Below are 55701 nucleotides of genomic sequence, written 5' to 3'. Positions count from 1 at the left end.
GCGTTCGTCCTGAGCCAGGATCAAACTCTCAATAAAAGTTTGTATTTAAAGCCTTTCGGCCTTTAAATGCTGTCTCATGAAAACTTAAGTTTTATACTCTACCGAGTGCACTTTATCCTCTGCCGAGCTGATGTTTTATAGAGTGCATCTCTCTGTTTCTATTTTGCCGAAATCCCGAAGGATTTCAAGGCTATTTACAGGTTTTATGGTACTATTCTCTTTTCTATGACCGCCGCTTTCTCACTCGAAAGCTTTTCTATTATATCGTCGTTTCTTCTGATTGTCAAGCTGTTTTTTTATTTATTTTGGAGGTGCCACCCAGAATCGAACTGGGGATAGAGGTGTTGCAGACCTTTGCCTTACCGCTTGGCTATGGCACCCTATTAAAATAAAAAATGGAGCGGAAGACGAGATTTGAACTCGCGACCCTCGCCTTGGCAAGGCGATGCTCTACCACTGAGCCACTTCCGCATTAGTGGTGCCCAGAGGCGGAATCGAACCACCGACACGAGGATTTTCAGTCCTCTGCTCTACCGACTGAGCTATCTGGGCAAATAATAAAATAGTTCTGTTTGTCTTCAATCGTATCGGCAATACATTTGTCTGCCTAACTAAGTGATTCACACCAAATCAAAGATTTGGGTTCTCTACTTATACCGACTGAGCTATCTGGGCAAACATTAACTTTAAACGTTTAAAGTTCGTTACATAACTTTACTACTCCTTGGTCTGCAATCCAATGACAGGATTACCCTGATCAACCTTGGGGTAGCAATGTTGATTGTCGCATTTAATGCTATTTTATGTTTATACCTGCCATTGTAAAAATGGCGACCTGGAAGAGACTCGAACTCTCGACCTCCAGCGTGACAGGCTGGCATTCTAACCAACTGAACTACCAGGCCATCCTGTATAAACTTGTGAAAAATGGTGGTCGCTACAGGGCTCGAACCTGTGACCCCCTGCTTGTAAGGCAGGTGCTCTCCCAGCTGAGCTAAGCGACCATCAATTGGGACAAGTGTTATTATACGGCTGATAATTCAGTTTGTCAATGCTTTTTCTTCGTTTTTTTATTTTTTTTCTGCAACTATTTGAATGCGGTCGCCTTCATTGCTTCCTGCCAGGAAGGTTCCGAAATTGTAATACTTCATATTCTGGAATCCGATATTTTTCAAACAGAGGTGGATATCTTCGATGGTATAAAAATACTGCACTTGAGTTTCTTCGTGGCGATTATAGGTTCCATCTTCATTTTTATCAAAAAATGTTATATTAAAATGCATTTCGTTGTTTTCAAAGTGTGGTTCGTTTTCCCATACACAGTAGATATCATCAAGATCATAGACATAGGTGTTATCCATAATAACTTTTTTGTATTTTGAAACAGTATTCATATCAAATACCAGTAATCCACCACTTTCCAAACAATCATAGCTGCAAAGCAGAAAGCTCTGCACTGCCTCCAGGCTAGGTAAATAATTGACGCTGTCACAACATGAGATAACGGCATCAAATGTCTGATTGATTTGGAAATTACTCATATCGCCCAAATAGAATTGGATATTTTTTATGCCCATCCGATCTGCCTTTTCGTCGGCAATTGTCAGCATTCCTTCAGACAGGTCAACCGCTGTCATATCGAATCCTTTCGCTGCCAAATTACAGGTGATGTTTCCTGTTCCACAGCCAAATTCCAACACTGATTTGATTTCCCGTTTCCCGTTGAGAAATATTCTGCTGACATAGTCAGCCCAGTTTTTATAATCTATTTCGCTCATCAGTTCGTCATAAACTTGTGCAAATTCCTGATACATATTAAATTCCTCCTGTTAAAATTGTTTTGGATAGTTTATAAATTCAAGTGACATGCCAACGCCTTTCAGCAGCACTTTTTCATCGAAGTTAAACTCTGTCTTGTGCAAGTCATGATCAAAGCCTTTTTTGGTGTTTCTGGTTCCCAAACCGATAAACAATCCCGGAATTTCCTTTTGAAAAAAGGCAAAATCTTCTGACAGCATGATTTTCTGAAGTTTTTCACGTTCTTCTGATTCGCAAAGTTCTAAAAATATCTTGTACAGATCCGGATCATTGATTACCGGTGGATACATGTCGACAAATTCAAGATCAATGCTGCACCCATAGGTCATTTCAATGCCTTTCACAATTTCTGCAAGGCGCCGATGAATCATGCGATGATTTTCCATACTGAATGAACGAATTGTCCCGCCAAGTTTAACTTCTTCGGCGACCACGTTCACTCTTGTACCGCCATTCAATAAACCAATCGAGATCACTGCACTTTCCATCGGATCGGAATTTCGGCTGATGATGCTCTGGATGCAGGTGACCAGAGAAGCACTGGCTACAATCGCATCCACAGCAAGCTGTGGCTCGGCAGCATGCCCACTGACTCCATGCACGGTAATAAAGAATTCACTGTTTTTTGCCATCATTGGACCATCTGTTGTGCTGAGAATCCCCTCTTCAACAAAAGGAAAAAGATGATAGCCAAAAATCGCTTTCACATCATATTTTTCCAGTATTCCTGTCGCTATCATTGGTTTTGCACCACCGGGACCTTCTTCGGCGGGTTGAAAAATCAATAAGACGCTTCTTTTTCGCTCTTCGGGATGATCATACAAGTATTTTGCCAGCAGCAGATTCATGGTCATGTGTCCATCATGTCCGCAGGCATGCATCATCCCCACGTGCCTGGATACGTAATCATGCTCGGCTTCTTCCGTGATGCACAGCGCGTCCATATCGGCCCGAAATGCGATCGTATTATTTTCATCTGTTCCTTTTATATATAGAACAATGCCGGATTGACACACCGTTTCCGGTTCATAACCCATTGTCTTTAAATAATTGATGATATAGGCCTGCGTTTTTTCTAATTTAAATCCTTCTTCCGGAATCTGATGAAGCGCTCTGCGTAAACGGATGGCTTCTTTTCTGTAAATTTCCAATCGTTCCTGATCCTGCATTTTTTCCCTTTCTATTACTTTAATCTTCCCGGCGATTACGAAAGTAAAAAACATCGAACAATCGCCGCATTTATTGCAGCTGCGTAAACGTGTAGGTTTTTCCGTAGTTTGTTTCGTCAAATTTAAAAATGTCCTTGAGCCCTTTTGTCGCAATGACCCGATTATCTTTCGTGACGAAAATAGCTTCGACCCCATCCAGCTTTTCAACCAGAGCCAGGCCCTTGTCTAAACCAAGCAAGAATAGCGTCGTGGTCAGGCCATCCCCGTCAATTGATGCATCGGTCACAACCGTAACCTGCGTCAGGCCTGATTCTGAAGGATAGCCGGTAAAAGGATCAAGAATATGATGATAGCGTTTCCCGGCAGAATCGGTGAAATAGCGTTCGTAATCGCCAGAAGTTACCACCGAACCGTCTTTGATCGATACAACGCCAATGTATCCATTACCAGGATTGTTGGGATCTTCCACGCCAACGCCAAAATCAGTGCCGTTTGCTTTTCCACCCATGACCAGGATATTTCCGCCTAAATTGACGATGGCATGTTTTACGCCTTCTTCCTTGATCACCGCCATGACGGCATCCGCAATGCAACCTTTGGAAACGGAACCAAGATTGATCACCATCCCGGGATCAGTTAAATAAACAGTCTGTTCCGACGGATTCAGCACAATTTTTGTATAGTCTATTTTTTTCTGAGCCTCGGCAATCCGTTCCGGTGAGGGGGGATCTTTTATTTCCGGTTCATGGATCGCCCATAAATCGATCAGCGGGCCTGCCGTTGCATCAAAATAGCCTCCCGAAATTTCTGAATAGTAGATGCCCTTTTCGATAATCCGATAGGTGGCCTCCGAAACTTTTACGGGCTGAATCCCGGCATTTGCATTAATCAGAAGTACATCGCTTCCCGCATCAGTCGAGGATAATTCCAGATTAAGCGCTTCAATTTTTTCAAAAGGTTTGTCAAGCAGGGCTTCATCAGATTCTCCATATAATGTGATGCTTACGAAGGTATCAAGCAAAAAATCACTGCGCGTCACTGTATCCGACTTACCGCAAGCGGATAAAAGCGTCACCATCAAGCACGTCACCATCGTCAAACCAATTACTTTTAAGCTATTCTTCGATCTATTTATTCTGCTCATACATTCCTCCAATTCACACAAGTAAATGTATTATACCAAAGTCTTTGAAAAAAAGCATAAAAAAATGGTAAAGCCTTTACCATTCACCCTTTTTCATATAAAATAAGCATTGCAGATATTTTATAAATTTCATTTTCATTTTTATTTGTATCGCATTTAATAAAATACGAGGTAACCATGAAGAAAAAAGAAATTATCGTCATCGCCATTTTGCTCATCATCAGTCTGGGGGGGATTGCCCTTTTTTATATTATCAATGCAACCGATCAGGCGCTCTCTGTCCGTGTCACCAGCAATGGTGAGGTTGTTGCCGTTCTTCCCCTTTCCGAAGACCACACTGAAACCTTTAAAGCTGCCGATGGCGGTTATAATACCCTTGTCATTTCTGACGGTAAGGCAAAAATTACCGATGCTGATTGCCGCGATAAGATTTGCGTCAAAACCTACCCGATTTCAAGTCCCGGGGAAACCATTGTCTGCCTTCCCCATAAACTGGTAGTTGAAGTCATTACCGGTGAATCCTGATGAATTCGAAAGCTTACCGTTTGGTTATTCTGAGTCTGTTTGTTTCGATGGCTTTAATCTTAAGCTACGTGGAAAGCCTGATCCCGGTGCCGCTTCCAATCCCCGGCGCTAAAATCGGATTGCCAAATATTATCACTTTAGTGTCTCTGCTCACGCTGGGTTGGCCGCTGACTTTGTTGGTTGTCATCGCACGGGTTCTGCTAGCCGGATTTATGTTCGGCGGCGGCTTTTCCATTATTTACAGCCTTGCCGGCGGTCTCTTGAGTCTGTTCATCATGACGTTGATCCTGCACTTCAGCCGCAATGATTTTTCACTGATCATTATCAGTATTTTTGGTGCCATTGCCCATAATCTGGGGCAGGTTATTGTTGCCTCAATTGTGGTTCAGACCAGCAGCCTGATGCTGTATTTTCTTTTCTTAATGCTGCTGGCAATTCCCACCGGTTTTTTTGTCGGCATCACCGCCCGGGAACTGATGCGGCTTTTGAAAAAAACGACCATCTTCAACCGTCTCAATAACTAGTCTTCGGCAAATGAATGACAAAGGCCGTTCCTTCGCCGACCTTACTGTTGACCACAATTTTTCCCCGATTATTATAAATAATATGTTTTACGATTGCGAGGCCCAAACCGGTGCCTCCTTTTTCTTTTGAGCGACTTTTATCGACACGATAGAAGCGTTCAAAAATTCGGTCAATATCTTTTTCCGGGATGCCATATCCCTGATCTTTTACCTCAATTCTGACTTCATCAGCATCGTGCGTCATAACCACTTCAACTTTTTTTCCGGTTTCTGAATACTTTATGGCGTTGTCGATCAGATTAATCATCATCTGGCGGAATTCATCAGCCACGAAATTCAGCGTGATTGATTCTTCACCGGACGCTAGCATCACAATCTCTTTTTTCTCGGCGCTAAGCTTGAGAATATCGAATATTTGGGTTATTTCCCGGTTAAGCTGCAAGTGTTCAAATTTTCTTTCGAATCCACCCTTGTTTTCAAGCTGCGACAAAACTAGAATATCGCTGACGAGTCGGCTCAGGCGGTCGCTTTCTTCCGAAATAATTGAATAAAAGCGTTCCAGTGTCTGCGGATCATCGATTTTATTGACCTGAATCGTTTCAATGAACCCTTTAATAGTCGTTATCGGGGTTTTAAGTTCATGGGACACATTTGCAACAAAATCACGGCGCATATTTTCCAGATTCTTCAGCAATGTAATGTCTTCCAATACGATAATATGGCCGTTTGAGATACTGTTGTTTTCAGCTTCAACGATCCGGTTGATGTAGACTCGCATGATCTGATCCTGATGAATCCGGGATTCAAAGCTCGTTCGTTCAGATTCTTCGTTTTTCAGATATTCCATCAGTTCCGGAATAAACGCTTCACGATAAACCGCCAGAATATTTTTCCCGATTACTTTTTCTTCGGCCGTGAGATCCAGCGTTTTTCGAGCCGCATCGTTAAGATGAATGATTTGATTCTCTTGATCAATCGCAATCACCCCGTGGTTCATGCTTGATAGAATCGATGTCAGTTCGGCGTTTTTTCGATTCATTTCGGTAAAAGAGTGATTCAACTGCAGCGACATCTGATTCAGCGATTCCACCAATTCACCGATTTTATCCTTCCGAATCATCGACAGCTGCTGGCCATATTTTCCTGACGCAATCGCTCTGGCAAAAGCCGAGGCATCATCCAATGGTTTTAATTCACGATTCAGCATCAAGGTGATCAGTAAAATGGTTGCTAAAATCGTTGTGAAAATAACCAGCAGAATATTTTCCACCATTTTCAAAATAACATTGTCAATGGAGCTCACCGGCAATGCCGTCCGCAATACCGCCTTGATTGAATCATCGGTATCATAATAAGGCGTTGCGACGTAGAGCATTTTATTATTGAGGGTATTCGAATAGCGTATCTCGGTCGTTGTATTGCCTGCCAGAGCGCCCACAATTTCCGGACGACTCTTGTGATTCGGTTCTTCTTCCAGGCCGGCTGTGGATTCGTAGATGACATCACCTTCAACATTGGTAATGGTGATGCGGATATCCATGCTATCCGCGAAGTGATCCAGGTCTTCGGCGCTTCCAGTTGCCAGAAAATCCGGCAGAATATAATTTGCAATATAATCACTGCTTTCCTTAATACTGGCTTGCGTATCCGAATAATAGCTCTGACTGTAACTGATGATGACGAATAAACCGCTGCTTATCATACCGGCGACAATAACAATGATCAGTGAAATGGATAAACGTTTTTTCATTTTTTCCCTCTATTCTTCTACGAATCGATATCCGACCCCCCGAACCGTTTCAATGTATTTTCGGCCTTCGTCAGATTGATCTTCGATCTTTTTTCTCAAATAGCGGATGTGCACATCCACTGTTCTTGTTTCGCCGTAGTAATCGAATCCCCAGATCTGATCCAGTAATTGATCCCGCGTCAGCACTTCTCCACGGTGTTTGACCAGATACACCAATAATTCATATTCTTTTAATGTCAGACCGAGTTTATCGCCATCTTTATAGACCATAAAAGCTTTCGGCTCAATCAACAGATCGCCAACTTTGATGGTATCCTCTTCCTTTGAAAGCAAGACTTCGGTACGTCTCAGAACCGCCTTGACACGGGCGCACAATTCTTTTATTCCAAAGGGTTTGGTGATATAATCATCGGCGCCAATTTCCAGACCCAGAACTTTGTCAAACTCTTCACTTCGGGCCGTGAGCATAATGATGGGGATATAGGATACCGTCGAGTTTGCGCGAATTTCCCGGCAGATACTGATTCCATCTTTTCCCGGCAGCATCAGATCCAGAATGATCAGATCCGGCTGATATTTAAGCACTTTCTCGATGGCTATCGCGCCGTCCTGAACACCGTCCACTTCAAACCCGTGGGTTTCCAGATTGAACTTTATTAATTCAAATATATTCAACTCATCTTCGATTACAAGAATTTTCTTCATTAGTGACTCCTTTTGTTCTTATCATTGGCAACTGTAAAAGTACCGTAAGCTTTTCGATCAGTTTTCCGGCTGCCGGTTTCTTTTTCTTTAAGAAGAATTATATCATATTGAAAATTTTCAGGTGTAAATTTTGGGTTAAATCGCAACGAAAAAGTTGAAAACGTTATAAGAAAAATAATGATTGTATTATCTATCCGGCCTAACTATAATAAAAGTATCACAAATAATCCTTTATCTCTAAATGAATTACTCCCCTTTTTCATTTAGAAAAATGAGCTGTTTCGGTTGAAGCGGTTCTTTTTTTTGCGCAAAAAAAAGACTGGCATGAACGCCAGCCTGAAACTGTATAAAATTGCTAAAGTAGTACCGACAATTGTTACATCGTGTTGTGTGCATCAAGGCGAACAGGCGGTAGCCTGTACGAATTGCAAGCATACAACTGATTAACAATTGGTCGGTACGGTATTTTCCGACAAGCCGAAGTAGACGGATACACCAGTCTTTTTTTATTTCTGTCGCTCCAGATTCTTCATTGCCGTTCCCATCATCAGCTTGATTCGATTGAGCTGATTCACTTCGCTTGCTCCCGGATCATAATCGATGGGGGCAATATTTGCGCGGGGATATTTTTGGCGGATGGGTTTTACCATGCCCTTGCCCATGACATGATTGGGCAGACAAGCGAACGGTTGAACGCAAACGATGTTTTCCACACCATCCTCGATCAGTTCCATCATCTCGGCCGTCAAAAACCAACCTTCACCACCCTGGTTTCCCAGCGAAATCAACTCCTTCGCTTTGCTGGCCTTCTTTTCAATCGTTGAAGGCGCGTGAAAGTGGTTGCTCTCCCGTAATGCTTGTTTCATATTTTTTCGGGAAGCTTCCAGTAATTTTATGGCAAACTTGGCGGCTACCATCGATTTTTTCTTTCCGGAAAGTTCTTCATATTTAAACACCTGATTGTAGCAGCAGTATAAGAAGAAATCCATCATGTCCGGCATCACCACTTCTGCGCCCTCATCTTCCAGTACTTTTTGAAGATTGTTGTTCGCCGTGGGGTGGTACTTAACCAGAATCTCTCCGACAATCGCAACCTTGGGAATATTCTTGTCAATTCGCGGCAAGGCATCAAATTCTTTTACAATCGCCTGAACATTTCCCTTGAATTCACGAAGACTGCCGTTCCTGACATTTTCCTTGATTTTTTTCCGCCAGGATTGATAAATCGCTTCCGTTGATCCCGGATGCAGTTCGTAAGGACGGGTCGCACTGGTGACCCGCTGCATCAGGTCGCCGTAGACAATCCCAATCAGCAGTCGGGAAAGAAGCGGCAGACGCAGCTTGAATCCCGGGTTTTTTTCAAGTCCGATGGCGCTGATTGAAATAACCGGAATTTGCGACATTCCCGCTGATTCCAACGCTTTTCTGATAAAGGCAACATAATTGGAAGCCCGGCAGGGTCCGCCGGTCTGAGTCATTAACACTGAGACATTGTCGAGATCATATTTCCCGGATTTTAGCGCCGCCATAATCTGACCCGTTGTGATGATGGTGGGATAGCAGGCATCGTTGTTGACGTAGGTTAAGCCTTCATCAATGGCCGCATTGTCGACGCTGGGCATCACCTCAACGTTATACCCCTGACTTCTCATGGCATCTTCGATAAAGTCGAAATGGATCGGCGACATCTGGGGTGCCAGCAGCGTGTGGTTTTTCTTCATTGCTTTCGTAAAGACGACCCGCTGTTTAAGTGGTTTTACCGGCACGATTATATCGTTTTTATCCCGTTCAATCATCGCCGCTTTTAACGACCGCATTCGAATTCGAATGGCACCGAGATTATTCACCTCATCAATTTTGATTAAGGTATAAATATTGCCGCAACTTTCAAGGATTTCCTGGGTTTGTTCCGAGGTGACCGCGTCTAGTCCACAACCGAAGGAAGTCAACTGCACCAGCTCCAGGAAATCATATTGATTGACCACCTCTGCCGCTTTGTAGAGACGGCTGTGATATTTCCACTGATCCAGAACGCGGAAGGGTTCTTCCTCATTTTCATTATGCAGGTGTGCGATTGAATCTTCGGTCAGTACTGCCATATCCAGACCGGTGATGATATTATCCAGTCCGTGATTCACTTCCGGATCAATATGATAGGGTCGCCCTGCCAGCACGATCCCTTTTTGCCCGGTTTCTTTAAGATAGGCAATGGTTTCTTCGCCCTTTTTTTCAATGTCCTTTCGGAAGGCTTCCCGTTCTTCGATCGCCGCAGTCATTGCCGTCGCAATTTCTGCAGCACTGATGCCGAAGTCCTTGAAGATTTCGCCAAGTCGCTCTTCCAGACGCTGGTCATTGTCGAAGGGCACAAAGGGATTCAGGAACGTGATGCCTTCTTTGCGGATATCATCCTGATTATGTTTGATCGTTTCCGGATATGACATGACGATCGGGCAATTGTACCAGTTGTCGACATCCTTGAACTCCTTTTCTTCATAGGGAATGCAGGGATAGAAGATCAGCTTGATGCCCTGATCAATCAAACTCTGGATATGACCATGTACCAGCTTAGCCGGATAACAAACCGATTCGGAGGGAATGCTTTCCATTCCTTTTTCATAGATCTTTCGGTTAGACTCCGGCGACAGAACCACGCGATACCCCAAACTGGTGAAAAACGTATGCCAGAACGGATAGTTTTCATAGAGATTCAATGCTCGCGGAATCCCGATGACGCCTCGGGGTGCTTTTTCAGACGACAGGGTCTCATAATTGAAAATACGTTTGTATTTGTACTGATAAAGATTGGGCAGGTCTTTGTTCTTTTTGGAAATACCTTCTCCGACTTCACAGCGATTTCCGGTTATGTGGCGGCTGCCATCATTGAACCGGTTGATGGTCAAAAGACAATTGTTGCTGCAGCCACCGCAACGGCGGTGGCTGACTTCAACATCAAAATCATCCAAAGCTTCCAGGCTTAAAAGATTGCTGCGTTCTCCGGTAGTATAGTTTTCCCTGGCAATCAGGGCTGATCCAAAAGCCCCCATCAAACCGGCAATATCCGGACGGGTGACTTCTTTTTCGGTTATTTTTTCAAAGGTGCGAAGTACGGCCTGGTTGTTGAAGGTTCCTCCCTGAACAATGATGTGTTCACCCAGCTCTTTGGGATTATGAATCTTGATGACTTTCTGCAAAGCGTTGCGAATGACGGAGTAGGATAACCCCGCTGAGATATCCCCAACTTCCGCGCCTTCTTTTTGAGCCTGTTTAACCTTGGAGTTCATAAAAACGGTGCAGCGGGTACCGAGATCAACCGGATTCCTGGCCTTTAACGCCGCTTCAACAAAAGCATCCATTTCCAGCCCCAGAGATTTTGCGAAGGTTTCCAGAAACGAACCGCATCCCGATGAACAGGCTTCATTGAGAATAATGCTGTCAATGGTCCCATTTTTTATCTTCATGCATTTCATATCCTGACCGCCGATATCGAGGATGAAATCAACTTCCGGTCGAAAATACCGCGCGCCTTTATAGTGAGCAATGGTTTCGATTTCGCCGATATCGATTTTTAGCGCCTGCTTGATCAAGCTTTCGCCATAACCGGTTACGGTGGATTTGCCAATGTAAGCACCCGCCGGAAGGGCATTGTATATCTTCTTGATGATTTTTATGGACTGAGCCAAGGGGCTGCCCTCGTTGCCGCCATAGTAGTTGTACAACAGTTCTCCATCCCTATTGATCAAGACTGCTTTTGTCGTGGTAGAGCCCACATCGATGCCTAAAAAACAGCATCCGGTATGGTTTTGCAGTTCGGCTCTTGTTACGGTATTTTTATTGTGGCGCTCTCGGAACCGGTCCAGTTCTACCTGACTCACAAAGAGTGGTTCCAACCGACCCACTTCATTTTCTGAGACGGCATCCAGATTTTTCACTGCGGCAACCAGATCCTTGAAGTCGATGGTTTGTTCTTTTTCCGCCGAATAGGCGGCTCCGATGGCGACAAACAAATTGGATTTCTGCGGAAAAATGATCTGATCATCAGTGAGTTTCAACGTTTCGATAAAACGCTGTCGCAGTTCAGACAGGAAAAACAGCGGTCCACCCAAAAAGGCGACATTCCCCCGAATCGGATGTCCGCATGCCAGACCGCTGATCGTCTGGTTGACGACTGCCTGCAGAATCGACGCCGCAATATCCGATTTTTCGGCCCCTTCATTGATCAGCGGCTGCACATCTGTTTTGGAAAAAACACCGCATCGTGATGCGATCGGATAGATCATCGAATGCTCTTTTGATAACTCATTGAGTCCGTCGGCGTCAGTCTTGAGCAGCGCCGCCATCTGATCGATGAATGCTCCGGTTCCACCGGCGCAGGTCCCGTTCATTCGCTGTTCAACAGTCCCCTTGAAAAATGTTATTTTAGCATCTTCGCCGCCGAGTTCAATCGCAACTTCAGTCCGCGGAATACAGCGTTCAACTGCCAGGGTACTCGCGACCACCTCCTGCACAAAGGGTATTCCCAGCCACTGGGAAATCATTAAACCGCCGGATCCGGTAACACATACTTTGGTCTGCAAATCGCCTACTTTTTCATAGGTTTCCTTTAACAAATCAACGATTGTTATTTTAATATTCGATAAATGTCTGCGATATTCTTCGTAGACAATTTCATTTTTTTCATCAATGATGACCACCTTGATGGTGGTCGAACCAATGTCAATGCCCATTTTATAATTGTTTTTCATTAAATCTTATGACCTCTTCTTCTAATATGTCAGCAGTACTGCATTTTATTGATACGATTGATACAGCGGTTTTACGCGACCATAGAGTTTCTTATATATTTTATTATAAATTCCTGAATACTTTCTCACATTCGCCGGGTCCGGGGTAAACACCTGTGACTGATGCACCATCTGTTCGCCGGCTTTTTCAATGCTTTCAAAATGTTCCAAGCCCACAAACGTCGCCATCGCTGCACCTAATCCCGTTGTTTCAAAGGTCTGCACCCGATAGACCGGTCGGTTGAAGATATCCGCCATAATCTGGGTAACACCATCACTTCTGGATCCGCCGCCCGAAAGACCGATGGTTTGCACCGGGATTTTCGTTTTTGATTCAATCAGTTCCAGTCCTTCCCGCAGGCCAAATCCCAATCCTTCAACAATCGCCCGATAGATGTGCTTCTTGGTGTGGCCTTCCGTGAAGCCGATGAAGGAACCTCGCGCTTCTGGTTTGAAGGCCTCCATTCCCCAGTACGGCTGATGGACGAGGCCATCCGCACCTGGCGTTGTCTCCTTGAGATACTCCTCCAGAAGGGTATGAAGCGCATCGGGATTTACCGGTTCCAGAAATTCTTTAACAAACCAGTTCACCATCCAAAAGCCATGATAAATGGTCACCTCGGGATTGTATGCATCGTTTTGAACCGCTGCAAAGGAGGGATAAAAAGGATACAGTTCAACATATTTCGTAGTGGAAATTTCCACCGTCGACTGGGTACCCAAAGAAATGCTGGCCGTTTCCGGTGTTAACGCTCCCACTCCGACCGTTTCACAGCCCTTATCGGTGCCCGATGACACCACGGGAAGGCCTAGGGGCAAACCGGTTAATTGCGATGCCTCCGGCGTCAGTTTGCCGATAATTTCAAACGAATCGACCAAATCATAACATTTTTCCGGTTCGACCTGGATGATCTGATACTTGACATCATTTTTTTTGCACCATTGTTTCCTTTTGGTATCAAAGGGCAGATGCCCGGCAATGGCCGAACGACTGTCCCTGATCTGCCCGGTCAGCTTCGTGACAAGATAGGTGGATAAAAGAACCACCTTATCAGCTTTTTCCCAGAGCTCCGGTTCATGCACTTTGATCCAATTGGCATGGGTTAAGCGACTGAATGATTTTGCAGCATCACTGAATCCAATCATTTTAAACAGCAGGGCATAGGGGATTCCAAATGGCAGTGCCTCATCCAGTTCTCTTCGATCCAGCCAGCTGATGAAATCACGCAGCGGTTCCCCTTTTTTATCAACCACGGTGATGACATCACGCTGACATGATACCGTCATGCCCTGAATTGCATTAAAAAGAACCGGGTCTTTTTGATTGAGCTCCCTGACTACGTCCACCAAACCATTCCAGAACATTTCCGGTGGTGCTTCCTTCCATTGAAACGATTTTGAATAGTAGCCGTCAAAAATTTGCTCGCTCTTTCCCAGTTCATTTCCAAAGTCATCAAAAAGGATCCCTCTGATCCCTCTTGTGCCGCAGTCAATTGCTAATACAATATTCTTGTTCCCAAATTTATCCAAGTTCGATTCTCCAAACATCCCGCTATTTTCATTCTATTATAACAAATAGTTGTTAACATTCAAAAGAAAACGCATTATTTTAAAGAATAAACTCTTTAAATTGCGTTTTTTCTGTTTAAGATGCAAAAAAGACCATCGCAAAGTTTACGATAGTCCTTAATTGACAATGGTGATTTACTAAGTCTATAAGCCGAGTTCTGTTTAAATAGTCATCTATCTCGATTTATTGTTGCCAATAAATTCCAGCGACCTACCATAGGACAACGACGAGCAGCCGTCTTTTAAAGTCCGTTCTTGGTCTTGCTCCAGGTGGGGTTTACATAGCCGATGTGTCACCACACCGCTGGTGAGCTCTTACCTCACCCTTTCATCCTTACCATTGCTGGCGGTATACTTTCTGTTGCACTGGCCTTAGAGTTGCCTCCACCGGGTGTTACCCGGCACCATGCTCTGGGGAGCTCGGACTTTCCTCAACCGGCGTTAACCGGGTGCGACTATCTGACTTACTAAATCAATATAGTATACATTTTTTGCGGCTGAATTTCAATAACTATTTCTAGTAATTTGAAATATAGTCTTGTGACGATGCCGCAGTCAATATTTCCGGGCAATTTTCCGGCAAACCCGCTTGGATAATCTGCTTGAAGCAATCCACCACGCATTTCTCCGTACCAAAATGTCCGGCATCGATTACCCAGAAATTGTTTTCCTGAGCCCGCTGACCATCATGATATTTTAAGTCTCCGGTGATCAGCACGTCGGCTTTTTTTGCTTTGGCCAACCCAATCAGATCGGCGCCGGCGCCTGAGCAAACGGCAACCCGTTGAATCGTTGCCGGCATCTTTCCCGCCGCTCGCAGGGCCTTCAGATTCAAAGTCTTTTTCACATAATCGATGAAGTCGACGGACCGCATCGGTTTCTTAAGCCAGCCGATTTTGCCTAATCCGCGTTGATTAATGAACGCGCCGTTTTCGAGCGGAATGATATCGTAAGCCATTTCTTCATAGGGATGACTATTTTTCAATTGAATGAGCAGCTGTTTCAACGAATTCCTGGGAACAATGGCTTCGATGCGGTCTTCATCAACACTGGTAATCGCATCAATTTCTCCAATATAAGGATTTGCACCCGGCCGGGGACGAAACGTGCCGATGCCGGATGAGCGATAGCTGCAATAGTCGTAGTCGCCAATTGAACCGGCACCATGCTTGCCAAAAGCATCGATGATTTTATCCGTTGCTTCCTGGGGTGTATAAACCACCAGTTTAACAAAGTTTTCCGGGTTTGACGGCTCCAGTGTCTGTCGGTCTGCCAGACCAAGCAGCTGTGCCAAAAAGTCGTTTAGGCCGTTTTCCGCTTTATCCAGATTTGTATGGGCAACGTAAAGGGCAATGTCATTTTTTATCAGCATTGTAATCAATTGGCCTTTTTCATTGTCCGCAGCAAGCGTCTTCAAACCATGAAAGATAAAGGGGTGATGGGCAATAATCAGATCCGCCTTTTTCTCTACCGCTTCCTTGACCACATCGGCGGTTACATCGAGAGTCAGCACGATCCGCTCGATCAGCTGTCTGCTCGACCCTACCTGCAGTCCGACATTGTCCCAATTTTCCGCGATGTTTTTAGGCGCGACTTTCTCGATCAAACCGGTTATTTCACTGAGTTTTACAGACATTTTTTTACCTCATTCAGTTTTTTTATATACGCTTCGCTCGCCAGAAACTGCTGTCTTGCAAAGGACGTATCTTTTCCCCGGGTATTTTCCCGAATCTTTTCTTCCAGACTTATCTTTCGGTCAATCAGAGCTTTCAATAACGGATGTTTGTTGGCCATAAAATGATGGCCCAAATCGTATTCCAGTGGATTAGTGAACACCATTTCTCCCGGCTCAACGACCATCACTTCGTAAATGCGTTCGTCTTCCTGGGCTAATTCTTCTCGGGTGATCTGATACCCGTTTTCCTCCAGGTATCGTCGCAGTATCTTTTGATTATTCATCGGCTGCAGAATCAGTTTTTTTGTATTTTGGGCAACCGCACTGTCCGCTTTCAGGCAATCCCGAATCAGAAGCCCGCCCATTCCCGCAATAACAATGACTTCAACTTCCCCTGGTTCAAGCACAGAAAGACCCGATCCAAGTCGGGTCTCAATGGATTTTTCAAGTCCATGCGTGCTGATTATTTTCTTTGTTTTTTCTAGCGGCATTTTATTGACATCAACAGCGATTGCGGTTGATACCTGATTTCCCGCAACCAGTGTAACCGGCAGATAGCCATGATCGGTACCGATATCGGCCATGCTTTTTGCCCCGATCACACAGTCTGCAATGACTTTCAAACGTGGACTCAATTGAATATTCATTTTACGTTAAATAGTCCTTGAGCTTCTTGCTGCGGCTGGGATGTCTGAGTTTGCGCAAAGCTTTCGCTTCAATCTGGCGGATCCGCTCTCTGGTTACATTGAATTCTTTACCAACTTCTTCCAAAGTCCGGGCGCGGCCGTCATCCAAACCAAATCGCAGCCGTAAAACTTTCTCTTCACGTTCTGTCAAGGTGTTCAGCACTTCAATCAACTGCTCTTTCAGCAACGCGTAAGATGCCGCTTCCGCCGGCGCCGGCGCATCTTCATCCTGAATGAAATCACCAAGATGGCTGTCTTCCTCTTCCCCAATCGGTGTTTCCAGGGAAACCGGATCCTGAGCAATCTTCTGGATTTCACGGACTTTTTCTTCCGAGAATCCCATTTCCTTGCCGATTTCAGCCGGGGTTGGTTCCCTGCCATACTCCTGCAGCAACTGTCGCGAAACCCGGATCAGTTTATTTATGGTTTCAACCATATGAACCGGAATCCGAATGGTTCTCGCCTGATCGGCGATAGCGCGGGTGATCGCCTGACGTATCCACCAGGTTGCATAGGTGCTGAATTTAAACCCTTTGGTGTAGTCAAATTTTTCTACCGCTTTGATCAGTCCCAGATTTCCTTCTTGAATCAGATCCAAGAAGGACATGCCCCGGCCGACATAGCGTTTTGCAATACTGACAACCAGACGCAGGTTGGCCTCAGCCAATTCTTTTTTGGCACTGTCATCACCGGCTTCCATCCGTTTGGCCAGCGCCATTTCTTCATCACCAGTCAATAATGGCACCTTGCCGATTTCTTTCAGGTAAAGCCGTACCGGGTCATTCACACTGACTGAATCAGCTAATTCAAGCTCTTTCTGATTTTCTTCTTCAAGCTCGGCAGCATCCAGGGCTTCCAGTTCAAGATCTGAAAAAGCAATTTCTATTCCTTCCTTTTGAAGGAATAGATAGATCGAATCAATTTCTTCCGGATCCAGTTCTATTTTTTCTAAAATTTCTTCAAAATCGTGGTTATTCAGGCTTCCTTTTGTTTTACCACGTTTTAAAAGAAGTTGAACTTCCGGCATTTGATCGACAGCAATCTTTTCGGCTGTATTTTCGTCATCATCAATATCAATGACGACTTCTAATTTTTCTTGTTTCATTTTAGTGCCTCCCGTTATCCTTCATCATTTTCTTCATTTCAATTAATTGATTGGTGAGCTTTGCCACCTCATCGTCATTACCATTCGTTGTTTCTCTTTTTATCTGCTCCGAAAGTTGGCCAAGTTGCGCCTTGTTATAAAAACGTTTCATGATTTCCAGTGCATCCTGGTAATCGATCCGGGAAACTTCCTTCTCATTCATCATCAGCTCAACGATTATCTGAGTCTCCCCAGGATCGTGAAAATGAGATAATAATCGATTTATTTCAATTTTTCCGTCTTCTTGTATTCTTTCCGATGCACTTGTCAGCAATCTCTGATAAAAATCATCGGTCAAGTACTCGCCTGGAAATGCTGCGATCGAATCGGGTGCTTTCAAACAATACTGGATCGCCAGTTGCTGAGCTTTTTCATAAGCTTTTGGTATCTTTGTATCCGCTGGCTCTTTCCTGTTCAAATTTATCCCGGTTGACTGATTGGCGTTTGTTTTTGAGCGAATCACTTCGCGACGGATGACTTCCTGATTGATGCCGGTCTCTTTGGCAACCATTTTACTGTAATAATCAATCTCGACGGATCCTGAAAGACCTTTTAAAACTTTGATGGCCTCATTTCCATAGTTCAGCCGTCCATCGGTTTGCGTAAGATCATTTTTCTTTTTCAGTAATCTCAACTGATATTCAATAATCGTTAAAGCGTTGGATACCAAATCATTGAAACCATCAAAGCCATATTTTTGGACGTATGAGTCCGGATCATCCTTTTCCGGCAAGATTACTATTTTAACATTTAAATTGGTGTTTTTCAAGATGTTCATCGCTTTTTCTGTCGCCGCTGCTCCGGCACTGTCGCCATCAAAGGTCAGAACCACTTCATTGGCATATCGTTCAAGAATTTTCCCATGAAATGCGGTAAATGCAGTTCCCAATGCCGCAACGGTATTTTTTATGCCCTTTTCATATAAAGAAATAACATCCATATACCCTTCGACAATCAGGATTCGTCCTTCATCGATAAATTTCTTGCAATGGTTTAGATTGTACAATTCATAACTTTTTGAAAAAATCAGTGTTTCCGGCGAATTTAAATATTTAGGTCCTTTGGCATCCCCAGCCATGATCCGACCGCCGAAACCAACGATCTGACCGCGCGGATTAACGATGGGAAACATGATCCGGTTTCGAAAACGGTCATAGTGATGGTTGTTCTCAGAGACCAGTACCAATCCCGATGCTATTATTTCTTCAATACTGTAACCTTTTGTTTTCAAAAAGCCAAACAGACGATCCCAATCTGCTGTTGCGTAACCCAAACCAAACGTTTTAATTGTTTCCTGACTAATACCGCGTTTTAAAAGATACTCGATACCTGATTGATTTGTTTTCAGGCATCGGTAATAGTAATTCGCAGCATCCCGATGCAAATCGTAGAGCCGCTTTTTCTTCTCATAGGCCTGCTGGTCTTCCTGTTCATTATGCTTTTCAGGCAGAACCAGGTTGACTCTCGCCGCTAAAAATTTCAGTGCATCCACAAAAGGCAGTTTTTCTATTTCCATAATGAAAGTAATGACATTTCCACCGACACCACACCCGAAACAATGATATAATTGCTTCTCGCTGGACACCGTAAAGGATGCTGTTTTTTCATTATGAAACGGACATTTTCCTTTGTAGGAATTTCCTGTTCGTTTTAAAGTCATGTAACCTGAAACGACATCGACGATGTCATTTGCTTCTACAACTGATTGAATTACTTCCTCTGAATAATATGCTGTCATCAATATTTCCCTTATTTTTTCTAATGCAGTTATCATGAAGACAACTCCGTATTTAATCTTATTCTTAACAAATCAGTAATTTCCTTTATTTTTATCCCCGATTTTGAAATTTAAACAAAATTAAAGAATCATTAAGTTTCTGGGGCATTCTACCGGCGGGTATCGCTAATTTGAAACGTTCAAATTTTTCTTTGTTTTTAAATTGTTTATGCGATAACTTTTTAGGGTATACTCAAATTAAATCAAAATATTAAGAAAGAGGTGTTTTTATGGACAAGAAAAGAGTTATTGAAATGATTCAGGAAAAAGTGAAAGCTGCCAGTTTTGATGATCACGGAGTCGCTGTCATTCCCATGAGTGAGATTAATGATGGTGATCTCATTGTTGATGTATTAAAAGATCTTAAGGGCGACAGCCCCCTGGAATTCGATTTCGACCTTGATAAAATGTCACTTAAAGTTTATAGTCCAACCGAAGATCTTGAAGGATTCAGAGAACGTCATCCATCTCCGCAGAAATGCAAGTAGTAATTCGGCACCTTAAAAAATCCTGGCTAATGTTTTGACATTAGCCAGGATTTTTTTATTAGAATTTCTTATTTGTCGTTTTCGCTTTGACCAAGTGCTGCCTGTGCGGCTGCCAATCGGGCAATCGGCACCCGGAATGGTGAGCAGGAAACATAACTTAATCCCACTTTATGGAAGAAGTAAATGGATTTCGGATCGCCACCGTGTTCTCCGCAGACACCAACTTTTAGATTTGGTTTTGTTTTACGGCCTAAAGTCACACCCATCTCTACCAGTTTTCCTACGCCTTCTACGTCAATACTCTGGAACGGATCGTTTGGCAAAATATTTTTATCTTTATAATCGGTTATGAATTTACCGGCATCATCACGCGAGAAGCCGTAAGTCATCTGAGTCAGGTCATTGGTTCCAAATGAGAAGAATTCGGCAGTTTCGGCAATCTTATCGGCGATCAGGGTTGCCCGGGGAATTTCCATCATCGTTCCAATCAGATATTTGATATCTGATTTTTTTTCTGCTTTGACGGTTTCCACCGTGTTTCGGACTACTTTATCCAGATAAGTCAACTCTTCATTAATTCCAACCAGTGGAATCATGATTTCAGGAACAATGTCAAAACCGGTTGCTTCCTTCACTTCAATAGCCGCTTCCATAATGGCTCTTGTCTGCATTTCAGCAATTTCAGGATAGGTGATTGCCAAACGACAGCCACGATGGCCAAGCATTGGATTGAACTCTTCCAATCCGTGAATCACTGTCATCATATCTTCTTTGGTGAGACCCAGGTCTTTTGCCAATGCGATAATGTCTTTTTCATCAGTCGGCAGGAATTCATGCAAAGGCGGATCCAACAGACGAACCGTAACCGGTCGGCCTTCCATTGCTTTATAAATACCGATGAAATCTTCTTTTTGCATCGGCAGGATTTCGGCTAGTGCTTTTTCCCGCAATTCTTTCGTATCGGAAAGAATCATGCGTCGCACGCTGGGAATACGGGCTTCGTCAAAGAACATGTGCTCAGTTCGGCACAGCCCGATTCCTTCTGCCCCAAAGCGGATTGCCACCGAAGCATCTCTTGGTGTATCAGCATTTGTTCGAACGCCCATTGTTCTGAATGCATCAGCCCATTCCATAATTTTTCCGAAGTTGCCAGATAGCTCCGGTGTTACTGTTTTGATGCTTCCCTTATATACTTTTCCGGTACTGCCGTTTAGTGAAATATAGTCACCTTCTTTAAACACCTGTCCGGCAACAACAAATTGTTTGGTCGCTTCATCCACTTTGAATGCTTCACATCCGGCAACACAGCATTTTCCCATACCACGGGCTACAACAGCTGCATGTGAGGTCATTCCGCCACGAGCCGTTAAAATTCCGTTGGCAGCATTCATCCCTTCGATATCTTCAGGAGACGTTTCTTTTCTAACCAAAAGGGTCTCTTCACCATTCGCTGCCGCCGCACAAACAGCTTCAGCGGTAAAATAAATCTTACCCATGGCCGCACCTGGTGAAGCAGGAAGACCGGTTCCCAGCAGTTCTGCAGTTTTTAACGCCGCTTCTTCAAAAGTTGGATGCAGCAGCTGATCCAATGATAATGGATCTAAACGCAAAATTGCTTCCTCTTTTGTAATCAGACCTTCTTCAACCATTTCAACTGCCGCCCGAAGAGCAGCCGCCGCTGTTCTTTTTCCGGTACGGGTCTGCAGCATATAGAGCTTGTTTCTTTCAATGGTAAATTCGATATCCTGCATATCTTTGTAATGATTTTCCAGCAGTTCCGCAGTTTCATGGAATTGTTTATAAACTGGAGGCATCAAATCCTTGAGGTCATCGATATTTTTCGGTGTCCGGATACCGGCAACAACATCTTCACCCTGAGCATTAATTAAAAACTCACCAAACAATTTTTTCTGTCCGGTGGCAGGATTTCTGGTGAACGCAACACCGGTTCCACAGTCGTCTCCCATATTTCCATAAACCATCGACTGAACATTGACAGCGGTTCCAATATCATGAGGGATGTCATTCATATTTCGATAGCTGATCGCACGGTTATTGTTCCAAGATCTGAACACTGCTTCAATTGCCATCATTAATTGTTCTTTGGGATCCAGTGGGAAATCCTTCCCGGTTTCTTCTTTGACAATTTTCTTGTATGCTACAACGACAGCCTTCAAGTCATCAGCCGTCAGTTCAGTATCATCTTTATAGCCATTTTTTTCTTTGGCATGTTCCAAAACGCTATCGAATTTATTTTTGCTGATTTCCTGAACAACATCACCAAACATTTGTATGAAACGACGATAGCTGTCGAAAGCAAATCGTTCGTTATTTGTGGACTCGGCAATTCCTGCAACGGTTTCATCATTAAGTCCAAGGTTTAAAATGGTGTCCATCATGCCTGGCATGGAAAATTTTGCTCCAGAACGTACGGATACTAATAATGGATTTGCTTTGTTACCAAATTTTTTCTCGCATTTTGCTTCCAGAATGACAAGATTTTTATTGATTTGATCGACGATTTCGTCTGAAAGTTTTTTATCCTGATTGTAATACTCGGTGCATGCTTCAGTTGTTACTGTAAAACCCTGCGGAACAGGCAACCCAATGTTTGTCATCTCCGCTAATCCGGCACCTTTCCCCCCTAGTAACTCTTTCATGTTTGCGTTACCTTCTTCAAACAAATAAACCCATTTTTTAGACATTTTGTCTACCTCCTCATTATATTTGCAAGTATAATAGCAGCAATTTCTTCAATTGCCTTCGATGTTACGTCTATGACCATACATCCCAATTTATCAAAAAGCTGTTGTGCTTTTTCTAACTCCATCATGACTCTTTCGTAACTTCCATAATTAGAAGTTCCTGTCAGACCCATTGCTTTCAAACGTTCAGTTCGAATGTCCACAAGGTGATCTGGATCCAGAATAAGTCCAAATATTTTTTTGTTCGAAATTTCAAATAATTCCTGAGGCGGTTCCACCTCCGGCATTAAGGGTATATTGGCCACCTTAAAATTGTTGTTTGCCAAATAAATGCTAATCGGCGTTTTTGATGTGCGCGAAACACCGATTAGAATGATATCCGCTTCATCAAGGTGAGTGGTATTTTTACCGTCGTCATATTTCACAGCAAACTCGATGGCGGCGACCTTTTTAAAATAATGATCATCCAATTCAGATGTTGGTTTAAAGCTTTTTGTCGGTTCTTCACCAGTGATTCCTCTTAATGTTTCCACCAGGGATCCCATGACATCATAAATCGGAATGTTCCAACGTTTTGCTTCTGTTTCCATGTAGCTCTTCAGTTCCGAAGAATCAAAGGTGTACACCACCAGTCCGTCTTCTTTTTTTGCCAGCTCCAATAAATAATCAATTCCCTGCCGGTCATTGATGAAAGGATGAAACCGTACCTCGCGAATTGAACTCTCAAAGCAGCTCTTGCCGGCCTTGACCAAAAGCTCGCCAATTTCGCTCAGTGTATCAGAAACCACGAAAATTACAATGTCTTTCATTAAGCTACCTCATCACTCCGTATTTTCGCCCATATTCACCACATAACGGGTGATGTTGGTGCGTGATACTTTCCCAACAAGTACTAATCGCTGATTGCCTTTTTCGTCAATTTCCTTATTGACGATCGGCAATGATTCCACCTCATAAAACATGGTTTTGTAAGCGGCATCATAAACCGATTCAGTGGGTTCCAGATAAATGATATTCGGCATCCGCGTCATAATCAGCGGAATCGGCAGGGACTCGACCTCTTCTCTTCCGATCATCGCTTTTATAAAATCCTTACGCGATACAATCCCTGACAGGTATTTACCATCCACAACATACAAGGTTCCGGCATTTTTGGTAAACATTGTGATGATCCCATCATAAATTGAAGTTGTCTCCTCGACAACCGTCGGCTCTGTCTGGATTTCCATCACACTGATTGTCTTGATATAACTACCAAGTATATGCAAAAGCGAACGACCAGTATAATAATAACCAACCTTTCTTTTTGCTTCGAGAATTCCAAGCATGGTCAGAATTTTCAGATCAGGTCGAATCGTTGCTCGATTGATCTTTAAAATTTCGGCTATTTCAGTACTCTTTATGGGTTGTTTTTGCTTTACTATTTCGATAATTTCCTTTTCTCTAGTTGATAACTCCATGGTCAACCCTTTCCTTACTCTTAACTCTAAATTCTACTATTAAGTATAACACATATATTATGAATGTAAACATATAATCTAATATTTTAATCTCTATTGATAATCTTTTATTACCAAACGTCGATGTAACCATTTTCATATCGTTATTGATTCAGCCAAGCCATCATATATTTTATCACCAATCCGGGTTACATTCTTCAATTCCTCCGGATTGGTAAAACTGCCATTTTTTTCCCGGTAATCGATGATTGCCTGGGCAATCACTTCTCCAACTCCAGGCAGACTTTTGAGTTCCTCAAGGCTTGCCGTATTAATATTTATTTTATTCGTTGCTCCCGTCTGAGCCGTTTCGACAACTTCGCCGGTGACGGGAACGTGAATTTTTTCTTCATCTTTCACTTTTCTGGCCAGATTCAGACTGCTGATGTCAGCGCCATCGGTCAAACCGCCAACCGCCGCTATCGCTTCAGCTAAACGGGCATCCTGATTCAAGGTTACGACCCCGGGATTTAAAACGGCACCGGTAATATGCACCATGACTTTTTCGTCTTTCGCATCGCTGTCGGTTTCACTGCTGTTTTCGCTTGTATTCTCGGCATCCGTTACGCTCATTTGCGTCCCGCTGGAAGTTTTCAAATGATACCACCCCCAAAAAATGCCCAAAAAAACAAGCACAATGAGGATGTACAGGATTTTGTTGCGATCGAGCTTATCCATTTTACACCCCTAAAGCTTGTGCTTCCCAGCGGCCTTTTTTTAACATCCAGTATTCCTTGTATCCACAGCTTAATAGAAACATTTCCGCTTCATTGTATTCATTTACGATCCCTTCAACTGAATGGCTATCACCGCCAACCGTGATCTGGATTTTTCTTTTTTCCATCTCCGGAATCATCCAGTCTGAAGGATAGCGGCCAACACCTGGTACGCGCATATTTGCGCCGGTGTTAATCTCCATTCGAGTCCTTGTTTCGGCAATCGTATCCAGGCATTTTTTCACTGTCTCCTGGTACCAGAAATCATTTTCATCGAAGAAGAAATTCTCCTGATTGTACTTTTTAATCAGGTCAATATGACCTAGAACATCAGGTTGATGCCTTAATACCATCTCACCGATGCCCTTATAGTAGGCCTCGATAAACTGCTGCGGCTGGTTATCATAGTAGTTTTTGATACCCCTGGCAAAATCTTCGCGGGTATCATCGATGTATGAAACTTCATTACCGTAAGTGGATCCGATGGTGTGAATGGACATAATCGTGTAGTCCAATTTTGGCAAGATTTCTTTTGCAAGTTCTGAAATATCCTGGCGGTCGATAAAATAATCAATTTCCATCCCGCAGTATATTTCAATTGATGATGCATATTTTTCTTTAAGATCGCTGATTTCTTCAAAATAATGACTGAGCTTTGCTTCATCCATCGTCCAATCATTTTTGAATGGTAACGGCATATGGCTTGCAAATCCGATACTTTTCAGTCCTGCTGCGATTCCGGCTTTTGTCATTTCTTCTAAAGTATTCTGTCCATCACAATATTCAGAATGGATATGAAAATTAGCCTGTATCATTTTGATCCCTCCAAAAATTAGCATGAACTGATTGTACCATGCCATGTATTTTAAAGCAAATAAAAAAAATTGCCTAAAAGACAATTTTTAATATTTTTCTAAAGTATTTTGTTGAGGAAGCTTTTTGTTCGTTCTTCTTGCGGATGTAAGATGACTTCTTCCGGCGTTCCCTGCTCGCAGATGACGCCTTGATCCATAAAAATCACCCGATCGGCGACTTCTCTGGCAAATCCTATTTCATGGGTTACAATAATCATGGTCATCCCTTTTTCAGCAAGATGCCGCATGGTCGCCAATACTTCACCAACCAGTTCCGGATCCAGCGCCGAAGTCGGCTCATCGAACATCATTATTTTGGGATTCATCGCCAGCGCTCTGGCAATAGCCACACGCTGTTGCTGCCCACCGGAAAGCCTTGATGGGTATTCATCTTTTTTCTCTGACAACCCCACCTCTTTCAATAAATCCAAAGCAACCTTTTCAATTTCTTCTTTTTTGGCTTTTTTGACAATGATCGGTGCAATTGTTACATTATCAATAACCGAAAGATGTGGAAAAAGATTGAAATTCTGAAAAACCATGCCCAGTTCAGTACAAAGGATCTGTACCTTAGCCGGGTCAATCTTCATCAGATCTTTATTATTTTCACGTTTATCTGTCAATTCACCTTCGATGTATATTTCTCCATCCGTGATACGCTCCAGATGGTTGAGGCAACGCAGCATTGTGCTTTTCCCAGAACCGCTGGCGCCAATGATGCAGACCACCTCACCGGACTGAATTTCTAAATTAACTCCTTTAAGAACTTCCAAATTCCCAAAAGATTTGTGAACATTCACTAATTTTACCATACTCATATCAATTTCCCTATCTTTCGTAAACTCCAAGTTTCACTTCCATTTTATCAAAAACTACCTGGATAATCGTAGTTAAAAACAGATAGATCGCTGCAGCATATACATAATAGATCCAGTTTCCGTCAGCGCTGGCCATGGTTTTTACGGTTCTCAATAAATCAAAAAGCGCAATTGTCGATACCAGTGAGGTATCTTTCAGCAGCAATATAAATTCGTTGCCAACTGGTGCAACAAGTCGTTTATACGTTTGCGGAATAACAATTTTCGTCATCGCCTGTCGATAGCTCATGCCTAATGCCTTTGCTGCCTCCATCTGTCCGCCATCGATCGATTCAATCGCGGCCCGAATAATCTCTGCAAGATAGGCAGTCGAATTTAATGAAAAAGCAACAAAAGCACAAATCATCGGATTGATTTCAAAGGTCATCCCCGTCGCATCGAGATAGATAATCGGGATGGCATAATAAATAATAAATAATTGAAGCAATAGCGGTGTTCCTCTGAAGAACCATATATAGAACCATGATAATCCGTTGGCCAGCTTGTTTTTCGAGATTCTTCCAAGTGCAACCAGAACGCCAAAAATCGCCCCAAAAATAATCGCTACGATTGCAATTTCAATGGTAACGACCGTCCCATTAAAAATTGCCCATAATTGGGTTTCATTTAACAAATTGATCTTCCCTTCGTAATAAATTTATGAAATTTCATTCACGTTAACACATGAACAGGACTTGTCACAGAAACTGCTACAAGTCCTATTCGATTTAGTTATTAATTTCTATTTTTTTTACTCAACAACAGAAAGCTTTGTATCAATATCTTTTGTCATATCGGTTCCAAACCATTTCATGGAAATTTCTGTTAATTTTCCATTATCCTGAAGTTTTTTAATCGCCTCATTGAATTTTGTTGTTGTCGTCTTATCTTCTAAACGTGATGTGATCCCAATGGGTTCATTGGTCAGAACATCTGAACTGACAACAAACAGATCAGGATTCTGGGCAACATAGTACATTGCGACGCCAACATCGGTAATGACATTATCGATTTGTTTTCCCTGCAGCGCTGCGAATGCATCCAGCATGCCATCATATTCCTTGATCTCTACGTTAACGCTTTGTTGTTCCTTTAATTTTCCGGCCGCAATATCAGCAGTTGTCTGAATCTGAGCGCCCAAGGTCTTGCCGTCAAGTTCCTTGAATGTTTTAACTGGCGTGGCATCTTTTCTCGATACAATCACTATACCGTTTGCAACATACGGATCCGTCATGCTAAATGACTTTTGACGTTCTGGTGTAATACTGGTGCTGGAAATAATCGCATCGTATTGTTTAGCATTCAAACCATTGAAAATTCCGTCCCATGCAACCGTTTTGAATTCTACACTAACCCCTAATGCGTCACCCAATGCTTTCGCGAAATCGACATCGAAACCAACTAATTGATTCTGATCGTCTCTGAATTCCATCGGTAAATAGGTATCATCTACCGCGACACTTAAAACCCCATCTGCTAACGCATCTTCCGTTGCTGCTTTACTTCCGGATGAACAGCCCGTAAAGGCCGGTACCAACAACATCACAGCAGCCAAAGTCAGGCCTAATAGTTTTTTGTTCATAGTTTTCTCCTTTCAAAATTCCTAATGTGGTTAATTATATATTATTTTGAATATATAAACAAGTTTTTTTGATCAACAAAACACGACAACTGGCACTCCCTCAGCTGCCTTTATGAAAATGTGTTGATGAAAATCCCGATAATATTGATGCCGCCCAGCCAGGTGCCCAGGCTGCTTCCGAGGTTGGCAAATACCACAACCATCAGTACCTTGGTAACCTTGTTATGCCAAAGTCCCTTCAGGCTGCCCAGGTCTTTCGGCAAGGATTCAAAGTCTTCAACTTTCGGTTTTCGATAGTGCGCCTCCACAATACCGGCAAACCAGCCCGCCGCCAACAGCGGATGCAGTGTCGTGATCGGGGCGACCACTAAGGATGTTAGTATTGAAAGAATATGACCGCCGGCAATGAATGTTCCCAGCGCCGCCAACAGGCTTGTCCAGAGAATCCATGATTTTGCCTGTTCCCATCCAGAGCCCGGATTGACGATAAACGTTGCGACAATGATCGCGATCAGCATGATCGGGATCATCCAGCCCATCACTTTTCCAACCTTTGATTTTGGCGGGATGGTCTCCAGCTTCTTCACATCGATATCTTTGTAGATTTCTTCTTTTATTCCCGGGACATGTGCTGCACCGAGCACGGCCACGATTTTATTCCCGGGCGCATTCTTGATTTTCTGGGATAAGTACTGATCGCGTTCGTCCACCAGATATTCTTTTACCCCTTTGAAGGCTGACCCCATTTCGGATAAAGCGGCACTAAGCATATCTTCCGACTTGAGGTTTTCCAGATCTTCCTCGGTAATCTCCTCATCATCGACAACACTGAGTGCAATCGAAAAGATCACCTTGATTTTTTCCCAGAAGCTGCAGCCTCTCCAGATTCGATTAAAGGTAACCTGAATACTGCGGTCTGCCAGCACCAGCTCAGCCCCGTATTCCTTTGCACAGGCTATTCCCTCCATCATCTCCTGTCCTGATTCAATGCCAAATTGCTCAGCCAGTTTTCGCTGATAATTTGAAAGTAAAATGTTCGCGAATAAAAATCCCGCCCGTTTACTTTTGATAATCTGCACGATATCCGTATTGGACCATGACTCCTTCTCCTGAATCGAATCATATCGCTGCTGATCCAATTCAATACAGATTGAATCCGGTCGTTCCTTTTCGATCGTTTCCCGAACTTCAGCGACACTGTTTTTTGATACGTGGGCTGTGCCAATCAGAATGATCTCTTTCCCATCAACTTGAAGCCGAGTAATATTGTTTGATTCCAATGATATTCCCTTTCTATTTGCTCTAATATAGAATTAAATCAATTAAAGTTTTCGAATCTAAACCATTGATATAATCGGCTAATTCAACACCTGCAAGGGCTGCTGACAACGCTTCTTCATTTGGTTTAATTCCTGTCAATAGTGCTTCGAGCTCATGCATATCACCATTGCCAAAATAGTCTCCATAGAAATGGATATCCCTGATCACCGCTTTTTCCACCTGAAGAAGAATCGTAATGAGTCCAAAATCACATTTCCGATCTTTTCTGAGGTTGTACATTGGTGATTTTCCGTAATTCCAATCCCATGTTCCGTATTTTTCATTTTTGATTTTTTCTATGGCCGCAAAATCTTCACCGCTCAGTTCCATCTTCTGAAGCTTTTCATCCTTAAACATGAAAGCAAGCAATAATTTTTTAAAATCTTCCAGAGAATAACTTTCATCCAGATAATCTGCAATATTGGTTACCCGGCTTTTAATCGATTTTACGCCTTTTGACTCAATCTTATCTTTCTTTACTTTTAAAGCACGCGAAATGGCTGATAATTCTGAATTGAACAGAATTGTGCCGTGATGAAGAATCCGGCCGCTACTGGCATATTGAGCGTTGCCTGAAAACTTCTTGCCTTCAATGGCGATATCATTTCGGCTGTTGAACTCCGCATCGACACCCAGTGACTGCAACGCTCCAACCAGAGGTCTGGTAAACGTTTTAAAATCAAACGGTTTTCTTCCATTATCATTGACGATAAATGTAAAGTTCAGGTTCCCCATGTCGTGATAAACCGCTCCGCCGCCTGACAGCCGTCGAACCACTTTAATGCCATTTGTTTTAACATATTCCTGATTGATCTCTTCAATGGTATTCTGGTGTTTACCAACGATGACGGCATTATTATTCTGCCATAAAAGAAAATAGCTCTCGTTTTGGTCCATTTGATTAAAAACGTATTCTTCGAAAGCAAGATTGATCCGGGGATCCGTTTCTTTCCAGTCAATAAACTTCATTAAAGTCCTTCTTATTTCTTGATTGCCGCAACCGAGTCTCGAATCAGAACCTCATGAGGAACGTAAACGTTATTAACTGTCCGGTCACCATCTTTTTCACATAATTTAATGAGCATCCGCATCGCAATGGCGCCAATGTCATACATGGGCTGAGCAACTGTGGTAATCTGAGGTCTTGTCCATTCGGAAATCCAGAAGTTATTAAAACCGCAGATACTGATATCTTCCGGTACTTTTTTCCCCATTTCCTCGGCTTTGCGAATTGCACCAAGCGCGATTTGATCATTGAAGCAGCAGACGCAGGTAAATTCAACGCCTGAATTGATGGCCTCCTCCATCAGGGTATACCCACCTGAAAGACTGAGTTTTGCCTGGAGGATACGGCTATCGTCAAATTCAATATTATTCTCTGTAAAAGCCTTCATGAAACCTTTTTTTCGTTCCTGATAAATATAGCCTTCTTCAACCTCGTCAAAGAAAAGCAGGAACTTTTTATGTCCCATTTTAATCAGTTCACTGGCCAGATCATAGGCGGCGGCCTCATTATTGATCAGCACCCCGCTGAGAAAGCCGCTGTCGTCGGGAATGCACCCCAGGACGACTTCACTTGGCGCATCAATCAGCTCTTTTTGCATTTCTTCACTTAAATCTTTTCCAACATAAATAATGCCATCGCATTGTTTTTCAACCAATGCGTTCAGGGATTTCATTTCTTTTTCAGGATTGAAATCCGTATTACTGAGAATAATATTATAATGGTAAATCCCACAGACATCTTCCGCACCACGGACAATCTCCGTGTAGTAAGGATTGGTGATATCTGGAATCATGATTCCCATGGTATTTGTTTTTTGAATTTTTAAACTTCTTGCAATCGCATTCGGTTTATAACCGGTCTTTTTTATGGCTTCTAATACCCGTTCCTTTGTTTCTTCATTTACCAAAGGAATATTATTTACAACGCGTGACACGGTAGCGACCGAAACATTTGCTTCTCGAGCGACATCAACGATTTTAACTTTCATCTCTTCACCTTTCAATTTTTAAACAGGAATCCGGAAACTAACAATCTCCAACTTCTTTCATCGCCTGTAAGATCAGCTGTGGTGCACGACGGCATTTCTCTTCCGATACGGCACATGGTGCAAAACGAAGACCTTTTCCCAAAGGAACGACAAATGTGTTTTTCTCCATCAGCAGGTCGCTGATTTCTTTGGGATGATCACAGGGCAGACTGATGAAAAATCCATCCCGATAGGTAACCATTTTCAGACCGATTTTATCTGCTTCTTCAACAAAGGCGGCGGCACGTTTTCTCAATATTGCTTTGTAAAAGCTTTGTTCCGCCATTGCCTGATTAAAAAGCTCTTCATTACTGTAAATTTTGGTAATGGTTTCCATGGCTCCGCGGGTTCCATTTGACCAGTTTCCACGGTTGGAATAAGTGCAGGAATTGGCAAATTCAGTGGCGATTTCTTCTGTCGGTGCCACGCAGATGATTGCACCGTTTCTCAGTCCATACATCGTATAACTCTTAGAGCAGCTGAAAGCATAGAGTGGCAGTACATTGTGAGGCATTCCGGTGATCATCTTCATGAATTGTCGGGCATCATCACCTTCACCGGCAAAATCAATGTAGGCCAGATCAATCAATAGAATAATCTTTGAATTCGGTTGCGCCTGTGCTGTTTCTGTAATAAATGATTTTATTTCTTTCCATTCGTCATCAGAAATCGTATAACCAGTCGGATTGTGGGCCGGCGTATTCAATACTGTTAAAACTCTTTTTTGCTTTTCCAGTAATTCCAGCACGCTTTTTTTGTAGCCCGCCAGATTGAAGGTACCGGCCTCATTGTAAAGCGGGAAGGTGGCAATTTTTCTGTGGTTATCGTCCGCAATCGTTTCATATGCCGCCCAGTGCCAATCTGTAATCAGAATGGTATCACCCAGCTCAGTATAATTGCAAAAAGCATGTCGGACTGCGCCGGTTCCGCCTGGCGTTGCAACCGCCCGAATATGACCTTCCGGTTTGCAATCCCGGAAGCAGGCTTCGACGACTTTTTCCAGATAATCCGGTTGTCCTGCCAGCCCGGCATAATTGGCGATCAAGGCATTCGGTAACGCTTTAAGTGTATCGTATACCGCCTTAAACGTAACCAGCTCACCGTTGTCATCCATCAGTGCCCCGATCGTTGAGTTGATCACCGCTTCCGGTCCGCATTTTTTAATCTGTATATTCGCTTGACCGGCAATCTTGAAAATGGGATCTGTCCCCCCCTTTCGCAATGATGTTTGAATAACCATTTCTGCTTTTTTCATTTCTATTCCTCCTACTTAAATCCAAGATTTCTTTGTATATTTTTTTCTTTCTGTCTCATATAAATTATTTCCCTGTGAATCGATTACGACAATCGCCGGAAAATTCTCCACTTCAATTTTTCGGATGGCTTCTGTTCCGAGATCTTCGTATGCGATAATTTCGACTGATTTGATACAGTTCTGCAGCAGTGCGCCGGCACCACCGACACAGCCAAAATAAACGGCACCATGGTTGATCATGCTATTGATTACCCGTTCACTCCGGTTTCCTTTGCCGATCATCCCGCCCAGCCCTCTTTTCAGAAGCTCCGGCGTATAAACATCCATCCGGCCACTGGTTGTCGGTCCGGCAGAACCAATTATTTCTCCAGGTTTTGCCGGACAGGGTCCCACATAATAGACAAACTGATCGGTGAAATCCACCGGCAACGGCAAACCCCTTTCAAGCGTTTCGATCATTCTTTTATGTGCTGCATCGCGCGCCGTATAGAGCATCCCTGATATTCGGACGTGATCTCCTGCTTTCAGCTTCTGGCGGGCCAATTTGCTCATGGGCGTTTCTATCATGATAATCGCCATCTTACAGCTCCCTTTCCACATGTCGGTTGACATAACACGTAATATTAACAGCTACCGGTAATCCGGCAATATGCGTTGGGTAAACATCGACATTGACGCCGAGCACGGTATTAACCCCGCCTAAACCCATCGGGCCAATGCCCAAACTATTACAGGCTTCCAGTAAATAGTCTTCCAGAGCGGCAATGTGTTCCTGCGGGTTATGAGCCCATAAAGGACGTCCCAGAGCCTCTTTGGCCATCAATGCAGCTTTTTCCATGGTGCCACCCACACCTACCCCAACAACGATGGGAGCGCAAGCGTTGGGGCTGCCGGATTCAACGGTCTTGATGACAAAGTCCTTGACGCCAGCCATACCATCCGATGGTTTTAACATTTTCAGGGCACTGGTGTTTTCACTGCCAAACCCCTTCGGCAATACTTTTATTTTCAACTGATCGCCGGGCACAACTTTATAATGAATGACCGCCGGGGTGTTGTTGTTTGTATTTGTTCGAATAAACGGGTCGGCAACAACGGATTTACGAAGATATCCTTCTTCATACCCTTTTGCCACCCCAGCTTGCAGCGCCTCTTCCAGAATACCGCCTGCAATCATCAAATCCTGTCCGAAAGACACAAACATGACAACCATTCCGGTATCCTGGCAAATGGGAATCCCTTTACTTTTGGCCACTTCAAAATTGTCCAACATTGTTTCAAGAATCTCTTTACCGTTTTCAGATTCTTCTGATGATTCTGCCGCACGCAAGCCTTCAAGCATATCTTCCGATAAAAACGTATTGGCTTCAATACACATTTCAGCAACAGTATCAATGATCTTCTGAACATGAATTGTTTTCACTAAATTCTCCTTGACTATGGTCACTTTATATCATTTCAATTTTTTTATTATCAATTATTATACCATACTGTTTGTGTAAAGTAATGCGATTTTCAATTATTTTCATAAATTTTCATCGTTAAATGAGCCCTTTGAATTGATGTTGTCTCAATGCTTCAAAAAGGACAATACTGACGGCATTGGAAAGATTAAGCGAGCGTGCTTTGGCATGGTTTTTCATGGGTATTCGAAACCGATTTTCCGGATACGCGTCATGAATTTCAGCCGGTAATCCAGCCGTTTCTTTGCCAAACATGAGATAGGCATTTTCATCATAAGCGATGGCATCATAGTAGCTTTCGGCCTTGGTTGTCAGTAAATAGATTTGTGCCTCCGGGTTCTTTTTGATAAAATCATCGAACGATTCATAGATATGCAGATCCAGCAGATCCCAATAGTCCAGACCCGCCCGTTTGAGATGCTTTTCATCCAGCGAGAAACCAAGCGGTTTGATCAGATGAAGCGTCGTCTCCGTTAAAGCACAGGTTCTTGAAATGTTTCCGGTATTTTGTGGTATTTCAGGTTGATAAAGTACAATGTTCATTGATAACCCTTTCTTTTTTAACATCTTTCAGGCCTTTGCAAAGCGACCTTACGCTTCGCCGCCAGCACGAAATAAAAGTTCAATTACCCGGCAGTTAAATTATAACCGGCTCACCCCGTATCATAAAACAGCCCTGTATTTGAACTCTATTATTCAGCATTCTTATTTTCACTTTTTTTCTTCAATCAGATAATCGACCTCTTCTGACAGTTCTTCTTCGATAGCAGCTACCTTCTCTTTGCCCATCTTGATGGAATGAATCGATAAATAAATGCCGCCAAATACAAGAATAAAATAAAAGGTGATCATTCGCCACAGTATCATCGCTACCGGAGCATAAGCCGCTCCGTAAATCGGTCCGAATATCAATAAAAACCCTGCTTCCGCCCCCCCCGCCGCACCGGGTGTGGGGATAAAAGCCACGGCTACGTACAGGATCGCTTGCAGCGAAATGAGTGTTATTGCATTGATGCTGCTTAATCCCAGCGACAGATAGACAAAATGGTTGACTGAATAAAAAGCCACCATCTGAACGATAGAAATCAGAAACAAATAAACGGTTTGTTTTTTCTGACTTTTCAGTCCATCAACGGCGAGCTTGTATTCGCCAACGAAATGATCGACTTTTTTATGATACTTTTCCGGTTTTTTCAGCAGATGCAGTCTAAATAGGATTTTCACACATCCTGATAAAATACCCTTTGCCGCATTTGGATTAAAGACCAAAATAATAATCAGCACAACAGCAGCGATATTTAAAGCAAGGCCGATGACAATAAGCCACTTGGCCGCATCTAAACTCTGATTGAGTTCAGTCACGCAAAAAATAATCGAAGTGATTGCCAGGCAGGTAATCGTAATCTGATACAGTGCATATTTCTGGACGAGAACGGCGGTACCCGTTCCCAGACCATATTTTTTTTTTGACATCGCGTAAAGCTGAATCGGTTGCCCGCCGCTTGAACTGGGATCAAGCAGATTGTAATATTGACCGACCATCATCAGCGTAAATGCAAATGAAAATTTTTCCTTGGGGTTTTCCCGTCGCAAGAGCTTTAATAACATATAGGCCTCTAAAAGCCAATAAACAATGATGCAACCGATCCCCAAAAGCAAAAATTCACCTCTTGCTTGATCGAGCGTATTACGAAATTCGATCGGATCAACCTGCGTTAAAATAATGGCAACTGTCACGCCAACTATCAAAAGCAGAATAATCACATTCGAATATTTCTTCCAGAATCTAGAAAACCGGCTCTTTTTCTTATCCTCGTTTTGATTCATTGTCCATATCTACTCCCATTCTATCGGATCTCGATTATTATACCATACTGTTTTGGCAAAGTAACAACCTTTTATTTGAACCGGTCCCACGCACCGAAAGTCGATCAATTTCAGCAAAAAAGTTCAATCAAACGACTGTTTTTGGTTTTACCGAAAACAGCCGGATGCTCGAACTTCTTTACTTTTTTATAAAAACATATCCATTTGGTTGTTGTTTTTTTTAGTCTCCGATTTCAAATTTGCCCGCGGCAGAATAATCGAGAACGTGCTCCCCATATTGGGAACTGATTCAATTTTTATTTTGCCGCCATGTTTTTTGACCACATAATCGGCAATATTCAAGCCCAGTCCAACGCCGCCAGTTTCCCGATTGCGGGCATCGTCGACCCGATAGAAACGACTGAATACTTTCGCCTTTTCTTCCTCGGTCAGTCCAACCCCGGTATCCTTGACTTCGATGGCGATGTTTCGCTTTCCCTGAACCAGACACAATTGAACTTTACCGCCCTCGGGGGTGTATTTGATGGCATTATCCACCAGGATCCGGATCGCCTGTTTGAGTTTTTCCTCATCGCCGCGATATTGAATCGCCGGTCCAATATTTGCACTCAACTCAATTTCTTTTTCATTTGCCAGTTCAGTCATCAGCACAACAATTTGTTCGCACAGCGAAGATAAATCAAACAGCTCCTTCTCAATGGACAAACTCTGATTCTCCGCCTGCGCCAGGATCAATAAATCTGAAATGAGTTTAGCCATCGTTTCGCTTTCGCTCCCGATATTGTTGAGCCATTTCATGTTGTCTTTAATCTGTTCCTCTTCCTTGAGTTTCAGCACCTCAACATTCGTCTGGATGACGGTAAGAGGGGTTCTCAATTCATGGGAAGCATTGGCAATGAACTTCTTTTGATCTTCAAAGGTCTCCTTGATCGGCTGCAGTGATTTTCCCGCCAGAAAATAGCTCATCGGGATTAAAACGGCAATGGAACCAATCCCGATCAAAAACAGGAACGAAATAATATAAGTAATAATTGACTGTTCCGTGGTAATCTGCTGAAAGACCTGTAGTACATAATCATTATTATTATTCGAATACGGCAACGTATACACGCGATATTCGATATTGTCCGAAGTCATCATGCTGAACTGGGATACCTGCTTTCCCTGAATCATCCATTCATAACCCAACATGATCAAGTTGCGGTCTTCCAGCTTCATGGATTTTACGGTACGGCTGCTGTCCCACAAAATAAACTGATAGCCAACTTTGTCATGAACAGAATCAACCGAAGTGATATGTGAAGGATCAGATTCACCATTGTTTTGAATAATCTCTTTTCCAACATTGGTTAAATACATTTCCCCGGTAAGATTAAGACTCCATTTTACAAGAAAACCCAGTAGCAGGATAAATACAAACATGAAAATAACCAGAATAAGCGTATTGAACATGGTAATTTTTCGTTTTATTTCTTTAAACATGAGTCTCCATACCCCAATTTATTTTTTCCCAAGTGTATAACCAACCCCTCGAATCGTGTCAATCTTAACTTGCGTATCGATGATTTTTTTTCGCAGATTGTGAACATAGATTTCGATATTGTTCTCATTCACTTCTTTATCGAATCCCCAGACCCGATCTAAAATCTGTTCCCGGGTAAAAACCTGGTTCGGTCGTTTTAAAAGCATTTCCAGAATTTTTGCTTCCTTAACTGAAAGTTTGAATTCTTTATTGACCGTTTGTAGAATATTCTTTTTTGTATTGAAGCTGACATCTTCAAAAACGATGGTTTCGCCCTTGATACCATGGTCCGGACGGCGACCCAGGGCGCGAATCCGCGCGAAAAGTTCCTTTGCTGAAAAAGGTTTGATTAAATAATCATCCGCTCCCATATCCAAACCTTTCACTTTATCATCAATGGTTCCTTTTGCCGTCAGCATCAAAACTGGGGTATTAATGCCCTGATCTCTGATCTGCTGCAGAATTTCAATACCGCTTTTTATCGGCAGCATGATATCCAGAACAATCACATCGTAAATGGGATTGAGCGCGAACAACAACCCCTCTTCCCCATCATTTGCAATGTCGCAATCAATGTTTTGAATCTTACATAATTCCTGGAGTGCATCGGTTATCTTTTTTTCGTCTTCTACAAATAATATACGCATAAAACGACTCCTTCCTCGTTCTGAATTTTATTAAAAGTCATATAGTATGATTATAATTGTGAAATCTTAAAGCTATATAAAAACTGAAAAATATGATATGATTCTACTTAAATTGGGAGGTTACCATGAAAGAAATACTCATTGTTGAAGATGACAAAAAAATATCCCGGATCATTGAACTGCAATTGAATCATGCCGGATTTGTGACAACCAAAGCCTTTACCGGCAGAGAAGGGATTGAAGCATTTAATGATCACCCTGCCTTTGACCTTGTTCTCCTGGATATTATGCTTCCTGAAGCATCCGGATATGAGGTGCTCCAGTATATCAAATCCCGCAACAGTCAGTTGCCCGTTATTTTCGTCACCGCCCAAGACGGAACGAAAGACGTGGTTAAAGGTTTTGAACTCGGCGCCGACGATTACGTCACCAAACCTTTTAATTTTGATGAACTCCTTGCCCGAATCAAAGCCAATATCCGAAAAAGTACCCCCGAACACCCAGCCAAAAACCACATTGATTTTAAAGACATCGAAATTGATTTGATTAGTTTTAGTGTGAAACGGCAAGCTCAGGAGATTGAACTCTCCCGCACCGAATTTGACCTTCTATATTATCTTGTCCTCAATCATGATCTGGTTCAATCGCGGGAACAGATTCTTGACAATGTCTGGGGCTTTGATTATGAGGGCGGCGACAATATTGTGGATGTCTACATCAAATACCTGCGGGATAAAATCGACCGTGATTATGATGAAAAACGCATTCAAACGGTCAGGGGACGCGGTTATGTGGTTCGATAACTTAAATATTCCCGGCCGAAAAAAGCCGCTCAAGATCTATCACCGCATCGTATACTTCTTCATTCTTGCCTTAACCTTTGTGCTGGCTCTGTCATTCCTGATGGTTTTTTTCTTTTCCAAGCAACTCATTTTGAACGAAAGCCAGTCGACCATGATCCGTTTCAACGACTATGTCATCAATACCATCGACGAAAACATGCCCCTTCTGCTCAGTTATCCGGGCCGCGAGCGGCTGGAAGTCATTTCCGAAAAATTGTACCCGTTTTTCAAAGACAACTCCCAGATTGCCTACCAGCTTTCCGACAACGAGGGCAATGTTTATCAGTCTTCTGAAATACTGACGGACCTGCTTGTGGCAGACGACCTGGAAAAATACCATTTCCGTCTCTTCGAGTTCAGTTTTGATGATGAGCAAAAGCAGAACCAGACAATTTCAGTCAATTCGCTGCGCTACAATCAGACCGATTACTACTACCTGGGGTCTTACTATGTTCTTGAAGACGGCGATATCATCTATATTCAAATCGTGAAGAATCTTCACGACAGCTATGTTTTCATGACGACCTTGTTTGTCCTGATGGTGTCCATCAGCATCGTCGGTCTGATCGCCATTATCATTATTGGTATTTATGGCACCAAGCATACCTTGAAGCCATTGATTAAAATATCTGAAACTGCCAGAAACATCACCGAAAACAATCTGAATACCCGGATCGCTGAAACCGGCAACAAAGATGAGCTCGATCAGCTGATTATATCACTTAACCAGATGATTCAAAAATTGGAATCTGCCTTCAACAATCAAAAACGTTTTGTCTCCGATGCTTCTCATGAACTGCGCATCCCCCTGACGGTTATCAAAGGCTACATCGACATCCTGTCGGACTGGGGAAAAAACGATCCGCAGCTCTGCAACGAATCCATCGATGCCATTCGCGATGAAATCGGAGGCATGAGCAAAATGGTTGAAGATCTGCTGCTGATCACCCGGATTGAAAACAACTATTTCAATGAGGATTTCAGGGTACTGGACCTATCCGTTGTGCTGGAAAAAGTCTATTCCCAGTGTCTGATGATCGATCCGGACCATGACTACCGACTGGAAACCTGCGGCGCGGCCTTTGTCCGCGGCAATGAAGGACTGCTGATCCAGGCCATCCGCGGTCTGATCGACAACAGCCGCAAGTACACACCGGAAGGCGGCACCATCACCCTGATCGGCACCGTTCATGATGAAGAAACAACTGAAATCACCATTCGCGATTCCGGTTGCGGCATCCCTGAAAATGAACTCGAACGAATCAAAGAGCGATTTTATCGGATCAGCCGGGACCGTTCCCGGGATACCGGCGGTACCGGGCTGGGCTTATCCATTATTGACAGCATCGTCACCATTCACCATGGCCAGCTCGTGATCCAAAGTGAACTCGGAAAGGGCACCAGCGCCTCGATCCTGTTAAAGAAACATTAGCAAAAAAATATTTAAAGGGCAATTATTTTCATAATGAAAATAATTGCCCTCAGGTTATCGGTAAACCCCGTACCGACAATTGTTAATCAGTTGGCTGCTGCAAGCTCGGACACTCTTCGAGATGTCCGCCTTGATGCAACCAACACGATATAACAATTGTCGGTACTACGTTGGTACTTTGTCAACCGTCTTATTGTCCTTTTATTTTGATCTTAATTTATAAACATTCAGCGAAAATCGCAACTGCCTGGTCAATTTGTTCTTTTGTGATAACCAGCGGTGGTACAAAACGAATGGCATTAGTGCCGGCGGTAATGATCAATAGTCCCTTGTCCATCGCTTTGGCCACGATTTCCGAGAGATCCGTATCAACTTCAACGCCGATCATCAGACCCATGCCACGGACTTCTTTGACTGACGCATGGTCTTTTTTTAATGCTTCCAGTTTTGTTTTCAGATAATCGCCCTTTTCCTCGACGGATTCTAAAAATCCGGGAGCCGTCAGGGTTTCGATGACGTATTTTGCGGTGGCGCAGACGAAAGGGTTGCCGCCAAAGGTGGCCGCATGTGTGCCAGGCGTAAAGACTTCTGCAACGTGATTTTTGGCAATGATGCCGCCAATCGGCACCCCGCCGCCGAGGCCTTTGGCCATAGTCACCACGTCAGGAACCACGCCGTACTGCTGATAGGCAAACAATTTTCCGGAGCGACCGATCCCGGTCTGAACTTCATCAAATACCAGAACGATGTTTTCTTCATCACAGATTTTTCGCACTTCTTTTAAGTATTCGGGATCAGCCGGATGAATCCCGCCTTCGCCCTGAATCGGTTCTAACAGGATCCCGCAGGTTTTTTCACTGATTCGGGCTTTCAATGCTTCGATATCGTTGTAGGGCACATGGTAAACTTCCGGCAGCAGCGGTTCCAGATTTTTCTGGTATTTTTTCTGACCGGTCGCCGTGATGGCGCCGTAGGTTCGACCGTGGAAAGACTGGTCCATGGCGATGATTTCCACCGCCGCCGGGCTTTTTTTGAGTTTTCCGTAAATTCGGCAGAGTTTCAGGGCCGCTTCACAGGCTTCTGTGCCACTATTGCAGAAGAAGACTTTGTCCAGTCCGCTTGCTTTTGTCAGCAGTTCGGCCAGCTCAATCCCCGGTTTTGTCCAGTAAAGATTGGACACATGAACCAGTTTTTCCATCTGTTCTTTCATTGCCTTCATCAGTCCCGGATCAGCGTAGCCCAGTGAGTTGACTGCGATACCGCCCATAAAATCGAGGTATTGTTTGCCGTTGATATCCGTCAGCACACAACCCTGACCTTTATCGAAGACCAATGGAAAACGCTTGTAGGTTTCCATGATCACATTGTTTGCACGAGTAATTAAATCCATTTTGTCCTCCTAAATGATTGAACGGCGAATCATCGTTCCCACACCGGCGGCAGTAAAGAGCTCAAGCAGCAGCGAATGCTGAACCTTTCCGTCTAAGATATGAACCGAATTAACGCCTCCGTTGATCGCATCCACACTGTTCTGAACTTTCGGAATCATGCCACCCGATATAACGCCTTCTTCAATCAGCTTTGGTACACTTTCCGCAGAAAGACGACGAATAATTGAATCCGGATTATCCGGATTCATGTAAACCCCATCCGTATCGGTCAGATAGATCAGTTTTTCAGCCTTTACCGCTTTGGCAACGGCATAGGCGACATGATCTGCATTGATGTTATAGCTTTGTCCGGTTTTATCCGTGCCAATCGGCGCGATGACCGGCAGATAGTCCTCTTTTATCAGGGTGCTTAAAATCCGGCTGTCGACATGAATAATCTCTCCGACAAAACCGATATCAAGGTTGTTGACAAATTTCTTTTTGACCTTGATCATTCCCCCGTCTTTACCTGAAAGACCAACCGAACTGATTTCACGATTTTGCAGCAGTTGAACGATCTCCTTGTTGATCTTTCCCGCCAACACCATTTCCGCAACTTCCACCACTTTTTCGTTGGTGATTCGCAATCCATCGACAAACTCGGTTTGAATATCAAGATCACTCAACATACTTGAGATATCTTTCCCGCCGCCATGAACCATAATGACGCGAATCCCCACCAACCGCATCAGCGCGATATCATCCATGACGGACTGTTTAATCTCCTCGTCATACATAAAACTGCCGCCATACTTGATGACCATGGTTTTCTTTTTGAACTGTTGGATATAAGGTAAGGCTTCAATCAGAATATTCGCCTTTTCAATATATTTTTCCATTGATTACTTCTTTCTCTGTTATTTTTATACACTCCGATGTTTCGGGGTGTTCGCCGCCTGCCTGTTAAGCTGGCACAAAGACTTTATCTTTTTAGCTGCGATAGTCGCCGTTTATCTTAACATACTCATAGGACAAATCGCAACCCCATGCGACGGCCTTTTCATCCCCTTCATTGAGTTCAACTGAAATATTGATCTCTTTTTCGGACAATACTTTTTTGGCTTCATCTTCATCAAAAGCAATGGGAACCCCGTCACTTAGCAGGGTAATCATCCCGGCCTGGCTTGAAAAAACCAATGAAACTTTTAACGGATCAAACGCAACGCCAGAATAACCCAACGCGCAGAGAACCCGCCCCCAGTTAGCATCTTCACCAAACAAAGCCGTTTTTACCAGATTTGAAGTGATCACCGACTTGGCCATCGCTCTGGCATCGTCTTTTGTCTTTGTTCCAAAAACTTCGACCTCTACAAACTTTGTGGCACCTTCACCGTCGCGAATGATTTTTTTGGCCAGGGTTTTGTGAACATACACAAAAGCTTCTTTGAATATTTCATAATCCGGTGTGTTTTCCTCCAGCTTACTGTTTCCAGCCATCCCATTTGAGATCACGGTCACCATATCGTTGGTACTGGTATCCCCATCCACTGAAATCATGTTGTAGGTATCAACGGCTGTCTCTTTTAACAGTTTTTGCAGCAGCGCCGGTTCAATATTCACATCGGTGGTTACGAACGAAAGCATGGTTGCCATATTCGGATGAATCATCCCGGAACCTTTTGCCATGCCCCCGATTTTCACCGGTTTTCCCTGAATATCGACTTCAACAGCAATGGTCTTCATTACAGTATCGGTGGTGAGGATTGCTTTTGCCGCCAGCTCTCCGTTTTCAAGTGTATTCCCCAGTTTGGGAACCAGTGCATCAATGCCGGCAAGAATTTTTTCAACCGGCAATGCGACACCGATCACACCAGTCGACGCCACCAGAACATCCGCTGATTGCAAGCCAAGCGCTTCGCCCATTTTATCCGCCGTCAGCTTCACCGCTGCGGTTCCGGGTTCGCCGGTACAGGCATTGGCATTGCCGCTATTAACAACGACCGCCTGTTTGTACGGGTTGACGATGACTTCCTTACACCAGAGAATCGGGGCTGCCTTCACCTGATTCGTCGTTGTCAGCAGGGCCGTCGCTCCCGGCACCTCCGAATAGATAATTGCCAAATCACTCTTGCCATTTGACTTAATTCCACAGTTTATGCCACCAGCCTTAAAACCAACCGGTGTTGTTACGCCACCTGTTTTAATTATTTTCATCTCTTTAACTCCTATATTAAATCGGGAAATCAGCAATAAAGTCGATTCCTGTTTTTTCATCCAGCTCAAAAGCAATGTTCATATTCTGAACCGCCTGACCTGCGGCTCCCTTGATCAGATTATCGATCGCCCCGACCACCACAACATGGTTGGTTCGTTCATCCAGCTTCACTCCAATATCACAGAAATTGGTTCCCTTGACCCAGCGTGTTTCCGGCATCCGATCTCCGGTTAGACGGACAAAGTATTCATCCTGATAAAACGCCTTGTAAAGATCCCGAATCTCAGTTTGGGTGATTGACTTTGTTAAAGTCGCATAGGACAGCGCCAGAATGCCGCGGTTCATCGGAACGAGGTGCGGCGTAAACAAAAGATTAAAGCAGCTGTCACTTAACAAGCCTAATTCCTGTTCAATCTCCGGCGTATGTCGATGCTCCCCTATTTTATAGGCCTTGATGGATTCATTGCATTCTGAATACATGGAAGTCAGAATGGCACTTCGTCCGGCGCCGGTGACGCCTGATTTTGCATCGATGATAATGCTGTTTACATCAATCAGATTATTCTTGACAAGCGGTGCCAGACTCAGGATGCTGCAGGTTGTATAACAACCCGGATTTGAGATCAGCTGTGCTTTTTTTATATCATCGCGGTGTAATTCGCACAATCCATAAACGGCTTCCTTAAGTAAAGGTTGGTTGAAATGTTCGGTCTTGTACCAGTCTTCATATATATCAATATCTTTCAGCCGGAAATCAGCTCCCAAATCGATAATTTTTGTTTGTTGCAAAATTTCATCGGTCACCATTTTAGATGCAATGCCGTGAGGCATTGCAAGAAAAATAACATCCGACTGCTCTGCCAATTCCTGAATGTTGGCTGCTTCGCAGATAAGATCAGTGAGGTTTTCATAGTTTGCATAAACATCGCTGAATTTCTGTCCGGCATAACTTCTGGAGCCAACCGTCACGATCTCAACTTCCGGATGCCTCATCAATATGCGGATGAGTTCTTGTCCTGCGTAACCGGTTCCTCCAATAACAGATGCTTTAATCATTTTTCTTTCCTTTCCAAATGTTCTAATCAGAATGATTTCTTCTATTATTTATTCTATCAAAATAATAGATCATTGTCTGTCTGTTTATGAAAATTTATTGTAAATTAATTTATTTCTGTATTATACAAGACTCCAGATGAATAATCAAGCGTTATTTTTGTATATTTATAAATGTATTTCAAATAAATTTCTTTTTATACTTGATTTTATCCGCAATTGATTGTATAATCATTCATGTATTAAAAATAAACATATGAACAGATGATTTTCAGGAGGATAATAAATTGAAGAAAAAAGTAATACTTGCCTATTCCGGTGGATTAGATACCACAACCATTATACCATGGCTTAAAAATACCTATGACTATGAAGTTATTGCCGTATGTGTTGATGTTGGACAGGGAACCGAGTTGGACGGCCTCGAAGAACGCGCGCTCGCTTCCGGCGCCAGCAAACTTTATATTGAAGATGTCACCGACGAATTTGTCGAAGATTATGTCTGGCCAGCGCTTAAAGCTGATGCCGTTTATGAAAAGAAATACCTGCTGGGTACTTCCCTGGCACGTCCATTAATCGCCAAAGTGCTCGTAAAATATGCCGAACTGGAAGGCGCCGAAGCAATTTGTCACGGTGCCACCGGTAAAGGAAACGATCAGGTGCGTTTCGAATTATCCATTGGCGCACTGGCTCCGCAATTAAAAATAATTGCTCCCTGGCGAATTTGGGATATCAAATCCCGGGAAGATGCCATGGACTATTGTATTCTACATGATATCAAAGTCCCGATGACTATCAGCAACAGCTACAGCCGTGACAAGAACATTCTGCATATGAGTCATGAAGGTCTTGAACTTGAAGATCCATCACTGGAACCACAATATAAAAAATTATTGCAGATGACAACTCCGATTGAAGATACTCCCAATGAACCAGAAATCATCAGTTTGGATTTTGTGGAAGGTGCGCCAGTTAAATTAAACGGCGAGGCCTTGAGCGCACGAGAATTATTGGAAAAGCTCAACATTATCGGCGGCCGAAACGGCATCGGCGTTGTTGATTTAATTGAAAACCGCGTCGTCGGGATGAAATCCCGTGGCATCTACGAAACACCAGGTGGCACCATTCTTTATAATGCCCATGAAGAACTGGAACATATGTGTCTGGACCGTCAAACCTTTGGCTTCAAACAACAGGCCGCTGTAAAATTTGCCGAACTTGCCTACAACGGCGAATGGTTCACACCGCTGCGCGAAGCGCTGACCGCTTTCGTTGATGAAACTCAAAAAACAGTGACCGGAAACGTCAAATTAAAGCTTTATAAAGGCAACATTATTCTTATCGGCGTTACTTCTCCTTACTCGCTTTACAATGCTGAAATCGCCAGCTTCACCACCGGCGATCTTTATGATCATAAAGATGCTGAAGGCTTTATCCATCTCTTTGGGCTGCCGCTTAAAGTGCGTGCCCTGATGCGACTGAGCAAGGAAGAAAAAGGGGAATAAAAACAATGAAAAAAATGTGGGGAGGTCGGTTTTCCAAGAAAACCGACCTTTTAACCGATGATTTTAACTCGTCTATTTCCTTTGATCAACGCCTTTACAAACAGGATATCACCGGCAGCATTGCCCATGCCCGAATGCTGGGAAAACAAAACATCATCGACCCCGGCGAAGCCGAACTGATTATCCGCACGCTTGAAGAAATCCTCGCCGATATCGAAGCCGGAAAAGTTGAATTTGCCGTGGAAATGGAAGATATTCATATGAATGTGGAAGCCATTCTCACCGAGCGCATCGGCGATGTCGGGAAAAAGCTTCATACCGGCCGCAGCCGAAATGATCAGGTCGCCACCGATATGCGTCTTTATGTGAAAGAGATTGCCACCGGAAGCAAGCTGTTGATTGGTGAGCTGGTGGCGACGCTGCTGGATTTATCGCAGCAACATACCGAAACCATCATGCCCGGCTACACGCATCTCCAACGGGCCCAACCGATTACTTTTGCCCATCATCTGATGGCTTATGTTGAAATGTTCAAACGGGACATGATCCGGATGGACCAGGTAAAAGCAATGGCCAATACCCTGCCGCTTGGTTCCGGGGCGCTGGCAACCACAACCTACCCTTTAGACCGGATCGCTGTCGCCGATGAACTGAATTTTGCAGCCGTATCATTAAACAGCCTGGATGGTGTTTCCGACCGGGATTTCTGCATTGATTTCCTTGAAGCAGCAGCAGTATTGATGATGCATCTCAGCCGTTTTTCTGAAGAAATCATATTATGGTGCAGCAGCGAATTTAACTTTGTCACGCTGGATGATGCCTTCAGTACCGGCAGCAGCATCATGCCGCAAAAGAAGAATCCGGATATCGCGGAATTGGTCCGCGGCAAGACTGGTCGTGTGTATGGGGATTTAATGGGCTTTTTGACCACCATGAAAGGCATCCCGCTGGCTTACAATAAAGACATGCAGGAAGATAAAGAACCGGTATTTGATGCCTACGACACCATTAACATCTGTCTGATTACCTTTGCCAAAATGGTTAAAACCATGACCGTCAATAAACCCGTCATGAAAAAAGCGGCGGCTGGTGGATTCTCAAACGCCACCGATGCAGCCGACTGGCTTGTTAAACACGGGGTTGCTTTCCGTGACGCTCACGAAATCATTGGCAAACTGGTTTTCTTCGGACTGGAACATGGCAAAAGTCTGGATGAACTTACGCTGGAAGAATATAAAAGCGTTTCCCCGGTATTTGATGAAACTATCTTTGAAGCCATCGATTTAACCGTCTGTGTCAACCAGCGAAACATTATTGGCGGCCCAGCCAAAGAGCGGGTTGAAAAAGCCATCGCTTTTAACCGGGAATGGTTAAAGCAAAACTGATTCGCCGATTGTCAGATATACGAACTCAATAAAATGGCCCGGACAACAATGGACGGATTTGATCCGCCCATTGTTGTCCGTGCCTTTGTTGCTTTTCGACGAATTATCCGCTTGACCAATCCGATACCGTTTATTTTCCATAAAAACGGCACTTAATAAAAACTTTTATCAGCGTATTTTTCCATCCATAACGACTTGAGCATTTCAAGGTCTTCCTTGAAACTTTTTCTGCTTTGATCTTCCCCCATTTCCAGCTCTTCTAAAACTTCAAACTCAAAACTGTCTTTTCCATCCGCTGTCCAATCATTTTTTAGTTTGATATTGACGCAGGACCCCGTTCTTTTTGCAAAATCAAAGCGATTCGCCATTCCCGAAATATTGGGGGTCACATCCAAAAACAGCTTACCGGTCTTGCGGTTTTGAATTGCGAAAACTCCACCAACCGATTTCTGTTCCTTGTACGCGGCAATCATTTCCTTTTTTGATTCACTCTTTTTCATCAGTACCCCATTTCTCTCAGTATTGCCGCTAAGCGCGCCAATCTCTCTCCGAGCAACTCATCATCCGCGGCAAGCGCTTTGGCCACCAATTGGATGTCTTCTTCCAGTAACGGATTGTCCAGACAAACCGATACATCCATCGCGCCTCCCTGCAGTGCGATCCGATCAATTTGAGCATCATTTTCGTCATATAATTTGTCATAGCGATAGGCTTCCCTGAAATACTGTTTTGTCCGGCAGACAAAAATCGCCAGATCAATCACCCGATGCAGCGGCATCTCTTCGGACTGGCGGGACCATTTTTCACCTGTATAACGCCATACTTTTGCCGAGACATCAACTTTTCCCCGGTCGTTCCACTGAGCCAAACCAACCGACAGCCCTTTTGCATCTGATTGACTGTCTCTTCCATCAATTTTATCGTAATTCTCTGAAACAATAACCGGTTTATGTTTCAGCGTCGTTGGGATTTTCATATTACTTACCTCAATTCTGTATTTAGTAATTTACTGCTTTAGTAATTTACTAAGCAATACTATCATGATCCCATTGCCCTGTCAATGAAAATATTTTCACCGATCTTTCGTGCAAATATTTTCATTGACTCTGTCTTGTTTTTTACCGGAAAGTATGATAATCTTAAGAGGAAATTTATGTGCATTATTTACAATCTGGTTTAAAACAAAAGAAAGATGGATAAATGGGAAAATATAAAGCAGGAAAAGAAACCAAAGGTAAAATATATGAAGCCTCAAAAGCGCTGTTTTACGAATATGGCTATACCAATACCACTTGCCTTAAAATTGCCAAAGCCTCTGGTGCCAATGTTGGTCTCATCAACTACTATTTTGGCTCAAAAGGCGGTTTGGGACTTGATGTTTATAATGAATTTATGTCTGCCATCAAAACACAGGTAAAAGAAAAACTAGACGCCAAACAGATTCAGGCAGATCTCTTGCTGCAAACTGCTGTTGAAATGCGAATGCTCAATTATAATATGCGGACAAACAAAAACTTCAGTCGCTTTTATTATGATATTCTCAATGAAAATGTCGTTTATAAGCAGCATACCGTCATGACGGATTATTATCGCAACCTTGCCGAAAGCTGCGATTTACATTATAGTGAATTCGAAATTTGTTTTATTACCTATACAAATTTTGGAGCTTCCGCCGCAACCAATCTCGCCTATGATGCCGGACTCATTGACTGCTCCTCGCGTGATTTTGTCAATGCCTCCCTAAACCAGTTACTTTCAAGCATGCGTCTTGACCAAAACATTATCAAACAGGTCATAGATGAATCCTACGAAATCGAGAAACAGATCGATCTGCGCATCGACAAGAACTTTGTTGTGCTGTAATAACCATATTTTTATATTCAAAACGAAAACATTTTTCCACAGCAAGCGTGAATATCATGCTTGCTGTTTTTTTATTTAACCACTGCATCGATCGCCATCAATTCTTGCGGATTCCCCGGATCCGGCATCCCCTCACGACCACTCTATTTTTTTACCAGGTTATCACCTTCTCCCCTATCGAAATTGAATCTAATATAATTCCATGCTAACCTGCACTTGATTTTCGATAATCACAATATAGTAAATTATGATATTTGTCGGTGTTAAACGTTAGTCAGTGGCAGTATATAAGCGTATTTTTCGTAATATGTATTTTTTTTATAAATATTTGTGGACAAACGGCTTTAAAAGTGCTATTATCATTTTGCAGTTAAATACAACTAATATTAATTGTAGATAACTTACTAGTCTGTTCCGGTGTTTGGCGAACACCTTTTTTTGCACATTCGATGTAAACGTTTTTCTGTTTTAGCGATTTTCTTACATCGGGCGCTGCTGTTTTTTTACTTTTGGTTTATCCATGCATATAAGCGAGTATGCATGATAAATAAATTTATTTTAGGAGGTATTATTTTTATGGCTCAAAAGAATTCATTAATCACTACAATCGCGATTATATCCATCTTCTTCATTGCGATGGGCGTTGGAACGATCACACCGGCTCTTAACAGCATCATGTTGGCTTTTCCGGATTTATCGGTTTCCACAATCTACTTGACATCAACATTGCCGTCACTGATGTGTATTCCCGCTACCTTGCTGGCTGGTGCAGTTGCCGGCAACAGGGTCAAGTTCAAAACACTCGGTATCATTGGTGTCGGGTTATTCGTTATCGGCGGTGTTGCACCTTTCTTTGCAACTGACTTTACGGTAATTTTAATTGAACGCGCCATCTTCGGGATTGGCCTCGGTATCATTTCTCCAATCGGAAACGCACTTATTATCGGTTTATATGAAGGCGAAAAACAAGCAAGCTTACTGGGAATCGGCACCATCATGATGAACGTCGGTGGTATCGTCCTTCAATTTATGGGCGGAGGTTTGGCTGGTATTGCCTGGAATTATGCCTTCCTGCCTCATTTATTGGGAATCATTACGCTTTTATTGGTTATGTTTTTCCTGCCGGAACCACCTAAAATTGAACACCCTGCCGGAGCTGAAAAGCCAAAAATTACCATCAAACCCGTCATCTGGATCGTTGCCGCACTCTTTGGCGTGGTCATGTTTATTGATTATCCGATGTTAATGGGGATGTCAACATTCCTGGCAAACAATAGTATTGGTGGCCCAACCACAGCCGCTGTTGTGCTTTCATTCTTTACTGTTGGTGGTATGATCGGCGGTGCAGTCTTTGCCAGCGTCTTCAAATTCGCCAAAAGATTTACCGTTGCCATTGGTTTATTATCTATGGCGATCGCTTATATCTTTGTTCTGTATACCGGCAATGTTGCTCTTATCACAGTCGGTGCCGCATTTGAAGGAATTGGTTTCTCAATTCTGATGCCCTCGGTATTTACAATTGTTGGCATGACTGCCTCACCACAATCAGTTCCGATGTGTGCTTCCATTATTCTGGCTGTCATGAATGCATTTGCCTTTGTCACAACTTACTGGATTGCCTTTATCGGCGGTGTGACCGGGGATCCGGTTGGTGGCCCGATGTTCGCCGCGATGATCATTGCAGCCGTTGGTGGTGTGATCTTCTTATTTGTTGATCCTTTCCCCAAACCCAAAAACGATTAATTTTTATACCAAGCTTTTTCATAAAAAAACGCGTTAGATACATTATGAAATGTACCCAACGCGTTTTTTCTTGTCATTTTAGTATTCCCTAATCTGTTGCACCGATTTATCGGGGATCATCGTTAAGAAAATACCGAAGAATATAATGCCAAATCCGATCAATGAAACAACCGAAGGCATCTCGCCGACAAAAATGAACACAAAAATCGGGTTGAGGATGGGTTCTAGTAGTGAAACAATGGAAGCTTTAAGCGCTGAAATCAATCGGACTCCCTTGAAGAAGAAGAGATAAGACACCCCAATCTGAAAAACACCAAGAAAAATGATTCCCAGCCAGCCCTGAACGGTTAGCCCTGAGAACGCAAGATTCTGAGGCAGCAGGACCAGAATTGCGAGGCATAAGACAATATTGTTAAGCCCAATGACCGATGCATCTGAAAATGGATAGTCCTTTTCCATATTGTACTGAACAAATGCATAGGCGATGCCATTGGTCAGTGCCAATAAGTTACCGAACAGATTGCCGCCATCGGATTCGCCAAGAATCGCGACAATCCCCAGCAGAATAAATATTCGCGGCACCAGATCACGCTTGGTGATTTTCTTTCCCTTTACGATGACATAAAAAAGATACAGCCACAAAGGCGCTGTACACTGCAGAATAATGGCATTAGCCGCCGTCGTCATTTTTGTTGTGGTGACAAACATAATACAAAGATAACAATATGCAATGACAAGCATCACGTAGGACTTTGAAATTCTAATCTTTTTCCATTGAATAAACGGCAAAAAAATAAGCCCTGCAATCAGCGCCCGACCAAAAGTTATGGTGAAAGCATTGGCGTCAATGAGCTTGATAAAAAGCCCGCCGGTACTGAATAAAACCATCGCAATGACGATATATATAATTCCTCTGTTTGTATTTTTCATTTGCGCCTCCTGTCTGATAAATCATAACATACCGGGCTATTTTTTTCTCTATGTTTTTACTGATATTTACTGTATAATACAATCAATTAATTGGAGGTAAACTATCGATGTTATCACAGATAAAAAGTAGCGGGTTGCTGGGTGTAAATGGCGTTATTGTCACTGTCGAAATTGATATTTCAAGAGGATTACCTTCATATTCATTGGTTGGTCTTCCCGATGCCGGAATTAAAGAATCCAAAGATCGGGTTTTTTCTGCCATCAAAAACAACGGCTTCAAATATCCCATGGAACGCATTACCATCAACCTGGCCCCGGCCGATTTGAAAAAGGAAGGTCCCGCCTTTGATCTGGCCATCGCACTGGGTATTCTGAGTGCCTCGGATCAGCTCACCTGGGAGGAACCGGAAAACTGTCTCATTATCGGTGAGTTGTCTCTCAGTGGCGAAATACGCAGTGTCACCGGTATCCTGCCGATGGTTCTGGCGGCCAAAAATACCGGCATTCAAAAAATTCTGATACCCTATGGCAATCGCAATGAGGCCGCTGTTGTTCAGGGTGTCGATGTGATTCCCCTGAGAGACCTCAATGAAGCTGTTTCATTTCTTAAAAACGAACTGATTATCGATCCCTTCAAGGTCGATCTGAACCAGCTTCTGGCCCAGAGAAGAGACTGTCACGGCATCGACTTTTCCGACATCCGCGGACAGGACCAGGCCAAACGGGCATTGGAAATTGCCGCTGCCGGTGCTCACAATGTCCTTCTATCGGGCCCTCCGGGGGCTGGCAAATCGATGCTGGCCAAAGGTTTTTCTTCGATTCTGCCCGATCTCACGCTGGATGAAGCGCTTGAAATCACTAAAATCCACAGCATCTCCGGTTTGCTGAAGGACAATGCCATTATGAATCAACGTCCCTTCCGCGCGCCCCACCATACCATCTCAAAAGCTTCACTGGTGGGCGGCGGCCGCATCCCCAAACCCGGCGAGGTATCACTTGCCCATTTGGGCGTCCTGTTTCTGGATGAGCTGCCGGAATTCCAGAAATCTGCCCTCGAAGTGCTGCGCCAGCCCATTGAAGATCAGGAGGTCAGCATCTCCCGCGTCAATGCGTCTCTGACTTTTCCGGCCAGCTTTACCCTGATCACTTCCATGAACCCCTGTCCCTGCGGTTACTACACCGATCCCTCTCACGAATGCATCTGCACGCCGCAGCAGGTCAGAAACTATCAGGGCAAAATCTCCGGACCACTGATGGACCGGCTGGATATTTTTGTTGAAGTTCCCAGCACCTCTTATGACGAACTTCAGACCAAGCCGAAAGGCGAAACCTCTCAGTCCATTAAAAAACGTGTCGATGCCGCCCGGGAAAGGCAGAACGAACGCTATCAGGACCTGGCTATATTTTATAATGCGCAGTTGACTCCCCGGCTGATTGAACGCTTTTGCAGACTCGGAAGCGCAGAACAGAAGCTCATGGAAAAAGTCTACACGAAAATGAATCTCAGCGCACGCGGTTATCATCGAATCCTGAAACTAGCCCGAACCATTGCTGATCTGGACGGATCGGAGACCATCAGTGTCGCCCATCTGTCCGAAGCCATCCAGTACCGGGGCATGCCGAAACTCCCCTGATAAATAATGGCGGCTGATTACTTGTCATTGAATGAATTTATTTCATACAAACCGATCAAATAATCAGCCTTAAATTTTTCAATGCTTTCAGTATTCCAAAATCATCTTTTATCTGTTTATTGCTTTCTAAACTAAATTTAAACGCCAGCGCTTACTCGGCTGTTTTTTTGGCGGCCAGGTCTCTGCTGATCTCTTCCATTTTCTTTGGTGTCAGAGAATAGAGCCCAAACATCAAAACCATGCCGATGATCATTATGATCGCGGGATAGAGTGCAAATCCGTTTTTGATTGCCTGAATCAATTGCGGTGTCACTGCCATATCGGCGACATAGTTAACAGAGGCAAGAACGGCTGCGATAATGACGGAGCGGATGAATACCGATATCTTGATCGGGAAACTGATCAGCGACATGATGAAGCCTCTGGCATTCTTGCCGGTTTTCCATTCACCGTAATCAACGGTTGCAGAGTACATCGCTACTCCCAGTGAATCCGGCAACCCGTAACCAATATAGGCAACGAACATGATAATCTTAAACGGTGTTGCTTCAAGTGGCAGGAACCAAACCACAAGCAATCCGATAATCAGAATTCCCAACGCGATTACATAGGCATTTTTTTCGCCCAGCTTCTTTGCCACCGGTGCGGCCAGCATCGCTGCAAAGAAATTGACAACGGTCAAACCCGTCATAAATAATGCCAGACCCGGCAGATCATTGATGATATATTTGAAATAATAGAACGCCATTCCAAAAATAACAAAGCGCCCTAAATAGCGGCCCAATTCGACAATCATCAATCCCAGCAACGGCGGATTCACAACGATCTGTTTCAGCATTTCGCCAACGGACATTTTATCAGCCGGCTTTCCGCCCACTGGTTCATTTCCTCTGTTGGCATATTCTTTTGTCACCCCAAAATAAACCAGGTTACAGGCGATCATGATACAGCCAGTGATACCAGCCATGATGGTGTAACCCAAAACCGGATTGCCAACTCCGGTACCGATAGCTGCAATCGCTTTGACACCGAAATAAGAAAAAGCCAGTGCCCCGAGAGCATTGAACATTCCGCGGTTGCTCGCCATGGAAATTCGTTCTTCCCGGATGGTTGTCAGCGCATTGTTCATCGAAATATGAGCGGCATAAAATGTATTCCATACCAAATGGCTGACGGTAAAACCGACAAAGATGATAATTGCACTAATTGTTGCTGAACCTCCGATTTGAGAAAACTGCAGCACATAGAATATGGCTGCAACCGGGGGCCCGACCAAAAGCCATGAGCGGTATTTTCCCCATCTCATATTGCTTTTTTCAAGAATCACGCCAGCAGTGGGAACCCACAAAATATCGACGATACTTGTGGCGAGTAACAACGTACTGGTTATCGCTAACGGAATTTTGGCAAAGTCTGTCAGAAACGCTGCAAAAAACATGACTTCAATATTGACTAATGTCTGAAAGCCAAACGACGGCAACCCATAAAGGTTGATTGCACTCTTTTTTAATTATTCTGCCATTTCACTAACTCCTCTCTAAAATTTGAAATACTAATTGACTCCTTTCTATAATGTCAAGCCTCAAATCATTGATTTTTAAGGCTTTTATTTAAATAGTTACCTCGCTAAGTAGAGCTAAAAGTGCAGAACAGTCATTATATCTTGTACTGAATAGCTAAAAATAGGTATAACT

The 55701-nt window shown here is 43.5% G+C and carries 47 protein-coding genes, 5 tRNA genes and 1 other RNA gene; 10 read left to right on the top strand and 43 right to left on the bottom strand.

The genetic code is table 11. The features are described 5' to 3' along the window. Positions 1–306: 306 nt before the first annotated feature. From GH808_RS12105 to GH808_RS12070, 8 genes are all read right to left on the bottom strand, one after another. Positions 307–380: transfer RNA gene (locus tag GH808_RS12105), tRNA-Cys, on the bottom strand. Between the two features lie 16 nt (positions 381–396). Then, a tRNA-Gly gene (locus tag GH808_RS12100) sits at positions 397–471 on the bottom strand. A 5-nt stretch (positions 472–476) separates the two neighbouring features. Beyond that, positions 477–552, bottom strand: a tRNA-Phe gene (locus GH808_RS12095). Between the two features lie 276 nt (positions 553–828). After that, positions 829–905: transfer RNA gene (locus GH808_RS12090), tRNA-Asp, on the bottom strand. A 23-nt stretch (positions 906–928) separates the two neighbouring features. Beyond that, positions 929–1004: transfer RNA gene (locus GH808_RS12085), tRNA-Val, on the bottom strand. Positions 1005–1070: 66 nt separating this feature from the next. Next, positions 1071–1814, bottom strand: coding sequence for a class I SAM-dependent DNA methyltransferase (locus tag GH808_RS12080; RefSeq protein ID WP_186843046.1), 744 nt, complete (start codon positions 1812–1814; stop codon positions 1071–1073). Positions 1815–1829: 15 nt separating this feature from the next. Beyond that, on the bottom strand, positions 1830–2987 hold the full coding sequence (locus GH808_RS12075; protein WP_186843045.1) for a M20 metallopeptidase family protein: 1158 nt from the start codon (positions 2985–2987) through the stop codon (positions 1830–1832). A gap of 70 nt (positions 2988–3057) precedes the next feature. After that, entirely contained in the window at positions 3058–4131 is a 1074-nt protein-coding gene (locus tag GH808_RS12070; RefSeq protein WP_186843044.1) for an FAD:protein FMN transferase, read from the bottom strand. Between the two features lie 177 nt (positions 4132–4308). On the opposite strand from GH808_RS12070, the gene GH808_RS12065 reads away from it, so the two are divergent. Both GH808_RS12065 and GH808_RS12060 read left to right on the top strand, forming a co-directional pair. Next, positions 4309–4656: a NusG domain II-containing protein gene (locus GH808_RS12065; protein ID WP_186843043.1), complete on the top strand. Its 348-nt coding sequence runs from the start codon at positions 4309–4311 to the stop codon at positions 4654–4656. After that, positions 4656–5180 (top strand): Gx transporter family protein, encoded by a 525-nt coding sequence (locus tag GH808_RS12060; protein WP_186843042.1) that lies wholly within the window; start codon positions 4656–4658, stop codon positions 5178–5180. The genes GH808_RS12065 and GH808_RS12060 overlap by 1 nt, the downstream gene beginning before the upstream one ends. Here the strand turns inward: GH808_RS12060 and GH808_RS12055 are convergent. The 9 genes from GH808_RS12055 to dnaG all read right to left on the bottom strand — a co-directional run bounded on the left by GH808_RS12055 (position 5170) and on the right by dnaG (position 19264). Beyond that, entirely contained in the window at positions 5170–6930 is a 1761-nt protein-coding gene (locus tag GH808_RS12055; protein WP_186843041.1) for a sensor histidine kinase, read from the bottom strand. The genes GH808_RS12060 and GH808_RS12055 overlap by 11 nt on opposite strands. Positions 6931–6939: 9 nt before the next feature. Next, the gene (locus GH808_RS12050) at positions 6940–7635 is read right to left on the bottom strand and encodes a response regulator transcription factor (RefSeq protein ID WP_186843040.1); all 696 of its coding nucleotides are present in this window, start codon (positions 7633–7635) and stop codon (positions 6940–6942) included. A gap of 506 nt (positions 7636–8141) precedes the next feature. Beyond that, on the bottom strand, positions 8142–12377 hold the full coding sequence (locus tag GH808_RS12045; RefSeq protein ID WP_186843039.1) for a 2-hydroxyacyl-CoA dehydratase: 4236 nt from the start codon (positions 12375–12377) through the stop codon (positions 8142–8144). A gap of 45 nt (positions 12378–12422) precedes the next feature. Continuing rightward, positions 12423–13946 (bottom strand): FGGY-family carbohydrate kinase, encoded by a 1524-nt coding sequence (locus GH808_RS12040; protein ID WP_243166205.1) that lies wholly within the window; start codon positions 13944–13946, stop codon positions 12423–12425. A gap of 170 nt (positions 13947–14116) precedes the next feature. Next, positions 14117–14456: RNase P RNA component class A (rnpB, locus tag GH808_RS12035), an RNA gene on the bottom strand. Between the two features lie 46 nt (positions 14457–14502). Then, a complete protein-coding gene (locus tag GH808_RS12030) occupies positions 14503–15621 on the bottom strand; it encodes a Nif3-like dinuclear metal center hexameric protein (RefSeq protein WP_186843037.1) in 1119 nt (372 codons plus the stop codon). Continuing rightward, positions 15612–16283 carry a tRNA (adenine(22)-N(1))-methyltransferase gene (locus GH808_RS12025; RefSeq protein WP_243166204.1) on the bottom strand — a complete coding sequence of 224 codons (672 nt, stop codon included), beginning with the start codon at positions 16281–16283 and terminating at the stop codon, positions 15612–15614. Before GH808_RS12025 ends, GH808_RS12030 begins: the two co-directional genes overlap by 10 nt. 25 nt (positions 16284–16308) lie before the next feature. Then, positions 16309–17451 carry an RNA polymerase sigma factor RpoD gene (gene rpoD / locus GH808_RS12020; RefSeq protein WP_186843035.1) on the bottom strand — a complete coding sequence of 381 codons (1143 nt, stop codon included), beginning with the start codon at positions 17449–17451 and terminating at the stop codon, positions 16309–16311. Between the two features lies 1 nt (position 17452). Further along, positions 17453–19264 carry a DNA primase gene (gene dnaG, locus GH808_RS12015; RefSeq protein WP_243166203.1) on the bottom strand — a complete coding sequence of 604 codons (1812 nt, stop codon included), beginning with the start codon at positions 19262–19264 and terminating at the stop codon, positions 17453–17455. A 233-nt stretch (positions 19265–19497) separates the two neighbouring features. Between dnaG and GH808_RS12010 the strand changes: the two genes are divergently transcribed. Then, the gene (locus GH808_RS12010) at positions 19498–19755 is read left to right on the top strand and encodes a hypothetical protein (protein WP_186843034.1); all 258 of its coding nucleotides are present in this window, start codon (positions 19498–19500) and stop codon (positions 19753–19755) included. A 68-nt stretch (positions 19756–19823) separates the two neighbouring features. Here GH808_RS12010 and ppdK read toward each other — a convergent pair whose 3' ends face one another. The 18 genes from ppdK to GH808_RS11920 all read right to left on the bottom strand — a co-directional run bounded on the left by ppdK (position 19824) and on the right by GH808_RS11920 (position 38035). Then, on the bottom strand, positions 19824–22460 hold the full coding sequence (gene ppdK / locus GH808_RS12005; protein ID WP_186843033.1) for a pyruvate, phosphate dikinase: 2637 nt from the start codon (positions 22458–22460) through the stop codon (positions 19824–19826). 5 nt (positions 22461–22465) lie between these two features. Next, positions 22466–23269 carry a pyruvate, water dikinase regulatory protein gene (locus GH808_RS12000; RefSeq protein ID WP_186843032.1) on the bottom strand — a complete coding sequence of 268 codons (804 nt, stop codon included), beginning with the start codon at positions 23267–23269 and terminating at the stop codon, positions 22466–22468. Positions 23270–23281: 12 nt separating this feature from the next. Next, positions 23282–23920 (bottom strand): helix-turn-helix transcriptional regulator, encoded by a 639-nt coding sequence (locus GH808_RS11995; RefSeq protein WP_186843031.1) that lies wholly within the window; start codon positions 23918–23920, stop codon positions 23282–23284. Between the two features lie 135 nt (positions 23921–24055). Further along, on the bottom strand, positions 24056–24637 hold the full coding sequence (locus GH808_RS11990; RefSeq protein ID WP_186843030.1) for a helix-hairpin-helix domain-containing protein: 582 nt from the start codon (positions 24635–24637) through the stop codon (positions 24056–24058). 1 nt (position 24638) lies between these two features. After that, positions 24639–25490: a histidinol-phosphatase HisJ gene (gene hisJ / locus GH808_RS11985; RefSeq protein ID WP_186843029.1), complete on the bottom strand. Its 852-nt coding sequence runs from the start codon at positions 25488–25490 to the stop codon at positions 24639–24641. A gap of 98 nt (positions 25491–25588) precedes the next feature. Beyond that, positions 25589–26347: an amino acid ABC transporter ATP-binding protein gene (locus GH808_RS11980; RefSeq protein WP_279289684.1), complete on the bottom strand. Its 759-nt coding sequence runs from the start codon at positions 26345–26347 to the stop codon at positions 25589–25591. 10 nt (positions 26348–26357) lie between these two features. Next, positions 26358–27020, bottom strand: coding sequence for an amino acid ABC transporter permease (locus GH808_RS11975; RefSeq protein ID WP_186843028.1), 663 nt, complete (start codon positions 27018–27020; stop codon positions 26358–26360). A 117-nt stretch (positions 27021–27137) separates the two neighbouring features. Further along, complete coding sequence (locus GH808_RS11970; protein ID WP_186843027.1) at positions 27138–27968, bottom strand: transporter substrate-binding domain-containing protein; 831 nt, start codon at positions 27966–27968, stop codon at positions 27138–27140. 110 nt (positions 27969–28078) lie between these two features. Further along, positions 28079–29254 carry a TraB/GumN family protein gene (locus tag GH808_RS11965; RefSeq protein WP_186843048.1) on the bottom strand — a complete coding sequence of 392 codons (1176 nt, stop codon included), beginning with the start codon at positions 29252–29254 and terminating at the stop codon, positions 28079–28081. A gap of 16 nt (positions 29255–29270) precedes the next feature. Continuing rightward, positions 29271–30257 carry a lipoate--protein ligase gene (locus tag GH808_RS11960; protein WP_186843026.1) on the bottom strand — a complete coding sequence of 329 codons (987 nt, stop codon included), beginning with the start codon at positions 30255–30257 and terminating at the stop codon, positions 29271–29273. 11 nt (positions 30258–30268) lie between these two features. Next, the gene (locus tag GH808_RS11955) at positions 30269–31282 is read right to left on the bottom strand and encodes a LacI family DNA-binding transcriptional regulator (RefSeq protein ID WP_186843025.1); all 1014 of its coding nucleotides are present in this window, start codon (positions 31280–31282) and stop codon (positions 30269–30271) included. 37 nt (positions 31283–31319) lie between these two features. Then, the gene (locus GH808_RS11950) at positions 31320–32576 is read right to left on the bottom strand and encodes a pyridoxal phosphate-dependent aminotransferase (RefSeq protein WP_186843024.1); all 1257 of its coding nucleotides are present in this window, start codon (positions 32574–32576) and stop codon (positions 31320–31322) included. Positions 32577–32591: 15 nt separating this feature from the next. Beyond that, the gene (locus GH808_RS11945) at positions 32592–33155 is read right to left on the bottom strand and encodes a Fe-S-containing hydro-lyase (RefSeq protein ID WP_186843023.1); all 564 of its coding nucleotides are present in this window, start codon (positions 33153–33155) and stop codon (positions 32592–32594) included. Position 33156: 1 nt separating this feature from the next. Further along, positions 33157–33999, bottom strand: a complete 843-nt coding sequence (locus GH808_RS11940) for a fumarate hydratase (RefSeq protein WP_186843022.1) — start codon at positions 33997–33999, stop codon at positions 33157–33159. A gap of 118 nt (positions 34000–34117) precedes the next feature. Then, the gene (gene trmL, locus GH808_RS11935) at positions 34118–34582 is read right to left on the bottom strand and encodes a tRNA (uridine(34)/cytosine(34)/5-carboxymethylaminomethyluridine(34)-2'-O)-methyltransferase TrmL (RefSeq protein WP_186843021.1); all 465 of its coding nucleotides are present in this window, start codon (positions 34580–34582) and stop codon (positions 34118–34120) included. Between the two features lie 168 nt (positions 34583–34750). Continuing rightward, positions 34751–35866: a lysylphosphatidylglycerol synthase transmembrane domain-containing protein gene (locus GH808_RS11930; protein WP_186843020.1), complete on the bottom strand. Its 1116-nt coding sequence runs from the start codon at positions 35864–35866 to the stop codon at positions 34751–34753. 186 nt (positions 35867–36052) lie between these two features. Then, positions 36053–37348, bottom strand: a complete 1296-nt coding sequence (locus tag GH808_RS11925) for a sensor histidine kinase (RefSeq protein WP_186843019.1) — start codon at positions 37346–37348, stop codon at positions 36053–36055. Positions 37349–37366: 18 nt separating this feature from the next. Then, positions 37367–38035, bottom strand: a complete 669-nt coding sequence (locus GH808_RS11920; protein ID WP_186843018.1) for a response regulator transcription factor — start codon at positions 38033–38035, stop codon at positions 37367–37369. 125 nt (positions 38036–38160) lie between these two features. Here GH808_RS11920 and GH808_RS11915 point away from each other — a divergent pair, with 125 nt between their 5' ends. Both GH808_RS11915 and GH808_RS11910 read left to right on the top strand, forming a co-directional pair. Next, complete coding sequence (locus GH808_RS11915) at positions 38161–38838, top strand: response regulator transcription factor (RefSeq protein WP_186843017.1); 678 nt, start codon at positions 38161–38163, stop codon at positions 38836–38838. After that, entirely contained in the window at positions 38825–40309 is a 1485-nt protein-coding gene (locus GH808_RS11910) for a sensor histidine kinase (protein WP_186843016.1), read from the top strand. Before GH808_RS11915 ends, GH808_RS11910 begins: the two co-directional genes overlap by 14 nt. A 217-nt stretch (positions 40310–40526) precedes the next feature. Here the strand turns inward: GH808_RS11910 and GH808_RS11905 are convergent, their stop codons facing one another. The 4 genes from GH808_RS11905 to argC all read right to left on the bottom strand — a co-directional run bounded on the left by GH808_RS11905 (position 40527) and on the right by argC (position 44950). Continuing rightward, the gene (locus GH808_RS11905) at positions 40527–41699 is read right to left on the bottom strand and encodes an acetylornithine transaminase (RefSeq protein WP_186843015.1); all 1173 of its coding nucleotides are present in this window, start codon (positions 41697–41699) and stop codon (positions 40527–40529) included. Positions 41700–41708: 9 nt separating this feature from the next. Next, on the bottom strand, positions 41709–42578 hold the full coding sequence (argB, locus tag GH808_RS11900) for an acetylglutamate kinase (protein ID WP_186843014.1): 870 nt from the start codon (positions 42576–42578) through the stop codon (positions 41709–41711). A 91-nt stretch (positions 42579–42669) separates the two neighbouring features. Then, on the bottom strand, positions 42670–43893 hold the full coding sequence (gene argJ / locus GH808_RS11895; RefSeq protein WP_186843013.1) for a bifunctional glutamate N-acetyltransferase/amino-acid acetyltransferase ArgJ: 1224 nt from the start codon (positions 43891–43893) through the stop codon (positions 42670–42672). A gap of 16 nt (positions 43894–43909) precedes the next feature. Then, positions 43910–44950, bottom strand: coding sequence for an N-acetyl-gamma-glutamyl-phosphate reductase (argC, locus tag GH808_RS11890; RefSeq protein ID WP_186843012.1), 1041 nt, complete (start codon positions 44948–44950; stop codon positions 43910–43912). A 284-nt stretch (positions 44951–45234) separates the two neighbouring features. Between argC and GH808_RS11885 the strand changes: the two genes are divergently transcribed. Both GH808_RS11885 and argH read left to right on the top strand, forming a co-directional pair. Beyond that, complete coding sequence (locus tag GH808_RS11885; RefSeq protein ID WP_186843011.1) at positions 45235–46452, top strand: argininosuccinate synthase; 1218 nt, start codon at positions 45235–45237, stop codon at positions 46450–46452. A gap of 5 nt (positions 46453–46457) precedes the next feature. Next, positions 46458–47837 carry an argininosuccinate lyase gene (gene argH / locus GH808_RS11880; RefSeq protein WP_186843010.1) on the top strand — a complete coding sequence of 460 codons (1380 nt, stop codon included), beginning with the start codon at positions 46458–46460 and terminating at the stop codon, positions 47835–47837. Between the two features lie 152 nt (positions 47838–47989). On the opposite strand, the gene GH808_RS11875 is transcribed toward argH, so the two are convergent. Together GH808_RS11875 and GH808_RS11870 are read right to left on the bottom strand one after the other, a co-directional pair. Beyond that, entirely contained in the window at positions 47990–48337 is a 348-nt protein-coding gene (locus GH808_RS11875; RefSeq protein ID WP_186843009.1) for a GIY-YIG nuclease family protein, read from the bottom strand. Further along, complete coding sequence (locus tag GH808_RS11870; protein ID WP_186843008.1) at positions 48337–48813, bottom strand: DUF6530 family protein; 477 nt, start codon at positions 48811–48813, stop codon at positions 48337–48339. The genes GH808_RS11875 and GH808_RS11870 overlap by 1 nt, the downstream gene beginning before the upstream one ends. 224 nt (positions 48814–49037) lie before the next feature. Between GH808_RS11870 and GH808_RS11865 the strand changes: the two genes are divergently transcribed. Together GH808_RS11865 and GH808_RS11860 are read left to right on the top strand one after the other, a co-directional pair. Then, positions 49038–49700: a TetR/AcrR family transcriptional regulator gene (locus GH808_RS11865; RefSeq protein WP_186843007.1), complete on the top strand. Its 663-nt coding sequence runs from the start codon at positions 49038–49040 to the stop codon at positions 49698–49700. A 576-nt stretch (positions 49701–50276) separates the two neighbouring features. Beyond that, positions 50277–51443, top strand: a complete 1167-nt coding sequence (locus GH808_RS11860) for an MFS transporter (protein ID WP_186843047.1) — start codon at positions 50277–50279, stop codon at positions 51441–51443. Positions 51444–51521: 78 nt separating this feature from the next. Here GH808_RS11860 and GH808_RS11855 read toward each other — a convergent pair whose 3' ends face one another. Further along, a complete protein-coding gene (locus GH808_RS11855) occupies positions 51522–52373 on the bottom strand; it encodes a DMT family transporter (protein ID WP_186843006.1) in 852 nt (283 codons plus the stop codon). A gap of 107 nt (positions 52374–52480) precedes the next feature. Between GH808_RS11855 and GH808_RS11850 the strand changes: the two genes are divergently transcribed. Beyond that, positions 52481–54007 carry a YifB family Mg chelatase-like AAA ATPase gene (locus GH808_RS11850; protein WP_186843005.1) on the top strand — a complete coding sequence of 509 codons (1527 nt, stop codon included), beginning with the start codon at positions 52481–52483 and terminating at the stop codon, positions 54005–54007. Positions 54008–54158: 151 nt separating this feature from the next. Here GH808_RS11850 and GH808_RS11845 read toward each other — a convergent pair whose 3' ends face one another. After that, positions 54159–55502, bottom strand: a complete 1344-nt coding sequence (locus tag GH808_RS11845) for an MFS transporter (protein ID WP_420797528.1) — start codon at positions 55500–55502, stop codon at positions 54159–54161. Positions 55503–55701: the final 199 nt, after the last annotated feature.

This window comes from Acetobacterium fimetarium (assembly GCF_014284475.1).
Lineage (GTDB): Bacteria > Bacillota > Clostridia > Eubacteriales > Eubacteriaceae > Acetobacterium > Acetobacterium fimetarium.
This window is presented reverse-complemented; position numbering and strand designations above follow the sequence as displayed.

Coding starts and splice junctions, on each gene's coding strand:
- GH808_RS12080 (WP_186843046.1), bottom strand. CDS start 1,814: ATGTATCAGGAATTTGCACAAGTTTATGACGAACTGATGAGCGAAATA.
- GH808_RS12075 (WP_186843045.1), bottom strand. CDS start 2,987: ATGCAGGATCAGGAACGATTGGAAATTTACAGAAAAGAAGCCATCCGT.
- GH808_RS12070 (WP_186843044.1), bottom strand. CDS start 4,131: ATGAGCAGAATAAATAGATCGAAGAATAGCTTAAAAGTAATTGGTTTG.
- GH808_RS12065 (WP_186843043.1), top strand. CDS start 4,309: ATGAAGAAAAAAGAAATTATCGTCATCGCCATTTTGCTCATCATCAGT.
- GH808_RS12060 (WP_186843042.1), top strand. CDS start 4,656: ATGAATTCGAAAGCTTACCGTTTGGTTATTCTGAGTCTGTTTGTTTCG.
- GH808_RS12055 (WP_186843041.1), bottom strand. CDS start 6,930: ATGAAAAAACGTTTATCCATTTCACTGATCATTGTTATTGTCGCCGGT.
- GH808_RS12050 (WP_186843040.1), bottom strand. CDS start 7,635: ATGAAGAAAATTCTTGTAATCGAAGATGAGTTGAATATATTTGAATTA.
- GH808_RS12045 (WP_186843039.1), bottom strand. CDS start 12,377: ATGAAAAACAATTATAAAATGGGCATTGACATTGGTTCGACCACCATC.
- GH808_RS12030 (WP_186843037.1), bottom strand. CDS start 15,621: ATGTCTGTAAAACTCAGTGAAATAACCGGTTTGATCGAGAAAGTCGCG.
- rpoD (WP_186843035.1), bottom strand. CDS start 17,451: ATGAAACAAGAAAAATTAGAAGTCGTCATTGATATTGATGATGACGAA.
- dnaG (WP_243166203.1), bottom strand. CDS start 19,264: ATGATAACTGCATTAGAAAAAATAAGGGAAATATTGATGACAGCATAT.
- GH808_RS12010 (WP_186843034.1), top strand. CDS start 19,498: ATGGACAAGAAAAGAGTTATTGAAATGATTCAGGAAAAAGTGAAAGCT.
- ppdK (WP_186843033.1), bottom strand. CDS start 22,460: ATGTCTAAAAAATGGGTTTATTTGTTTGAAGAAGGTAACGCAAACATG.
- GH808_RS12000 (WP_186843032.1), bottom strand. CDS start 23,269: ATGAAAGACATTGTAATTTTCGTGGTTTCTGATACACTGAGCGAAATT.
- GH808_RS11995 (WP_186843031.1), bottom strand. CDS start 23,920: ATGGAGTTATCAACTAGAGAAAAGGAAATTATCGAAATAGTAAAGCAA.
- GH808_RS11990 (WP_186843030.1), bottom strand. CDS start 24,637: ATGGATAAGCTCGATCGCAACAAAATCCTGTACATCCTCATTGTGCTT.
- hisJ (WP_186843029.1), bottom strand. CDS start 25,490: ATGATACAGGCTAATTTTCATATCCATTCTGAATATTGTGATGGACAG.
- GH808_RS11980 (WP_279289684.1), bottom strand. CDS start 26,347: ATGAGTATGGTAAAATTAGTGAATGTTCACAAATCTTTTGGGAATTTG.
- GH808_RS11970 (WP_186843027.1), bottom strand. CDS start 27,968: ATGAACAAAAAACTATTAGGCCTGACTTTGGCTGCTGTGATGTTGTTG.
- GH808_RS11960 (WP_186843026.1), bottom strand. CDS start 30,257: ATGAAGTTTATTGACTGGAAAGAAACGGATCCCCGGATCAATCTTGCT.
- GH808_RS11955 (WP_186843025.1), bottom strand. CDS start 31,282: ATGAAAGTTAAAATCGTTGATGTCGCTCGAGAAGCAAATGTTTCGGTC.
- GH808_RS11950 (WP_186843024.1), bottom strand. CDS start 32,576: ATGAAAAAAGCAGAAATGGTTATTCAAACATCATTGCGAAAGGGGGGG.
- GH808_RS11945 (WP_186843023.1), bottom strand. CDS start 33,155: ATGGCGATTATCATGATAGAAACGCCCATGAGCAAATTGGCCCGCCAG.
- trmL (WP_186843021.1), bottom strand. CDS start 34,582: ATGAACATTGTACTTTATCAACCTGAAATACCACAAAATACCGGAAAC.
- GH808_RS11930 (WP_186843020.1), bottom strand. CDS start 35,866: ATGAATCAAAACGAGGATAAGAAAAAGAGCCGGTTTTCTAGATTCTGG.
- GH808_RS11925 (WP_186843019.1), bottom strand. CDS start 37,348: ATGTTTAAAGAAATAAAACGAAAAATTACCATGTTCAATACGCTTATT.
- GH808_RS11920 (WP_186843018.1), bottom strand. CDS start 38,035: ATGCGTATATTATTTGTAGAAGACGAAAAAAAGATAACCGATGCACTC.
- GH808_RS11915 (WP_186843017.1), top strand. CDS start 38,161: ATGAAAGAAATACTCATTGTTGAAGATGACAAAAAAATATCCCGGATC.
- GH808_RS11910 (WP_186843016.1), top strand. CDS start 38,825: ATGTGGTTCGATAACTTAAATATTCCCGGCCGAAAAAAGCCGCTCAAG.
- GH808_RS11905 (WP_186843015.1), bottom strand. CDS start 41,699: ATGGATTTAATTACTCGTGCAAACAATGTGATCATGGAAACCTACAAG.
- argB (WP_186843014.1), bottom strand. CDS start 42,578: ATGGAAAAATATATTGAAAAGGCGAATATTCTGATTGAAGCCTTACCT.
- argJ (WP_186843013.1), bottom strand. CDS start 43,893: ATGAAAATAATTAAAACAGGTGGCGTAACAACACCGGTTGGTTTTAAG.
- argC (WP_186843012.1), bottom strand. CDS start 44,950: ATGATTAAAGCATCTGTTATTGGAGGAACCGGTTACGCAGGACAAGAA.
- argH (WP_186843010.1), top strand. CDS start 46,458: ATGAAAAAAATGTGGGGAGGTCGGTTTTCCAAGAAAACCGACCTTTTA.
- GH808_RS11875 (WP_186843009.1), bottom strand. CDS start 48,337: ATGAAAAAGAGTGAATCAAAAAAGGAAATGATTGCCGCGTACAAGGAA.
- GH808_RS11870 (WP_186843008.1), bottom strand. CDS start 48,813: ATGAAAATCCCAACGACGCTGAAACATAAACCGGTTATTGTTTCAGAG.
- GH808_RS11865 (WP_186843007.1), top strand. CDS start 49,038: ATGGGAAAATATAAAGCAGGAAAAGAAACCAAAGGTAAAATATATGAA.
- GH808_RS11860 (WP_186843047.1), top strand. CDS start 50,277: ATGGCTCAAAAGAATTCATTAATCACTACAATCGCGATTATATCCATC.
- GH808_RS11855 (WP_186843006.1), bottom strand. CDS start 52,373: ATGAAAAATACAAACAGAGGAATTATATATATCGTCATTGCGATGGTT.
- GH808_RS11850 (WP_186843005.1), top strand. CDS start 52,481: ATGTTATCACAGATAAAAAGTAGCGGGTTGCTGGGTGTAAATGGCGTT.